The 57,671-nt window shown below is 72.2% G+C and carries 38 protein-coding genes; 20 read left to right on the plus strand and 18 right to left on the minus strand.

Going from position 1 to position 57,671, the window contains the following annotated elements; translation table 11 throughout:
* On the minus strand, window positions 1–943 hold a 943-nt coding region (locus MXD62_RS24040; RefSeq protein WP_248831721.1), incomplete at its 3' end, for an FHA domain-containing protein.
* A 549-nt stretch (window positions 944–1,492) separates the two neighbouring features.
* On the opposite strand from MXD62_RS24040, the gene MXD62_RS24045 reads away from it, so the two are divergent.
* The 4 genes from MXD62_RS24045 (at window position 1,493) to galK (ending at window position 6,085) form a co-directional block, all read left to right on the plus strand.
* Complete coding sequence (locus MXD62_RS24045) at window positions 1,493–2,896, plus strand: sensor histidine kinase (RefSeq protein ID WP_248831722.1); 1,404 nt, start codon at window positions 1,493–1,495, stop codon at window positions 2,894–2,896.
* Window positions 2,893–3,564: a response regulator transcription factor gene (locus MXD62_RS24050; protein ID WP_248831723.1), complete on the plus strand. Its 672-nt coding sequence runs from the start codon at window positions 2,893–2,895 to the stop codon at window positions 3,562–3,564. Before MXD62_RS24045 ends, MXD62_RS24050 begins: the two co-directional genes overlap by 4 nt.
* 125 nt (window positions 3,565–3,689) lie before the next feature.
* Window positions 3,690–4,823 (plus strand): UDP-glucose--hexose-1-phosphate uridylyltransferase, encoded by a 1,134-nt coding sequence (locus MXD62_RS24055; protein WP_248831724.1) that lies wholly within the window; start codon window positions 3,690–3,692, stop codon window positions 4,821–4,823.
* Window positions 4,820–6,085, plus strand: a complete 1,266-nt coding sequence (gene galK / locus MXD62_RS24060; protein ID WP_248831725.1) for a galactokinase — start codon at window positions 4,820–4,822, stop codon at window positions 6,083–6,085. The genes MXD62_RS24055 and galK overlap by 4 nt, the downstream gene beginning before the upstream one ends.
* A gap of 9 nt (window positions 6,086–6,094) precedes the next feature.
* Here the strand turns inward: galK and MXD62_RS24065 are convergent, their stop codons facing one another.
* On the minus strand, window positions 6,095–7,105 hold the full coding sequence (locus MXD62_RS24065; protein ID WP_368862442.1) for a LacI family DNA-binding transcriptional regulator: 1,011 nt from the start codon (window positions 7,103–7,105) through the stop codon (window positions 6,095–6,097).
* A gap of 451 nt (window positions 7,106–7,556) precedes the next feature.
* Between MXD62_RS24065 and MXD62_RS24070 the strand changes: the two genes are divergently transcribed.
* The 12 genes from MXD62_RS24070 to MXD62_RS24125 all read left to right on the plus strand — a co-directional run bounded on the left by MXD62_RS24070 (window position 7,557) and on the right by MXD62_RS24125 (window position 23,984).
* Window positions 7,557–8,567, plus strand: a complete 1,011-nt coding sequence (locus MXD62_RS24070) for a U32 family peptidase (protein ID WP_248831727.1) — start codon at window positions 7,557–7,559, stop codon at window positions 8,565–8,567.
* Window positions 8,564–9,727 (plus strand): mandelate racemase/muconate lactonizing enzyme family protein, encoded by a 1,164-nt coding sequence (locus MXD62_RS24075; protein WP_071065083.1) that lies wholly within the window; start codon window positions 8,564–8,566, stop codon window positions 9,725–9,727. Before MXD62_RS24070 ends, MXD62_RS24075 begins: the two co-directional genes overlap by 4 nt.
* A 2-nt stretch (window positions 9,728–9,729) precedes the next feature.
* Window positions 9,730–10,773 (plus strand): alcohol dehydrogenase catalytic domain-containing protein, encoded by a 1,044-nt coding sequence (locus MXD62_RS24080; protein WP_248831728.1) that lies wholly within the window; start codon window positions 9,730–9,732, stop codon window positions 10,771–10,773.
* 23 nt (window positions 10,774–10,796) lie between these two features.
* Window positions 10,797–12,239 (plus strand): aldehyde dehydrogenase (NADP(+)), encoded by a 1,443-nt coding sequence (locus tag MXD62_RS24085; RefSeq protein ID WP_248831729.1) that lies wholly within the window; start codon window positions 10,797–10,799, stop codon window positions 12,237–12,239.
* Window positions 12,240–12,242: 3 nt separating this feature from the next.
* On the plus strand, window positions 12,243–13,136 hold the full coding sequence (locus MXD62_RS24090) for an SMP-30/gluconolactonase/LRE family protein (RefSeq protein ID WP_248831730.1): 894 nt from the start codon (window positions 12,243–12,245) through the stop codon (window positions 13,134–13,136).
* 153 nt (window positions 13,137–13,289) lie between these two features.
* Window positions 13,290–14,051, plus strand: coding sequence for a DeoR/GlpR family DNA-binding transcription regulator (locus tag MXD62_RS24095; RefSeq protein ID WP_248831731.1), 762 nt, complete (start codon window positions 13,290–13,292; stop codon window positions 14,049–14,051).
* 165 nt (window positions 14,052–14,216) lie between these two features.
* Window positions 14,217–15,383, plus strand: coding sequence for an L-rhamnose isomerase (rhaI, locus tag MXD62_RS24100; protein WP_248831732.1), 1,167 nt, complete (start codon window positions 14,217–14,219; stop codon window positions 15,381–15,383).
* On the plus strand, window positions 15,380–17,419 hold the full coding sequence (locus tag MXD62_RS24105; protein WP_248831733.1) for a bifunctional aldolase/short-chain dehydrogenase: 2,040 nt from the start codon (window positions 15,380–15,382) through the stop codon (window positions 17,417–17,419). Before rhaI ends, MXD62_RS24105 begins: the two co-directional genes overlap by 4 nt.
* A 135-nt stretch (window positions 17,420–17,554) precedes the next feature.
* Window positions 17,555–18,682 carry a transposase gene (locus tag MXD62_RS24110; RefSeq protein WP_248831734.1) on the plus strand — a complete coding sequence of 376 codons (1,128 nt, stop codon included), beginning with the start codon at window positions 17,555–17,557 and terminating at the stop codon, window positions 18,680–18,682.
* 52 nt (window positions 18,683–18,734) lie between these two features.
* Entirely contained in the window at window positions 18,735–20,153 is a 1,419-nt protein-coding gene (locus tag MXD62_RS24115) for a rhamnulokinase family protein (RefSeq protein ID WP_368862443.1), read from the plus strand.
* Window positions 20,150–21,436 carry an alpha-hydroxy acid oxidase gene (locus tag MXD62_RS24120; protein ID WP_248831736.1) on the plus strand — a complete coding sequence of 429 codons (1,287 nt, stop codon included), beginning with the start codon at window positions 20,150–20,152 and terminating at the stop codon, window positions 21,434–21,436. Before MXD62_RS24115 ends, MXD62_RS24120 begins: the two co-directional genes overlap by 4 nt.
* A gap of 64 nt (window positions 21,437–21,500) precedes the next feature.
* Window positions 21,501–23,984 (plus strand): glycoside hydrolase family 78 protein, encoded by a 2,484-nt coding sequence (locus tag MXD62_RS24125; protein ID WP_248831737.1) that lies wholly within the window; start codon window positions 21,501–21,503, stop codon window positions 23,982–23,984.
* A gap of 102 nt (window positions 23,985–24,086) precedes the next feature.
* Here MXD62_RS24125 and MXD62_RS24130 read toward each other — a convergent pair whose 3' ends face one another.
* The 4 genes from MXD62_RS24130 to xylA form a co-directional block, all read right to left on the minus strand.
* Window positions 24,087–25,868 carry an ABC transporter ATP-binding protein gene (locus MXD62_RS24130; protein ID WP_248831738.1) on the minus strand — a complete coding sequence of 594 codons (1,782 nt, stop codon included), beginning with the start codon at window positions 25,866–25,868 and terminating at the stop codon, window positions 24,087–24,089.
* A 21-nt stretch (window positions 25,869–25,889) separates the two neighbouring features.
* A complete protein-coding gene (locus tag MXD62_RS24135; protein ID WP_248831739.1) occupies window positions 25,890–27,137 on the minus strand; it encodes a phytanoyl-CoA dioxygenase family protein in 1,248 nt (415 codons plus the stop codon).
* A gap of 373 nt (window positions 27,138–27,510) precedes the next feature.
* A complete protein-coding gene (xylB, locus tag MXD62_RS24140) occupies window positions 27,511–28,959 on the minus strand; it encodes a xylulokinase (protein ID WP_248831740.1) in 1,449 nt (482 codons plus the stop codon).
* A 14-nt stretch (window positions 28,960–28,973) separates the two neighbouring features.
* On the minus strand, window positions 28,974–30,197 hold the full coding sequence (gene xylA / locus MXD62_RS24145; RefSeq protein WP_248831741.1) for a xylose isomerase: 1,224 nt from the start codon (window positions 30,195–30,197) through the stop codon (window positions 28,974–28,976).
* A 67-nt stretch (window positions 30,198–30,264) separates the two neighbouring features.
* On the opposite strand from xylA, the gene MXD62_RS24150 reads away from it, so the two are divergent.
* Window positions 30,265–31,494, plus strand: a complete 1,230-nt coding sequence (locus MXD62_RS24150) for an ROK family protein (RefSeq protein ID WP_248831742.1) — start codon at window positions 30,265–30,267, stop codon at window positions 31,492–31,494.
* Window positions 31,495–31,627: 133 nt separating this feature from the next.
* Here MXD62_RS24150 and MXD62_RS24155 read toward each other — a convergent pair whose 3' ends face one another.
* From MXD62_RS24155 to MXD62_RS24195, 9 genes are all read right to left on the minus strand, one after another.
* Entirely contained in the window at window positions 31,628–32,845 is a 1,218-nt protein-coding gene (locus tag MXD62_RS24155; protein WP_248831743.1) for an ABC transporter substrate-binding protein, read from the minus strand.
* A gap of 120 nt (window positions 32,846–32,965) precedes the next feature.
* On the minus strand, window positions 32,966–35,365 hold the full coding sequence (locus MXD62_RS24160; RefSeq protein ID WP_248831744.1) for a glycoside hydrolase family 3 N-terminal domain-containing protein: 2,400 nt from the start codon (window positions 35,363–35,365) through the stop codon (window positions 32,966–32,968).
* Window positions 35,362–36,435, minus strand: a complete 1,074-nt coding sequence (locus tag MXD62_RS24165) for a Gfo/Idh/MocA family protein (protein ID WP_248831745.1) — start codon at window positions 36,433–36,435, stop codon at window positions 35,362–35,364. The genes MXD62_RS24160 and MXD62_RS24165 overlap by 4 nt, the downstream gene beginning before the upstream one ends.
* Before the next feature lie 14 nt (window positions 36,436–36,449).
* Entirely contained in the window at window positions 36,450–37,688 is a 1,239-nt protein-coding gene (locus MXD62_RS24170) for a family 1 glycosylhydrolase (protein ID WP_248831746.1), read from the minus strand.
* A gap of 49 nt (window positions 37,689–37,737) precedes the next feature.
* The gene (locus tag MXD62_RS24175; RefSeq protein ID WP_248831747.1) at window positions 37,738–39,045 is read right to left on the minus strand and encodes an ABC transporter substrate-binding protein; all 1,308 of its coding nucleotides are present in this window, start codon (window positions 39,043–39,045) and stop codon (window positions 37,738–37,740) included.
* Window positions 39,046–39,131: 86 nt separating this feature from the next.
* The gene (locus tag MXD62_RS24180; protein ID WP_248831748.1) at window positions 39,132–41,996 is read right to left on the minus strand and encodes an ATP-binding cassette domain-containing protein; all 2,865 of its coding nucleotides are present in this window, start codon (window positions 41,994–41,996) and stop codon (window positions 39,132–39,134) included.
* A gap of 6 nt (window positions 41,997–42,002) precedes the next feature.
* On the minus strand, window positions 42,003–44,228 hold the full coding sequence (locus MXD62_RS24185) for an ATP-binding protein (RefSeq protein WP_248831749.1): 2,226 nt from the start codon (window positions 44,226–44,228) through the stop codon (window positions 42,003–42,005).
* 153 nt (window positions 44,229–44,381) lie between these two features.
* The gene (locus MXD62_RS24190) at window positions 44,382–46,817 is read right to left on the minus strand and encodes a glycoside hydrolase family 3 N-terminal domain-containing protein (RefSeq protein WP_248831750.1); all 2,436 of its coding nucleotides are present in this window, start codon (window positions 46,815–46,817) and stop codon (window positions 44,382–44,384) included.
* Between the two features lie 44 nt (window positions 46,818–46,861).
* The gene (locus MXD62_RS24195) at window positions 46,862–49,369 is read right to left on the minus strand and encodes a glycoside hydrolase family 2 TIM barrel-domain containing protein (protein WP_248831751.1); all 2,508 of its coding nucleotides are present in this window, start codon (window positions 49,367–49,369) and stop codon (window positions 46,862–46,864) included.
* Window positions 49,370–49,560: 191 nt separating this feature from the next.
* Between MXD62_RS24195 and MXD62_RS24200 the strand changes: the two genes are divergently transcribed.
* A complete protein-coding gene (locus MXD62_RS24200) occupies window positions 49,561–50,556 on the plus strand; it encodes a LacI family DNA-binding transcriptional regulator (RefSeq protein WP_248831752.1) in 996 nt (331 codons plus the stop codon).
* A gap of 85 nt (window positions 50,557–50,641) precedes the next feature.
* Here the strand turns inward: MXD62_RS24200 and MXD62_RS24205 are convergent, their stop codons facing one another.
* Entirely contained in the window at window positions 50,642–52,192 is a 1,551-nt protein-coding gene (locus tag MXD62_RS24205) for a gluconokinase (protein WP_248831753.1), read from the minus strand.
* A 223-nt stretch (window positions 52,193–52,415) separates the two neighbouring features.
* Between MXD62_RS24205 and MXD62_RS24210 the strand changes: the two genes are divergently transcribed.
* A complete protein-coding gene (locus MXD62_RS24210) occupies window positions 52,416–53,234 on the plus strand; it encodes a hypothetical protein (RefSeq protein WP_248831754.1) in 819 nt (272 codons plus the stop codon).
* A gap of 8 nt (window positions 53,235–53,242) precedes the next feature.
* Here the strand turns inward: MXD62_RS24210 and MXD62_RS24215 are convergent, their stop codons facing one another.
* Together MXD62_RS24215 and MXD62_RS24220 are read right to left on the minus strand one after the other, a co-directional pair.
* A complete protein-coding gene (locus MXD62_RS24215; RefSeq protein WP_308301315.1) occupies window positions 53,243–55,162 on the minus strand; it encodes an ABC transporter ATP-binding protein in 1,920 nt (639 codons plus the stop codon).
* Window positions 55,159–56,910, minus strand: a complete 1,752-nt coding sequence (locus MXD62_RS24220; RefSeq protein WP_248831755.1) for an ABC transporter ATP-binding protein — start codon at window positions 56,908–56,910, stop codon at window positions 55,159–55,161. The genes MXD62_RS24215 and MXD62_RS24220 overlap by 4 nt, the downstream gene beginning before the upstream one ends.
* A 135-nt stretch (window positions 56,911–57,045) precedes the next feature.
* Between MXD62_RS24220 and MXD62_RS24225 the strand changes: the two genes are divergently transcribed.
* Window positions 57,046–57,516 carry a MarR family transcriptional regulator gene (locus MXD62_RS24225; protein WP_248831756.1) on the plus strand — a complete coding sequence of 157 codons (471 nt, stop codon included), beginning with the start codon at window positions 57,046–57,048 and terminating at the stop codon, window positions 57,514–57,516.
* The last annotated feature ends 155 nt before the right edge of the window (window positions 57,517–57,671 follow it).

Below are 57,671 nucleotides of genomic sequence, written 5' to 3' on the forward strand. Positions count from 1 at the left end.
GCTGGGCGTGCAGCGGATCGGCCTGCGGGACGTAGCCGATGCGCCGGCGCAGCTCGTCGTACTCGGCGTAGAGATCCAGCCCGTTGTACAGGACGGAGCCGGTGTCGGCGGGGCGGAAGCCGGTCAGCGCGTTGAGCAGGGTCGACTTGCCCGCCCCGCTGGGACCGACCACACCGAGCAGCGACCGGCCGGGCAGCCGGAAGGTCAGGTCGTGCATCAGCTGCTTGGCGCCGGCCCACACGGACAGATCCTGTGCCTCGAGCGCCACATCGCCGGAGTCGACGTACTCGACGAGGGCGTCGTCCTCGAGCTGGTAGAGATGGTGCCCGATCGCGATGACATCGCGCTGTCCGACCGGAGCGCGCTCGACCCGCTGGCCGTTGACGAACGTCCCGTTGGCCGAACCGAGATCGATGACCTCCACCGCGTCGGCGTCGACCAGCAGCTCGGCGTGACGGCGTGAGGCGAGCAGATCGGCGACGGAGATGTCGTTGTGGTGGGAGCGGCCCAGGCGCAGCGTCCCGGGACGCAGCGGGTGCCGTCGGCGGCAGGCATGTGCCACGGCGCCGGCCGCCGGCCGGGTTGCCGTCGCGCCGGTAACCGCCTCGCTCGGCCGCGGAGGCTCGACCTGCCACGGAGGCTCGACCTGCCACGGAGAAAGGACCACCTCCGGACCGTCGACGGCACCGAGCCTGAGCCGCACCTCACCCAGACGCAGGGTGGTGCCTCTGATCCGGCGCCCGTCCTGCCACAGACCGTTCGCGCTGATGTCCCGCACGTGCCAGCCGTCAGCGACCGGTTCGAGCACGAGGTGGTGCCGGGAGACCCTCCCGTCGCCGACCACGATGTCGGCGCCGCGCGCCCGGCCGACCAGGTACGACGCGTTGCCTGCCAGCGTGGTCCGGCCCGCCGGGCTGACCACGCTCAGCGTGCTCAGGTCCACTGGCGGACCGGACGGGGGAGCGCGTCGCCGCGCTGGACGTTGATCGTCCACTGGATGTTTCCGGTTTGCGTGGTCACCGTGGAAGGTCCCCGGCATCGCACCGCCTTGTGAGAGCTGACCGCCCGGCTGTTGTCACTCAGACCTCCGGTCTTGGGCTGCACCTGGGATTCGGACCACTGTGCACCGTCGGTCAGGTCTTTCCATCGGCCAGGGGAAGTCATTTCTGACTACCGCGCCGGTAGTAGCCAGCTGCTTTACCGGTCCGCCGAAGGCCGAGGACTGTCACGTAAGTGCCCGTCCGATCCACAACTCCCTGTTCACCGCATCGGCGATCGCCACTCCGCAGGAGCGGCGAAAGTACTCACCTCCCGATCTGGCGGATGTTCCCCGGCGCGTTGTCCGGTCGGAATCGACACGCCGTGTCGCCGATCCGTCGGCGGATGCCGTCCGCGACCGATCGGCGTCGCCTCGTCTACTACGGACGCAGTAGACGAGGAACTACCATCGCCGCAGGTCGACAATCGGCATCCGCTGGGTACCGTGGTTGCGGTGGCACCAAAGATCGCGCAGTTCTGGAATGTGTGCCGGCGTACGGCTCGGCGGTACCCCTGGCTGGCCGACGGCCTGCTCGCTGTCGTGGTTCTGGCCCTGGGGCTGTGGCTGGCCGCGCAGAGCGCTCCCAGCCACATCAGGCCGACCGGGCCCAGCCTGGTCATGAGCATGATCGGTTGTGCCGCCCTGGTGGTGCGCCGATCATGGCCGGGTGCGGTCCTCGGTGTCGTCCTCGGTTGCACCGTGCTCGTGTTCGTCCTCAACCTGACGCCCGACGACAGCCCACCGCTCACCTTCGCCACCGGGGTCGCCCTGTACAGCCTGGCGGTCTACCGGTCCCGCGAGGCGGCGTGGATCTCGGCTCTCGCCTCCATGATCGTTCTGATCCCGCCGGCGCTGCTGCAGAAGCAGGGGGTTGTGGCTGTGGTCCTGGGTCTGTCCACCTGGGTTGTCTCCGCGACCGCCACCGGGGACGCGGTCCGCAGCCGGCGTGCCTACATCGCCGCGGTCGAGGACCGGGCACGGCGGGCGGAGCAGAGCCGTGAGGAGGAGGCCCGGCGGCAGGTCGCCGAGGAACGGTTACGCATCGCCCGGGAGCTGCATGACGTGGTCGCCCACCACATCACTCTTGTCAAGGTGCAGGCGGCCGTCGCCTCCCACATGCTCTACGTGCAGCCGGCCGGCGCCGACGAGGCGCTCGGCCACATCCGCCGCGCCAGCGCCACCGTCCTGGACGAGCTGAAACTGTTGCTCTACGCGCTGCGGGACACCTCCGAGCCGGTGTCGACCCAGCCGCCCGCGGGTCTGTCCCAACTCCCCACGCTGCTGTCCGGCTTCACGGCGGGCGGGATGTCCGTCGCACTCGACGTGACCGGGCAGTCCCGCGAGCTGCCGGCGCTCACCGACCTGGCCGCCTACCGGATCGTGCAGGAGTCACTGACGAACGCTCACAAGCACTCCCGGGGCGCCCGGACCTCGGTCGCGGTCGGCTATGGTTCCGGCGAGTTGCGCCTTCGCATCCACAACACCGCGGGTATGTCTCCTCCCGCATCCGGCGGTACCGGCCAGTCGCCCGGCACCGGTCCTGGCCGCAGGTTCCCCGGCACCGGCCCCACCCGGAAACAGCCCGCCACCGGCCCTACGCGGGACCCGGCGGCGCAGCGCGGCCGCGGCGGGCACGGCCTGCTCGGCATGCGCGAGCGGGCCGCCGCGGTCGGCGGCCACATGCAGGCCGGTTCCGACGGCGAGGGTGGCTTCGTGGTCACCGCGACGCTGCCGGTCCCGGAGGCGCCCCCACCGGCCCCGGCAGCCTCCACATTCAATGGCAGACGGGGGAGTGCCACGCTGCAGACGGCTACCGCCACCCCCCGCACCGCACTTGTGAAGGTGACACCCCAGTGATCCGTGTCCTGTTGGCCGACGACCAGGCGCTCATCCGCGCCGGTTTCCGTGTCCTCGTCGAGGCCGCCGCCGACATCACCGTGGTCGCCGAAGCTGCCGACGGCGCCGAGGCGGTGCGGCTGGCGCGGGAGACCCGTCCCGACGTCATCCTGATGGACATCAGGATGCCAGGCGTCGATGGCCTGTCCGCCACCCGCGAACTGACCGGCGACCCGACGCTCAACGAGGTGAAGGTGCTCGTCCTGACCACCTTCGAGCTCGACGAGCACGTCTTCGAGGCCCTGCGGGTCGGGGCCAGCGGCTTCCTCGGCAAAGGGGTGGAACCCGACGAGCTGGTCGCCGCGATCCGGGTCGTCGCCCGCGGCGACGCGCTCCTGTCCCCGCAGGCGACCCGTCACCTCATCGAGCAGTACCTGCGGCAGCCGGCCACACCGGCACCCGCGGTCACCGCGGGGCTGGATCTGCTCACCAAGCGGGAGAACGAGATCGTCAGGCTGATCGCCTACGGGCTGACGAACGACGAGATCGCCGAACAGCTGTACCTGTCGCCGCTGACCGTCAAGACGCACGCGAACCGCGCGATGACCAAGGTGGCGGCCCGCGACCGCGCCCAGCTCGTCGTGATCGCCTACCAGACCGGGCTCGCCGAGGCCCCCAGCAGGAAGTGACCCGTGCCGGTTCGGGGCCGGTGAGCTCGGGTGGCCGGGTGGCCTCTGTTCCCGTGAACGGATGGCGGGCATCCTTGACCATCGGGATGTTAGCGCTAACATTCGACCTCGATGAGTGGACCTCGATGAGTGGAACAGCCCGGGGGAGTGGCGTCCCGTCCACTCCCCACCGCCGTTTCGATCCGCTGCGGGGGCGGTGGGTTCTGGTGTCGGCTGGTCGGGACCGGCGGCCGTGGTCGGGTGAGAGCCAGGCGGTCAGCCCGGCCGCGGTGGCGCGGCACGACCCGGAGTGCGGGCTGTGTCCCGGCAACCTCAGGGCGGCCGCCGGCCTCGACCGGATCCGAAATCCCGACTATGCCGGGCCGTACGTGTTCGCCAACGACTTCCCGGCGCTGCGACCCCTCTTGCCTGACGAGCGCCTGGAGGTGCGGGCCGGGCCAGGAATCCCGCCCGGCCGGGCCGGAGGCGCCGAGGAGTTGCTGCGCGCGGAGCCCGAGGCCGGTGTCTGCCGGGTGCTGTGCTTCGGGCCGCGGCACGACCGGCACCTCGCGGCGATGGGCGACGGGGAGCTGGCGGCCGTTGTCGACCTCTGGATCGGCCAGGCCGCCGAGCTGGGCCGGGTGTGGCGGTGGGTGCAGATCTTCGAGAACCGGGGGGCCGCGATGGGTGCCTCCAGTCCGCATCCGCACGGCCAGGTGTGGGCGAGCGCCTCGCTGCCGGACGAGCCGGCCGCGGAGGACGTCCGCCAGCGTGACTACCTGAGTAGGCACGGTCGCCGGCTGCTGGTCGACTATGCAGGAATCGAGCGCGCCGCCGGGGAGCGGGTGGTGGCGGACAACGGCGAGTGGCTCGCGGTCGTGCCCTACTGGGCCGTGTGGCCGTTCGAGACGATGCTGGTGCCCGTGCGCCCGGTTGCCAGCCTCCCCGAGCTGGACGGACCCCTTCGGGTGAGCCTGGTCGGGATGCTGCGGACCCTGCTGACAGCCTATGACGCGCTGTTCGGCGTGCCGTTCCCCTACTCGATGGGCTGGCACGGCGCGCCGGGGCCGGCCGGTGCCACCGTGGCCGCGCCGGCCGGGGCCGGGCACTGGCAGCTGCACGCCCACTTCTACCCGCCGTTGCTGCGTTCGCCGACCGTCCGCAAGTTCCTGGTCGGCTACGAGATGCTGGCCGGCGCGCAGCGCGACATCACCCCGGAGCAGGCAGCGGCGATGCTGCGGGCACACGTCCCGGCCGCCGGACCGGACCGGGTCCGATGAGCCAGCGTGGTGAGGTTTCCGCGACGGCCGGGGGCGTCGGCGCAACCCCCGCCCCGGGCACCCCGGGCGCGGCGGAGCGGGCTGTCGCGGCCTTCGTCCGGTGCCACGGTGCCCGGCCGGCCTACCTGGTCCGCTCGCCTGGCCGGGTGAATCTGATCGGCGAGCACACCGACTACAACGGCGGGCTCTGCCTGCCGGTGGCGATCGACCTCGAGCTGTGCCTCGCGTTCTCCCCGTCCCCGCGTGCGACTTCGGGCCACGGGTTTGTCGAGGTGCTTTCCGAGCATCGCGCGGCACCGGCCCGGATCGGCCTGCCGCCTCCTCCGCCACCTGAGCCCGGGTCGCCCGGCCGGGCCGGGGCCGCGCAGTCCGGATGGGCCGGGTACGTCGAGGGCGTCGTCGTAATGGCGGCGTCAATCGCCGGAGCCGCCGCGTCACGAGGCTGGTACGGGACGCTGGCCAGTGACCTGCCGCTCGGCGCCGGGCTGTCGTCGTCGGCCGCGTTGGAGCTCGCCGTGGCACGGGCCTGCGCGGTGGTGTGGGACACCGGCTGGGATCCGATCGGGGCGGCCCGGCTCGCCCAGCGGGCCGAGAACGGCTGGGTGGGCGCCGCCACCGGTCTGCTCGACCAGATCGCCTGCGCCGCGGCGACGGCCGGCCACGCTCTGGAGATCGACTTTCGTGATCTGACGGTGACCGCGGTCGCCGTCCCGGATTCGGTCGTCGTCGCGGTCGTGGACACCGGCACCCGCCGGGAGCTGGTCACCAGCGCCTACGCCCAGCGCCGGGCCGAATGTGAGCGGGCGGCGGCCGGGCTGGGTGTCGCGAGCCTGCGCGACCTCGGCGACCGGTTGCCCGCCGACGCGGCCCGCCGGCTCGACCCGGTGGCTTTGCGCCGGGCGCGTCACATCGTCACCGAGAACACGCGGGTACGGGAGCTCGCCGACGCGCTGCGCCGCGCGGACCTGCCACGGGCCGGCGCCGTGCTCCTCGACGGCCACCGATCGATCCGGGACGACTTCGAGGTGAGCGGTCCTGAGCTGGACGCCGCGGTCGAGGTCTGCCGGAACACCCCCGGCTGCCACGGCGCGCGGATGACCGGCGGCGGTTTCGCCGGCTGCGTCATCGCCCTGGTCGACGCGGACTCGGCGGCCGGCTTCGCCCGAGCGGTGGTCGGTCCCTACCGCCGGAGGACCGGGAGGGATGCCGTGATCCACCTGTGTGTGCCGGTCGGCGGCACCTCGCTGGTGGACCCGCGCTGATGGCGAACGTCAGGGTGGCGGTGCCGTGCTGCGGCGCAGGACCAGCTCCGGCGGGATGACGACGTGAGCCCGGCCGGTCGCGCCGGTCTCGACCTGCTCCAGGAGCGAGCGCAGGCTCTGACGGCCGACCTCGGTGAAGTCCTGCCGGAGCGTGGTCAGCGGCGGTGAGAAGTACGCGGCTTCGGGGATGTCGTCGAACCCGACGACGCTGACGTCCTCGGGTACCCGGCGGCCGCCTTCGCGCAGGGCGCGCAGGACGCCGAGGGCCATCTGGTCGTTGGCGACGAAGACGGCGGTCAGGTCGGGTTCGTGGGCGAGCCGGCGGCCGGCGGCGAAGCCGGCGCGGGCGGTCCAGTCACCGGCCAGCGGCGGGTGGACGGCCGCGCCGGCCGCCTCGAGCGCGGCGCGCCAGCCGGCGATCCGTCCGGCGCCCTCGTACCAGTCGGACGGTCCGGCCACGTGCCGGACGGTCGGGTGGCCGGCGGCGAGCAGGTGCTCGGTGGCGGTCCGGGCGCCGTGCTCCTGGTCCACCGAGACGGTGGCGATCTCCCCGTCGGGGCGCCCTTCGACGGCGACGAGCGGCAGGCGGGTCGCGACCGCGCTCAGCGCGTCGGTAGCGTCGAGAAGCGGCGCGATCGCCACGACCCCGTCGATGCCACCGGCGAGCAGACGCCCGAGGGCCTGCCGGACCGCGTCCGGATCGAGGGAGTGCAGGCTGACCACCGTGACCTGGTAGTCGGCCGCCCGCGCCGCCTGTTCGACGGCGTACAGCGTGGATGTCGGCCCGTAGAGCGTGCCGGCCAGGGCCAGGACCCCGAGGGTCCGGGAGCGGCCGGTGGCGAGCGCCCGGGCGGCCGGGTTCGGCCGGTAGCCGAGCTCGCGCAGGCCGGCCAGGACCCGCTCCCGGGTCCGTGGCCGGACACCCGGGTGGTTGTTGACGACGCGGGACACGGTCTGGTGGGAGACGCCGACGAGGCGGGCCACGTCGGTCAGGGCCGGCGGCCGACCGGACGCGGGCATCGTGCTCCCCACCTCACCCACCTCACCCGGCCCGGCCAGCTCGCCCTGTCCGCCCTGCTCGCCCTGTCCGCCTGGCTCGCCTGGCTCGGACGCGCCGGGGACCACCTGCGGCGCTGGCTCGCCGCCCCGGTCCGCTCCGTCCAATTCGGTCCACCTTCGTCGCTCTTGACGTGCCGCTCTTCGTATCGCGTCACCAGGCGGATGGCGTTCTCGTCGGCCGCGCCGCGACCGGTCCGCCCGTTCCGTTATAGCCGGCCTGCACCTGCTGGCCGTTGGGCGCCGGGCTGGACGCGTCGCGCCGCCGGGCTTGACCGACGAAATGTTAGCGCTAACATTTGTCCTCGCGGCCGTTGTCACGCACGGACGGCCGCGCGCCGGCACCGGATCACCTCCGCCCCGCCGGCCGCCCTGGCCATGCATCAGAAGCCATGAACAGGAACGGGAGGCGCGGGTGCGACAGACGCGTGATTTCCTCCGCTCGCTCGGGCTGCCGGGCGCCGATCCCTCCGACCTGCCGTCCAGCGGGAAGCGGTTCCCGGACGGCGCCCAGTACCGGGTGGAGATCCCGAGTGTGGAAGGGCCGGAGGCGCTGGCGGCGGTGCTTGCCGAGGCGGACCGCCGGGGCGTCCCGGTCCACCGGGTCTCGCAGGGCAGCGGCGGGCTGCTGCTGACCGCCGGGGAGCTGGCGGCGATGGCGGCCGCCGGCGCGGCGGCGGACGTCGAGGTCAGCCTGTTCGCCCGGCCGCTCGCCGGCTGGGACACCGGGGCCGCCGCCCTGGCCCCCGGCGGTGCCGGCCTGGCCACGCAGGCGCGGGGGACCGAACAGCTCGTGCACGTGCTGGAGGACATCCGGCGGGCCACCGAGGCCGGGATCCGCAGCGTCCTGGTCACCGACATCGGGGTGCTGTCGGTCGCGGGCCGGATGCGGACGGCCGGTGAGCTGCCGCCGGAGCTGATCTTCAAGGTGAGCGTGCAGATGGGCTGCGCCAACCCCGCGTCGATCCGGCTGGTCGAGCAGCTCGGCGCCGACACCTACAACGTGCCGACCGACTTGTCGCTGGCCCAGCTCGCGGCGGTCCGGGCGGCCGTGGACATCCCCATCGACCTCTACGTCGAGGCGCCCGACGACCTCGGTGGCTTCGTGCGCCACTTCGAGATCGCCGAGATCGTCCGGGTCGCCGCGCCGGTCTACCTGAAGTTCGGGCTGCGCAACGCGCCGAACATCTATCCCAGCGGCACCCACCTGACCGCCACCGCCGTGGCCCTCGGGCGGGAACGGGTCCGGCGGGCCGAGATCGGCCTGGAGCTGCTGCGCCGCTACTACCCGGACGCCGTCGGGTCAGGACGGCGGCCGGCCGGGCTGGCCGTCCCGGCGCCACCCGGCGACGCACCGGCCTCGCCGGCCCCACCGGCGACTCCGCCGGTCGCCGCTGTCGAGGGAGCACCGGGGGCACTGTCATGAAGATCGCCGACGTGCGGACGCACGTGTACGGAACCCCGTGGCGGGATCTGACCTACGTCCAGGTCTTCACGGACGACGGCCTGGTCGGCGTGGGGGAGACCCGGATGCTCGGCCACACCCAGGCGCTGCTGGGCTACCTGGCCGAGGCGACCCGCAACCATGTGCTCGGCTCCGATCCGTTCGACATCGAGTCGCTGGTCGACCGGATGAAGCGCGGCGACTACGGGCGCGCCGGCGAGATCGTCATGTCCGGTATCGCCTGCGTCGAGATGGCCTGCTGGGACATCGTGGGCAAGGCCCTGGGGCAGCCGGTGTGGCGGCTGCTGGGTGGCAAGGTCCGAGACAGGATCAAGGCGTACGCCAACGGCTGGTACACCGTCGAGCGCACGCCCGAGGAGTTCCACGCGGCGGCGCGGGCGGTGGTGGACCGGGGCTACCGGGCGCTCAAGCTCGACCCGTTCGGGGCCGGCCGGTGGGAGCTGGACCGGGCCGAACGTCGTCACTCGATCTCCCTGGTCGAGGCGGTGCGCGACGCGGTCGGGCCGGACGTGGAGATCCTCGTCGAGATGCACGGGCGGTTCGCCCCACACGAGGCGATCCGGATCGCCGCCTCGCTGGCCGAGTTCGAGCCCGGCTGGGTGGAGGAGCCAGTGCCACCGGAGAACCTGCGGGCGCTGGCCAAGGCCGCCGCCGGGATCGACGCCCCGGTGGCGACCGGGGAGCGCATCCACGACCGCACCGAGTTCCGGGAGCTGTTCGACCTCGGCGCGGCCGACATCATCCAGCCCGACATCGGCCATCTCGGCGGCATCAGCGAGACCCGCAAGCTCGCCGCGACCGCGGAGACCCACTTCACGCTGGTCGCCCCGCACAACGTCGGCGGCGCGGTTCTCACCGCCGCCAACCTGCACCTGGCCGCCTGCACCCCCAACTTCATGATCCAGGAACACTTCAACGACTTCGCCGACGAGGAGGTCAAGCTCGCGGCCCCGGGCCTGCCGCCGGTCGTCGACGGCTACTTCGCCCTGCCGACCGCCCCCGGCCTCGGCGTCGAGCTGGACGTCGACGTCGTGGCCGCCCACCCGTCCCGCGGCGCCCACTTCGACCTCTACGCCGACGGCTGGGAGCTGCGCGGCTCCCGCCCGCCCGGGCGCGGCTGACCGTGACCGGTCGCGCGGTGTGGATCGACGCGCCGGGCCGGCTGGAGATCCGCCCAGCCGAACCGGTCGCTCCCGGGCCGGGTGAGGTGCTGGTCCGGGTGGCCCGGGCGGGTATCTGCGGCTCCGACCGCGAGGTGCTGCGTGGCACCCGGCCCACCGGATTCGTGCGGTACCCGGTCGTCCCGGGGCACGAGTGGTCCGGGACGGTGGCGGCGGTCGGCCCGGCGGGGGACCCGGGCCTCGTGGGCCGGCCGGTGGTGGCCGAGGGCTTCCGCTCCTGCCGGGTCTGCGCCGCCTGCCGGCGCGGCGACACCAACCTGTGCACCGCCCCCTACGAGGAGACCGGCTTCACCTGCCCCGGCGCGTGGTCCGACCACCTGGTCGTGCCGAGCCATCTCCTGCACGTCCTGCCGCCCGGCGCCGACCTGCGCGCGGCCGCCGGCCTGGAGCCGGCCGCCTGCGCCGCGGCAGCCTGCCTGCAGGCCGGTGCCGTTCCCGGGGAGCGGGTCGCCGTGGTCGGCGCGGGCACGCTCGGCCTGCTGGCCACGCAGCTGCTGGCGGCGGGCGGCCCAGCCGAGCTGGTCGCCGTGGACCCCCGCGCGGGCCGCGCCGAGCTCGCCGCACGGTGCGGCGCCGCGACGCTGCTGTCACCGGACGAGGCCGCCGCCGGCCGGTGGTCGCGGCGGTTCGACGTGGTGGTCGAGGCCGCCGGCGCGCCCGGCAGCGCGGCGCTGGCCTGCGGGCTCGCCCGCCGTGGCGGGCGGGTGGTGCTCGCCGGTCTCGCCGCGGACGGCGACCACCCGCTGCGTGCCCTCGACCTCGTGCTTCCCCAGCTCACCGTGCACACCGTGTTCGGCGCGCCGTCGCGGGCCTGGACCCACGCGGTACGCGCGTTCGCCGCCGGCCAGCTCGACCCGGCGGCGCTGGTCACGCACGAGCTGCCCCTCGACGACGTCGGCGAGGCGTTCCGGCTCCTCGACGACGCCGCCGGCACCACCGTGAAGATCCTGCTGCATCCCACGTCCCGCAGCGGCACCGCCTCGTGACACCCCGCCTCGTCAACGGAAGGATGGCCGTGCACACCGTCACGACCGACACCGAAGCGCTGCTCGCCGCCGCGGCGGCGGCGGCCCGGCCGTTCGGCGCGCTCGCGCCGGCCGCGCGCGCGTCGATGCTGCGCGCGGTGGCCGACGCCCTCGACGCCGCGGCCGAGACCCTGGTCCCGGTCGCGATGCGTGAGACACGGCTGCCCGAACCGCGCCTGCGCGGCGAGCTGGTCCGCACCACGTTCCAGCTCCGCCTGTTCGCCGGGCTCCTCGACGACGGCCGGTACCTCGAGGCGACGATCGACCCGCCCGACCCGGCCTGGCCCACCGGGCCGCGTCCCGACCTACGCCGGATGCTGATCCCGGTCGGGCCGGTGCTCGTCTTCGCCGCCTCGAACTTTCCCTTCGCGTTCAGCGTCGCCGGCGGGGACACCGCCGCCGCGCTCGCCGCGGGCTGTCCGGTGCTGCTCAAGGCCCACCCCGGCCATCCGGAGCTGTCCCGTCTCACCGCCGCCGTCGTCACGGACGCGCTGGCCGCCGCCGGTGCGCCCGCGGGGACACTGGCCCTGATCGAAGGTGACGAGCAGGCACGGGCCGCTCTCGTCGACCCGCGTGTGCGGGCCGGTGCCTTCACCGGCTCGGAGCACGCCGGCCGGCTCCTTTTCAACCTCGCCGCCGCCCGCGACGAGCCGATCCCGTTCTACGCCGAGATGGGCAGCGTCAACCCGGTCTTCGTGACCGAGGCCGCCGCCGCCCGGCGCGGGCCGGAGATCTGGGCCGGCTACGTCGAGTCCTACACGCTGGGCACCGGCCAGTTCTGCACCAAGCCCGGCCTCCTGTTCGCCCCGGCCGGATCAGCCGAAGCGGACCTCGTCCGGCTGGTGTCCGCGCGGCCGGCCACCCCGATGCTGGGGGAGCGGATCGCGGCCGGCTACCGGGACACCCTCGGCGGGCTCACGGGCCATCCCGCGGTTCGGGTGCTGGCCGCCGGCGCCGGGACGACGACCGGCGTGACGCCGACTCTGCTGGCCATCAGCGCCGCCGACTGGCTGCGCGACCCGGGCGCGCTGGCGGTCGAGTGCTTCGGCCCGACGTCGCTGCTCGTCGCCTACGACGATCCGGCCGACCTGCTCGCGGTGGCCCGCGCCCTCGGCGGGCAGCTCACCGCCACCGTGCACGGCGAGGACACCGACGACGTCCTCGCCGCGGACCTGCTCGCCGAGCTGCGGGAACGGGCCGGGCGGGTGCTGTGGAACGGGTGGCCGACCGGCGTGTCGGTCAGCCCGGCCATGACCCACGGCGGCCCGTACCCGGCGACGACGTCCCTGCACACCTCGGTCGGGACGACGTCGATCTCCCGGTTCCTGCGGCCCGTCACGTACCAGTCGCTGCCCGAGCGCCTGCTGCCCGAGCCCCTGCGTGATGACAATCCCTGGGGGATCCCCCAGCGCGGCCGCGGCGTCTGACCGGTGGCCACCGACCGCCCCGAGCAGATCACCGACCCGGTGGCCTTCCACGGCGAGGGCCCGGTCTGGAGCCCCGACTGGGGTGGCCTGCGCTGCGTCGACCTGCTGGCCGGTGACGTCCTCGCCGTCGACACCACGAGCGGCGCCGTCCGCCGCGACCATGTCGGCGCCGTGGCCGCGGCGCTGCGGCCACGAGCCGGTGGCGGGACGGTGCTCGCACTGGAACGCGGCTTCGCGCTCATCGACCCCGTCGGCCCCGAAGACCTCTCCGGCCTCACCGGCGGAGTCCGCCGGTGCCTCGGGGACCTGTGGGACGCCGACGCCGGTGTCCGGATGAACGACGGCGGCTGTGACCCCGACGGCCGCTTCTACTGCGGATCCATGGCCTACGCCGAGACGGCCGGCGCGGGCTCGCTCTACCGGCTCGCACCCGACGGCACCGTCAGCGTCGTGCTGACCGGCGTCACCGTCTCCAACGGGCTGGCCTGGAGCCCCGACGGGGCGAGGGCGTACTACGTCGACTCGCCGACGTCACGGGTGGACGTCTTCGACTACGACTCGGAACGGGGGCTGAGCAACCGTCGGACCCTGGTCACCGTCCCTGCCGACGCGGGTGTGCCTGACGGGCTCACCGTCGACGCCGACGGCTACCTGTGGGTGGCGCTGTGGGGCGGCGGCGCGGTCCACCGCTACTCACCCACCGGCCGGCTCGACGGGATCGTCCCGCTGCCCGTGCCCCGGGTGACGGCCTGCACCTTCGGCGGCGACCGCCTCGACACGCTCTACATCACCACCTCCCAGGTCGGCACCGATCTCACCCTGTACCCGGCGGCGGGTGCTGTGTTCGCCCTCGCCCCGGGAGTTCGCGGCCAGCCGGTGCAACCGTTCACGGGCTAGATCCGCGTGACTCGCTTCCGCTCCGGTGTCCCGCGGAACACTCGATCAGGGCACGGCACATCGCAGCTGATCAATCTCCGTGCAACGGGCTGTTAGTCTGACGTTGCTTCGCACACCGTTCTCACACGTAACGCCGCGTCCGGCGAGGTGCCTGTGTCACTGCCCCAGCGGAACGTTCCCGGCGAGGACCGCCTGACCTGGCTGAGTGACCAGCTCAGAGATCAGGGAGCGGTCACCATCACCGCCGCGGCGGCGGCGCTCAACGTCAGCGAGATGACCATCCGGCGGGACCTGTTCCAGCTGGAGGAACGCGGGGTGGCCCGCCGGGTGCGCGGCGGGGCGCGTTCCGTCGGCCCGCGCAGCTTCGCCCAGCGCCGGGACCGGATGGCGGCGGCGAAGTCGCGCATCGCGGCGAAGCTCACCGAGCTCGTCCCGGACGGGGGCGCGGTCGCGTTCGACGCGTCCTCGACGGTCATGCGGCTCGCCGGCGCTCTGACCAGCGCGGACGATCTGCTCGTCGTCACGAACGGGCCCGACACGTTCGGCGTGCTGCGGGACAGGCCAGGTATCTCGGTGCTGCTGACCGGCGGGCGGCTCGATCCGCGGACCGGCAGCCTGGTCGGCCCGCTGGCGAGCCGGGCGGCGGCGGACATCACCGTGCGGCGGCTGTTCGCCTCGGCGGCGGCCCTCGACGAGCGGGCGGGCCCGCTGGAGGAGACCCCGGAGGAGGCCGACGTCAAGCGCGCGCTGGCCGCGGGTGCCGAGCAGATCGTCCTGGCCGTCGACTCCTCGAAGCTCGGCACGCGGGCCGTCGCGCGCTGGCTCGACTGGGACCGCGTCGACTGGCTGGTGACCGAGCTCGACCCGCAGGACGACCGGCTGGCGCCCTACCGGCGGGTGACGCGGGTCCTCTGACGCGGCTCCGACGCCGCCGCGTCTGCCGGCGTACGGCCGGGTGCCTCTCCTTCTCGGCTCACGACTGCCTTCTCGGTTCACGATTGCCGACCGTGCGAGATTGTGTGACAATTTACAAGATCTCACAGCAGCCGGAAGGGCTGGCAGCCGGAAGGGCTGGCGACGATGCGGGCATTCAGCCAGACGACAGAGGACCTCGCTCGGCAGGAGATCGAGCTGCCCTCGTGGGCGTTCGGGAACTCCGGGACCCGGTTCAAGGTGTTCACGCAGCGTGGCGTCCCGCGTGATCCGTTCGAGAAGGTCGCCGACGCGGCGCAGGTGCACCGGCTGACCGGGCTCGCGCCGTCGGTCGCGCTGCACATCCCCTGGGACGTCGTCGACGACTTCGGCAAGCTGGGCGAGCACGCGCGGGACAGCGGCGTCCGGCTCGGCACGATCAACACGAACACGTTCCAGGACGACGACTACATGCTCGGCAGCCTCTGCCACGTCGACGAGCGCGTCCGGGCGAAGGCGATCAGACACGCCCTCGACTGCGTCGACATCATGGACGTGACGGGCAGCCGCGACCTGAAGATCTGGCTGCCCGACGGGCTGAACTACCCCGGCCAGGCTGACCTGCGCGACCGGCAGGATCGGCTCGCCGACGCGCTGGGCCAGATCTACGCCCGGCTGGCGGGGCACCAGCGGCTCGTGCTCGAGTACAAGCTGTTCGAGCCGGCCTTCTACGCGACCGACGTCCCCGACTGGGGTACCGCCTACGTCCACTGCCTCGCGCTCGGCGAGCGCGCGGTGGTGTGCCTGGACACCGGCCACCACGCCCCGCACACCAACATCGAGTTCATCGTGATGCAGCTGCTCCGGCTGGGGCGGCTGGGGGCGTTCGACTTCAACTCCCGCTTCTACGCCGACGACGACCTGATCGTCGGCGCCGCCGACCCCTTCCAACTGTTCCGGATCATGACCGAGGTCGTCCGAGGCGGTGGCTACGACGAGGGCAGCGAGGTGACCTTCATGCTCGACCAGTGCCACAACATCGAGGCGAAGATCCCGGGCCAGATCCGGTCCGTGCTCAACGTCCAGGAGATGACGGCCCGCGCTCTGCTCGTCGACCGGGCCGCGCTCGCCGAGGCGGAGCGCGCCGGGGACGTGCTGGCCGCGAACGCCGTCCTCATGGACGCCTTCTACACCGACGTGCGCGCCGACCTCGCCGCCTGGCGTGAGTCGCGCGGGCTGCCCGCCGACCCCACAGCGGCCTTCCGGGCCAGCGGGTACGCGGAGCGCGTCGCGGCCGAGCGGGTCGGCGGCACCCAGGCCGGGTGGGGCGCGTGAGCGGGAACCGGACCGTCGCCGAGCTCCTCGCCCGGTCGAACCGGCTCGGCGCCGACCCGCGCAACACCAACTACGCGGGCGGGAACACCTCCGCCAAGGGCGTCGAGATCGATCCGGTCACCGGCCGCGACGTCGAGCTGCTGTGGGTCAAGGGGTCGGGCGGCGATCTCGGCACGCTGACCGAGCCCGGTCTCGCCGTGCTCCGGCTGGACCGCCTGCGCGCGCTGGTGGACGTCTACCCGGGCGAGGACCGCGAGGACGAGATGGTCGCCGCCTTCGACTTCTGCCTGCACGGCCGGGGCGGCGCCGCGCCCTCGATCGACACCGCCATGCACGGGCTCGTCGGGGCCGCACATGTCGACCACCTGCACCCGGACAGTGGCATCGCCATAGCGACCGCCGCCGACGGCGAACAACTCACGAAGGACGTCTTCGGTACGAAGGTCGTGTGGGTGCCGTGGCGGCGACCGGGATTCCAGCTCGGCCTCGACATCGCGGCCGTGCGGCGGGACAACCCCGGCGCCGTCGGCTGCATCCTCGGCGGGCACGGCATCACCGCGTGGGGCGACACCAGCGAGGAGTCCGAGCGCAACTCCACCTGGATCATCGAGCGGGCGCGGCTCCACCTCGAACGGCACGGGCGGCCGCGGCCCTTCGGCGCCGAGGTCGACGGCCGGCGCGCGCTGCCGGCCGCGCAACGGCGCGCCAGGGCCGCCGCGCTCGCACCCCACCTGCGCGCGGTCGCGTCCCGCGACCACCGTATGGTCGGCCACTTCACCGACAGCGACGCCGTCCTGGAGTTCCTGGCGAGCGAGAAGCTGTTCGCGCTGGCCCGGCTCGGGACGTCCTGCCCCGATCACTTCCTGCGGACGAAGGTCCGCCCGCTGGTGCTCGACCTGCCGGCGTCGGCGTCACCCGAGGAGTGCGTCGAGCGGCTCGCGGAGCTGCACGAGGCCTACCGCGACGACTACCGCTCGTACTACGAGCGTCACGCCACCGTCGACTCGCCGCCGATGCGCGGCGCGGACCCGGCGATCATCCTCGTGCCGGGCGTGGGCATGTTCTCCTACGGCCGGGACAAGCAGACGGCACGGGTGGCCGGCGAGTTCTACGTCAACGCGATCAACGTGATGCGCGGTGCCGAGGCGGTCTCGTCCTACGCGCCGATCCCGGAGAGCGAGAAGTTCCGGATCGAGTATTGGGCGTTGGAAGAGGCCAAGCTGCGCCGCCTCCCGCAGCCGAAGCGGCACGCGGGCCGGATCGCGCTGGTCACCGGCGCGGCCAGTGGCATCGGCCGGGCCACAGCGGCGCGGCTCGCCGCCGACGGCGCCTGCGTGGTCGTCGCCGACCTCGACGCGGACAGGGCCGGGGCGACGGCGGGCGAGCTCGGCGGCGCCGACGTCGCGGTCGGCGTAGGTGCCGACGTGACGAAGGCGGACGAGGTCGAGGCCGCCGTCGAGGCGACGCTTCTCGCCTTCGGCGGAATCGACCTCATCGTCAACAACGCGGGCCTGTCCATCTCGAAGCCGCTGCTCGAGACCACCGAGCGGGACTGGGACCTGCAGCACGACGTCATGGCGAAGGGGAGCTTCCTCGTCGCGCGGGCCGCGGCGCGAGCCATGATCGCGCAACGGCTCGGCGGCGACATCGTCTACATCGTCTCCAAGAACGCGCTGTTCGCCGGGCCGAACAACGTCGCCTACGGCGCCGCGAAGGCCGACCAGGCGCACCAGGTCCGGCTGCTGGCGGCCGAGCTCGGCGGGCACGGGATCCGGGTCAACGGTGTCAACCCGGACGGCGTCGTGCGCGGCAGCGGCATCTTCGCCGGCGGGTGGGGAGCACAGCGCGCGGCAGTCTACGGCGTTCCCGAGGAGGAGCTCGGCGCCTTCTACGCCCGGCGGACCCTGCTCGGGCGGGAGGTGCTGCCCGAGCACGTGGCCAACGCGGTCGCGGCCGTGTGCTCGGGCGAGCTCAGCCACACGACCGGCCTGCTCGTCCCCGTCGACGCCGGCGTCGCAGCCGCGTTCCTGCGCTGACCATGACACCGGGCTGGCCATGACCCGTGAAACGTAGCGCGCAGGCCCTGTCCTTCAGGGCGGGGTTAGCGCGTCAACTCCGCCGTCAGGGTGACAATCGAATGATGTATTCTTTCAGTCGTGGGGAGTCGGGTTGTGAAGCGGGCCTACAGGTACCGTTTTTACCCGACTGCCGAGCAGGCCGAGCAGTTGACGAAAACGTTCGGCTGTGTGCGCTACGTGTACAACCGGGCGTTGGCGGAGCGGCACCGGGCATGGTTCTCCGAACAGCGCCGGGTCACGCATGCCGAGACGGACATGATGCTGACGGCGTGGAAACACGACCTGGAAACGGCGTGGCTGGCGGAGCCGTCGAAGGGGCCGTTGCAGGCGACGCTGCGACATCTGCAGGCCGCCTATGTGAGCTTCTGGGAGAAGCGGGCCGGCTACCCGTCCTTCAAGAAGAAGGGCAGGACCCTCGACTCGGCGACCTACTTCCGGAACTGCTTCAGTTTCCGCGACGGGCAGGTCAGGCTGGCGAAGCAGGATCTGCCGTTGGACATCGTCTGGTCGCGTCCGCTGCCCGAGGGTGCGGTGCCGTCGCAGGTGACGGTGTCGCGCAACGCCCGCGGCCAGTACCACATCTCGATCCTGGTCGAGGAGACCGTCACCAGCCTGCCTCCGTCGCCGGGACGGGTGGGGATCGATGCGGGGGTGACGTCCCTGGTCGCCTTGTCGACGGGGGAGAAGGTGACCAACCCGCGGCACGAGCGGGCCGACCGTGCCCGGCTCGCCCGCGCGCAGCGGGAGCTGTCCCGCAAGCGGGAGGGTTCGGCGAACCGGGCCAGGGCCCGGCTTGCCGTGGCGCGTGTGCATGGGCGGATCGCCGACCGGCGCCGGGATCATCTACACAAGCTGTCCACGAGGATCATTCGCGAGAACCAAACGGTGGTCATCGAGGACCTGGCGGTCCGCAACCTGCTCCGCAACCATTCGCTGGCACGGGCGATTTCGGATGCTTCCTGGTCGGAGCTGCGGCGGATGTTGGAGTACAAGGCCGACTGGTATGGCCGCACGGTGATTGCGATCGATCGTTTCTACCCGAGCAGCAGGACCTGTTCGGCCTGTGGGTCGATCGTCGAGAAGCTGCCGTTGGATGTGCGGGAGTGGGAGTGCCGCTGCGGTGCGCGCCACGACCGGGATGTCAACGCTGCGAAGAACATTCTGGCCGCGGGGCTCGCGGTGTCTGCCTGTGGAGACGGAGTGAGACCACCTCGCTCCTAGAGCGAGGAGGCGTCTGTTGGTGAAGCAGGAACCCGTATCGCAAGGTGCGGGAATCCCCGGCGGCCTTCAGACCGGGGAGGATGTCAATACCAGGGTCTTCGCCGCCGTCGACATCGGAGCGTCCGGCGGCCGGGTGATGGCCGGGCTGGTCGAGGGCGCGTCGGTATCCGTGCGGCCGGTCCACCGGTTCGCCAACCCGCTCGTCGAGACCGCGGGATCGCTGCGCTGGGACCTCGACCACCTGCACCGCGAGATGCTCCGCGGGCTGCACAAGCTGGCCCGGGCCTGCCCCGAGCTGGAGTCGATCGGCATCGACACATGGGCGGTCGACTTCGGCCTGCTCGACGCCGACGGCGAGCTGCTCGCGCCACCCGTCGCCTACCGGGACGGCCGCGCCGCGCGGTTCGTCGACGACGTGCACGCCGCGGTGCCACCGGAGGAGCTGTTCGCCGTCAACGGGTTGCAGTTCCTGCCGTTCACGACGCTGTACCAGCTCGCCGCGCAGCGGCGAGACCCGCTGTGGGACCGGGCCGCGCACGTCGTCCTGGTGCCCGACCTGCTGGCCTACCGGCTGACCGGGCGGCTGCGCACCGAGCTCACGAACGCCTCGACGACCGGCCTGCTCGACGTCCGGACGCGCCAGTGGTCCGAGGAGCTGCTGCGGCGGCTCGACATCCCGCGCCGGCTCCTGCCGGACCTCGAGGCGCCGGGTACCGTCCGTGGCGTCACGCACGCGCTCGGCCCGCCGGTCCCGGTGACGACGGTGGGTTCGCACGACACCGCCTCCGCCGTCGTCGGGGTCCCCGCGACGACCGACAGCTTCGGCTACGTCTCGTGCGGCACCTGGTCGCTGGTGGGCCTGGAGCTGCCGGCGCCGGTACTCACCCCGGACGCCCGCGCGGCGAACTTCACCAACGAGATCGGCGTCGACGGCCGGGTACGGTTTCTGCGCAACGTCGGCGGGCTGTGGCTGCTGCAGGAATGCCTGCGGGAGTGGAACAATCCCGACCTCGAGGATCTCCTCGCCGCCGCCGCGGCGCTGCCGCGCGGCGGCCCGGTGATCGACGTCGACGACCCCGCGCTCATCGCGCCGGGAAACATGCCGGCCCGGATCGCGGCGGCCGTGCGCGACGGCGACGGCCGGGTGCCCCGGACGCCGGCCGCGCTCGCGCGCTGCGTCGTCGACTCCCTCGCCCTCGCCTACGCGCAGACCCTGCGGCGGGCCGCGGACCTGACCGGGCGACAGGTCGAGGTCATCCATCTCGTCGGTGGCGGCTCCCGCGGCGAGCTACTGTGCCGACTCACCGCGAACGCGGCGGGGGTGCCGGTCGTCGCCGGGCCGGTCGAGGCGACCGCGCTCGGCAACGTCCTCGTCCAGGCACGGGCCCACGGTGCCGCGCCGACCACCCTGGAAGACCTGCGCGAGCAGCTCGCGCGCGCATCGACCCTCCGGAGGTACGAGCCGTCGTGAACCCCCTGGCGACACTGCGTTCCGTCATGCGGTTCGGTCCCGTCGAGACCAACCGGACCGAGCGGCGGCTGGCCCGGGCGGCCTCGGTGCACGACCTGCGGCGGATGGCCCGGCGGCGGCTGCCCGGTGGGGTCTTCGACTACATCGACGGCGCCGCCGAGGACGAACGCACCCTCGCCGCGAACGAGCGGGCCTACGCCGCCACGACCTTCCGCCCGCGGGTGCTGCGCGGCCTGCCCGAGGTCTCGATCGGCACGGAGATCCTCGGCGCGCCAGCCGCGTACCCGCTCGTGCTCGCGCCCACGGGATTCACCCGCATCGCCGACCCGCAGGGGGAGCTGGCCGTGGCCCGCGCCGCCGCCCGCGCCGGTCTTCCCTACACGCTGTCCACCCTGAGCACGCGTTCGATCGAGGAGGTCCGCGCGGTCAGCGACGGGCGGCTGTGGTTCCAGGTCTACGCCTGGCGCGACCGCGGCCTGGTCAAGGAGATGATCGAGCGCGCCGCCGCGGCCCGGTACGAGGCGATCGTCCTCACCGTCGACACCGCTGTCTTCGGCCGCCGCGAGCGCGACGTCCGCAGGGGCTTCTCCCTGCCGCCCACGATCGGTCCGGGCACGATCCTCGACGGCCTGCTCCATCCCGGCTGGACCTGGCAGTTCGTCCGCAGCGAACCCATCCGGTTCAGCAACGTCGCGGGCCGCGACGTGGGCGACGGCGCGTCACCGGTGACGCTGTCCGACTACATCAACACGCAGTTCGACCCCGGCCTCTCCTGGGCGGACCTGACCTGGCTGCGCTCGGTGTGGGACGGCCGCATCGTCGTCAAGGGCATCCAGACCGTCGCGGACGCGAAGCTCGCGGCCGAGGCCGGCGTCGACGCGATCGTCCTGTCGAACCACGGCGGCCGGCAGCTGGACGGCGCGCCGGCCACCCTGCCGCTCGTCGCCCCGGTCGCCGACGCGGTCGGCGGCCGCAGCGAGATCATCTGCGACGGCGGGGTCCGACGCGGCAGCGACATCGTCAAGGCGGTCGCGGCCGGCGCGACAGCGGCGATGGCCGGCCGCGCCTACCTCTACGCGCTCGGTGCCGCCGGGGAACGCGGAGTCGACCGGCTGCTCGCCTGGTTCGCCGCCGACGTCCACCGCACCCTGGCCCTCCTGGGCGCGGCCGGAGTCGCGGACCTCGGGCGCGGCCACATCGACGTGCCCTCCGAGCCGGCAGACCCGGCCGCACCGCGCCTCGCCGCCACGCCCCGCGCCGCACCGCCCCGCCCGCCTGCCTGACCGGCCCCTACCCGCCGCCGGTCGCCGGTCGCCGGTCGCCGGTTCCGCCAGAGATCGAGGTCCCATGCCCCCTCACCGGAACGCCGCCTTCATCGCCGCCCCGTCCGACCCGGGCGGGCGGGATCCCGTACCGGCGCCGTATCTGCGCCGGGAGTTCACCGTGGGCGCCGGCCTGCGTTCCGCCACCCTGCACGTCACCGCGGTGGGACTGATCGAGGCCCACCTGAACGGGGCCCCGGTGGGAGACGAGGTTCTCGCCCCGGGCTGGACGTCCTACCGGCATCGCCTGGTCGTGAGCAGTCACGAGGTCACCGGCCTGGTGGTGGAAGGCGTCAACGCTCTCGGCGCCGTCCTCGGTGAGGGCTGGGCGGTGGGCAGGCTCACCTGGGAGGAGGGCAAGCGGGCCGTCTGGGCGGACCGCCCGGCCGGCTTCCTGCAACTCGATCTCGACTACGGCGACCGCGTGGAGGTGATCGCGAGTGGTGCCGACTGGCGTGCCGGTACCGGGGCGACCTTGGCGGACAGCATCTACGACGGCGAGACCCACGACGCGCGACGGGAACCGGCGGGCTGGGCCGAGCCCGGCTTCGACGACGCGGAATGGTCGCCGGTCGAGGTCGTCCCACGCGACCTGGACACCCTGATCGCGCCGAGCGCGCCGCCGATCCGGCGGGTGCAGGAGCTGCCCGCCGTCGACATCCTGACGACGCCGGCCGGGCGGACGGTCGTCGACTTCGGGCAGAACCTGTCGGGCTGGGTCCGCCTCACCGTCCGCGGGCCGGCCGGTACCATGATCGTCCTGCGGCACACCGAGACTCTGATCGACGGTGAGGCGGACTTCCGGCCCAACCGGACGGCGCTCGCGACCGACCGCTACATCCTGCGCGGCGGTGGCCCGGAGACGTGGGAGCCGCGGTTCACCTTCCACGGTTTCCGCTACGTCGAGGTGGAAGGGTGGCCCGGTCGCCTCGACACCGAGGCGATGACCGCGGTGGTGGTGCACAGCGACATGCGCCGGACCGGTTGGTTCGAGACCTCCGACGAGCTGGTGAACCAGCTGCACCGCAACGTCGTCTGGTCGATGCGCGGCAACTTCGTCGGCGTGCCCACCGACTGCCCGCAGCGCGACGAGCGGCTCGGCTGGACCGGCGACATCAACGCCTTCGGTCCCACCGCCGCGTTCCTCTACGACGTGCGCGGGGTGCTGGGCTCGTGGCTCACCGACCTCGCCGCCGAGCAGCGCGAGCAGGGCCACGTGCCGCTGGTCGTCCCGGACGTGGGGGCGATGCCGATCACGACGCCCACCGCGCTGTGGGGAGACGTCGCCGTCAGCCTGCCCTGGGCCCTCTACCAGCAGTACGGCGACCGGGAGCTGCTCGCCGCCCAGTACGAGTCCATGACGGCCTTCATCGACAGCGTGGAGGGGCTGCTGGACGAGCGGGGGCTCTGGAACTCCGGTTTCCAGTTCGGCGACTGGCTCGATCCGGACGCACCGCCGAAGAACCCGGCCGGCGGCAGGACGGACGCCTATCTGGTCGCCTGCGCCTACCTGTGCCACACCACCCACCAGCTGGCACGGGCCGCCGAGGTCCTGGGCCACGCCGACGACGCCGCCCGGTACACGGCACTGCACCAGCGGGTCCGGGCGGCCTTCCGCGACGAATGGGTCACCCCGTCCGGTCTGGTCGCCAACGACACGGCCACCGCCTACGCGCTGGCCATCTGCTTCGACATCCTCGACCCGGCCCAACAGGCGCGCGCCGGCCGCCGGCTCGCCGAGCTGGTCGACAAGGCCGGACACCGGATCAGCACGGGCTTCGCCGGCACGCCGCTGGTCGCGCACGCCCTGAGCCGCACCGACCAGCTCGACACCGCCTACCGGCTGCTGCTCCAGACCGAGTGCCCCTCGTTCCTGTACCCGGTGACGCGGGGCGCGACGACGATCTGGGAGCGGTGGGACGCGATCCGGCCCGACGGGACGCTGCACGACACCGGCATGACGTCGCTCAACCACTACGCCCTGGGCGCCATCGCGGACTGGCTGCACCGGGTCGTCGGCGGTCTCGAACCCGTCGAGCCCGGCTACCGGCGGATGCGGATCGCGCCGCGGCCCGGCGGCGGCCTCACCCACGCCACGCTCACCCACGACACGCCGCACGGCCGGGTACGGGTCGCCTGGCACCAGGAACCCGACAGCCGGGTCACCGTCGACGTCGACGTCCCGCCGGGGACGGCCGCCGACGTCGTCCTGCCGGGCCACCCCGACGCGCTGACCGTCCACGTCGGGCCGGGCAGCCACCGCTGGGAGTACGACCTCCCGAAGCGGGCCCGGCCCGACTACACCCTCGACACCCCGTTGCGGGAGCTCTTCCGCGACTCCGCGCTGTGGGCCGCGATCCAGCCGGTCTTCCGCCGGCACCTTCCCCAGTTCGCCGACGCCGACAGCGGGACGGAACCCTCGCTGCCGAGCCTGCGTGTCCTACTGGGGTACTTCCCGGCCCAGGCCCCGGCTCTCGAGGCCGACCTGCTCGCGGTACTCCGGGCGTGAACCGCCGCCGGCTGGCGAAGGCCGGGGTGGGCTGTGGTCCGTGGGGACCGTGGGTGGACCGGCGGGTCGGTCAGTGGTGGGCAGGAGCCACCGGCGCGGGACTCAGGCCACCGACTGCTCGCGGCAGTACGAGCGGTACGTCGTCGAGGACTGGAGCAGTGAGGAGTGCGAGCCGGCGTCGGCGACCCGGCCGCGCTCCATCACGACGATCTGGTCGCAGTGCCGGATGGTGGCGATCCGGTGGGCGATGACCAGTGACGTCCGCCCGGACAGGAGCCGGTCCAGGGCGTCGAGCACGGCGCGTTCGCTGCCGGCGTCGAGCGCGCTGGTCGCCTCGTCGAGCACGACGACGGGGGGATCCTTCAGCATCACCCGGGCGATGGCGAGGCGTTGGCGCTGCCCGCCGGAGAGCAGGACGCCGCGCTCGCCGAGCTCCGTGTGGATGCCCTTCTCCCAGGTGCGGACGAACCCCCAGGCGTTGGCCGCCTCGAGGGCGGCCTCGATGTCCTGGTCGGTGGCGGTCGGCCGGGCGAGTCGCAGGTTGCGCGCCAGCGAGCCGCTGATCAGCACCGACTCCTGGAAGACCACACCCACCGCGGCCCGCACCGAGGCCTGGGTGACCTCGCGGAGGTTCTGGCCGTCGATGGTCACGCGGCCCTCGGTGGGGTCGAACAGCCGGAGCAGCAGCTGGGTGACCGTGGACTTGCCGGCGCCGGAGGAACCGACGAGCGCGACGCTGCGCCCCGGGGCGATCGTCAGGTCGAAGCCGTCCAGCACCAGGTGCGACCGCCGCCCGGGATAGGCGAACGAGACCTGTTCGAAGGTGATGCCACCCCGGGTGACGGCTAACGCCGGTGCCTTGGGGAGATCGCTCACCGCGGGGCGCTCCTCGAACAGCCTCGCGGCCCGCTCGCCGGCGGCCAGGCCGGCCAGCACCTCGGGGAGGCTGGTCATGACGACGGTCAGCGAGCTCGACCCGCGCAGCCAGAAGCCCCAGACGGCGACGACGTCGCCGAGGGAGAGCGTCCCCGACGCGGCCCGCCACGCGCCGACGAACAGGAGCAGGAACGGCGCGACGAACGAGAGGTGGAAGCCGAGCGGGTCGGCGTAGCGGTGCTGGAGCCGGGCCAGGGCCTCGGAGCCGGCCCGCACCCGGTCGGTGCCGCCGCGTACCTGGCGCAGGGCGTCGTCCTCCGCGTTGAACGCCTTGAGGAGCGTGTTCACGCCGAGCATCTCGGCGAGGGTCCCGGAGGTCCGGCCGAGCTCGTCGCGGATGTCGCGGCTGTGGCGGCGAAGCCGCGGGAGCACCAGCAGCGTCCACCCGAGGGCCACCGCGAGCAGGCCGAGCGCCAGCAGGGCCATCCAGGGATCGACCCAGGTGATGAGTCCCACCGAGAGGACCAGGACCGCCAGCGCCCACCACACCGTCAGGCCCTGCCAGACCGTCACCTCCAGACGTTCGATGTCCTGGTTGATCGCGGCGGCGACGTCGCCGACCCGCGATCGGTGGAAGAAGTCCATCGAGAGCCGCTGGACGTGCTCGTACAGGGCCCGCCGCAGGTTGTTCGCCCAGCGGGTCGCCCCACGACGGCACCAGGTGTGGGCGAAGTACGCCGCCACGAGGAACGTCGCGGAGACGGCGACCGCGGCGACCACGGGCCCCTGCCAGCCGTCGTGCAGGAACCGGCGCGGATCCTGCTGGATGCGGTCCAGCACTACCCGGAACACCGCGGGCGTGAGGCTCTGCGCGACCGCGTCGACGAGGATGAGCGCGTAGCCGCCGACGAGCAGCCACCTGCCGTCGCCGGCGTGACTGAACAGCGTGCGCAGGGGGTGCGCGCCGGTCCCAGGAGACCTGCGGTTCCGCGCGGATTCACGCGTCACGGGAACATCCGTCGCCCACGATCACGATCGGGTCGCCTCGTCGAGGAGGATCTGGGAGATCCGCTCGCGCAGCGCGGCCAGGGCGTGGCCGCCGGTGGTGCCACCGCCGACCGCCTCGGCGTCGGCGTCGGCCGCGCGCGGTAAGAGGGAGAATCCGGTGTAGAGGACGCGCCGTTCCTCGACGACGGGCGGGGTCGACTCGTGCAGGGTGCAGGTCAGGTGCACCGTGACGTCGCCCGGCTCGGTCGGCACGGCGACGACGGGCAGGTACGGCCGGGATTTCGCGATCTCCACCGGCATCAGCACGCGGTGGGATCCGGCGATGACGCGGAGCTGCCCGTTCGTCTCGCCGCTGCCGGTGACCGCGATCCCCGTGACCAGGTTCGAGCAGCTGTAGGCGTGCCGGCCGAAGTGACAGTCGCGGTGGAAGCTCACGTCCGACGCGCCGACCGTGACGTCGACCGGCTTGATGAGCGCCTCCAGGCCCCGACCGTCCGACGGACGCCGTTGGAGCAGGTCGTCGCCGGCCAGGACGCCGCGGAGATGTTCCCAGCGTTCGCCGCGCAGGATCGCCGAGGTCGCGGGGGAGCGGGTGATGAACTCCTGTAGCCGCACACAGCGGCGGCTGCCGTCCTCGACGGTCGCCCACCAGGAACGACCGTCACCCTCGCGGTAGTCGGGAAGCGCCCGGTCGATGTCGGCGGTGATCGCCGCCATGTCCGCCGGGTCCAGCCAGCCGCGCAGGTGAAGGTAACCGGCCTCGCGCAGGAAGTGCGAGACGTCCGCCGGATCGTCGGCGGGGGTGAGGACGTGCCCGAGGTCGAGCGCGGCACCGTGACGATCGACGAACTCGATCGTGTCGTCCACGACCGGCCAGCCCTCGAGCAGCGTCAGCCAGAGCGAGTCCCACCCGGAGACGTCCACCTCGGACCCGTCGCGGTAGCGCAGCTCGCGCGCGGTCAGCATCGCGTTGAACGATCGCTGGTTCTGCGCCCAGTCGGAGAACTCGGCCTCGCTGAGCGTCACGACAAGCGCGCCCCCGATGGTGCCGCGGGAAGCGGTCAGGGTCGTGCCGTCGCTCGAGAACGACCAGGAGGACGTGCCGATCTCGATGGACAGCGGTGGTGCCTGCAGAAAGGTGATCCCCTGCGCGACGAGAGGGCCATGGCGGGCGACGAGGCCCGGGAACTCCCGGGCGAGAAAATCCTCGATGCTGACGTGGCGCAGGTCGGCATCGCGACGCGTGCGGCGATCCAGAGCGATGGGCATGGCGATTCTCCCGTCGGAGTGTGCCGCCGGCGAGCATCCTGCCGATCGTGTGATCGGGCCGATTCGTGCCGCCGCGGAAAGGCGGGGCACGGGAAGATGCTCGAAGCTCGACGTCGTCAGGAAAAGGATCGGGAAACGGCCGGCGGCAACTCGGAATCCGCATCCACCACTGATCGACGCGGCTCGGCGACACGGCTCGACAATCGGCATGTCTGCGGGTCTGAACCCTGGCCTGTGCACCTACCGCGGAACGTGTAGGAGCCTAATACCGGGTTACTAGTGCGTGCAAGTGGTGAGCCGGGCGCCGGCGACCCACGCCGACAGCCCACGCCGACAGCCCACGCCGGCAACCCACGCCGGCAACCCGCGTCGGCTAGCCTCGCCGGCTCTCGACCGTGGTGGTGACGGTCGCCGCCACCTCCCGGTACCGGTCGAGGACGAAGCGGAGCGGCTCGGCCCGGTGGATGACGGCGTCGGCGCGCGACCAGGACGGCGGCGTGGCGCCGTCCGTGCGGGCCAGGACCGTCGCGGCCTGCCGTGCGGCGCCGTCGGCGACGTACTCGCCGGGCGCGGGCACGGCGACAGGGATCCCGAGGATCGCGGGCGCGATCTCCTGGACGGCGCGTGAGCGGGCGCCGCCGCCGACGAGGGTCACCCGGTCGATGCGCACGCCCTGGGCGCGCAGGGCGTCGAGGCAGCCCGCCATCAGGCACAGCACGCCCTCCACGGCGGCGCGGGCGAGGTTCGCCGGGGTCATCGACGTCGGCGTGAGGCCGTGCAGGGAGCCGGTGGCGGTGGGCAGGTTCGGGGTGCGCTCGCCCTCGAGGTAGGGCACGAGCACCAGGCCCGCGGCACCCGGCTGGGCGCTCAGGGCGAGCCGGCTGAGCTCGTCGTGGCCGACGCCGAGCAGGGCCGCCGTCGCGTCCAGGACCCGGCTGGCGTTCAGGGTGCAGGCGAGCGGCAGGTGACGGCCGGTCGCGTCGGCGAAGCCGGCGACCGCGCCGGTGGCGTCCCGGGTGGTGGCGGCGGCGACCGTGGCGACGACGCCGGAGGTCCCCAGGGACATCAGCGCCTCGCCCGGCCGCAGGCCCAGGCCGAGCGTCGCCCCGGCGTTGTCGCCGCACCCCGGCCCCAGGAGCAGATGGCCCCAGCCGGCGGCGGCGTCGCCCCGCCCCGCGACCGCCTCGGGGCCGGTGACGGTCGGGAGCGTGATCCGCTCGACGCCGCCGGGCTCGCGGCGCAGCGCCAGGGCCAGCACGTCGCGCCGGTAGGCGTTGCTGACGGCGTCGAAGTAGCCGGTGCCGGAGGCGTCGGAACGGTCGGTTCGCAGGGTGTCCAGCGACCGGGCGCCGGACAGCCGCCAGGTCAGCCAGTCGTGGGGCAGCACGACCGCGGCGATCCGGGCCGCGGCGTCGGGTTCGTGGTCGGCGAGCCAGCGCAGCTTGGTGACGGTGAAGGAGGCGACCGGGACCAGGCCCACCGCGGCCGCCCACCGCTCGGCTCCCCACTCGGCCACGAGGTCGGCCGCCGCCGCGGCGGAACGGGTGTCGTTCCACAGCAGCGCGGGCCGGATGACCTGCCCGGCGTGGTCCAGCGCGATCATCCCGTGCTGCTGGGCGGCGACCGAGACGGCCGCGACGTCGCCGAGGCCGCCGGCCCGTTCGACCGCGGTGCGCAGGGCCGTCCACCAGTGCTCGGGGTCGATCTCCGTCTCGGGAGGATGGGGTGCGGTTCCCTGGCGGACGAGAGTGCCGGAGTCGGCGTCCCGGATGACCACCTTGCACGACTGGGTGGACGAGTCGATCCCCGCGACGAGCGCCATGCCGGCGGTCCGGCTCAGCCGGCCGGCCGGGCGGCCGCCGTGCCCGCGCCGGGGGTCGGCGAGCCGACGAGGTGTTCGATCGCCAGTTGCTGGAGCCGGACGAAACCGAAGTCCCGCTCGGCCGCCTTGGCCGGGTCGAAGCCGTCGTCCGAGGCGAGGAGGTCGGCCGCGGTCTCGCCGGGGGTGAGGGTGGGCTCGGCCAGCTCGAACACGCCGGCGTAGGCCATCGCCTCCTGGACGGCGGGATCGGCGCGGAACGCCGCCGCCTTCTCCGCGAGCAGCAGGTAGGTCGACATGCACGTCCGCGCCGACTCCCAGACCCCGGCCATGCCCTCCGTCCGCGACGGCTTGTAGTCGAAGTGGCGGGGACCGGTGTACCGGGGGCCGCCCGGGTAGCCCGGGAAGCCGTTCTCGAGCAGGTCGACGGTGAAGAACGCCGAGACGAGATCGCCGTGCCCGAAGACCAGGTCCTGGTCGTACTTCAGGCCCCGCTGCCCGTTGAGGTCGATGTGGAAGAGCTTCCCGCTCCACAGCGCCTGGCCGAGCGCGTGGGTGTAGTTGAGGTTGGCCATCTGCTCGTGCCCGGTCTCCGGGTTGACCCCGACGATGTCGCCGTGCTCCAGCTCGGCGATCAGCGCCAGCGCATGCCCGACGGTGGGCAGGAAGATGTCGCCGCGCGGCTCGTTCGGCTTCGGTTCGAGCGCGATCCGCAGGTCGTAGCCCTGGGACTTGATGTAGCCGGCGACGGTGTCCAGGCCCTCCCGGTAGCGCTCCAGCGCGGCGAAGACGTCCTTCGACCCGTCGTACTCGCTGCCCTCCCGGCCGCCCCACATCACGAACGTGGTCGCGCCGAGCTGGGCCGCGAGATCCACCGCGCGCAGCACCTTGCGCAGGCCGAACCGGCGCACGCCGCGGTCGTTCGACGTCAGGCCGCCGTCCTTGAACACGGGATGGGTGAAGGTGTTCGTGGTCACCATCTCGATGACCAGGCCGGACGAGTCGGTGGCCTCTTTCAGCCGGCGGCAGGCCCGCGCGGCGGCGGCGTCGTCGGCGTCGAAGGGGAAGACGTCGTTGTCGTGCAGGGTGATGCCCCAGGCGCCTATCTCGGCCAGCCGGTCGGCGTACTCCCACGGGCCGAGGGCCGTCCGGGTCGGCAGGCCGAAGGGGTCGGTTCCGGTCCAGCCGACCGTCCACAGGCCGAAGGAGAACTTGTCCTCGGGAGTGGGCTGTCGTGGCATCGCTGCTCCGATCCGCGTCTTTAGTATTTCGATAAAACATAATCCTGGGTCGCGGTAGCGTCAACGTGTGCCCTTGGAGCTGCCCGGACCTCGACCGACGAGCGGGGCCCGGCAGGCGACCCTGCGTGAGAGCAACCTCGCCCTGGTCGCCCGCACCGTCGCCGCCGCGGCGCCGGCGTACCTTTCGCGGGCGGACGTCGCCGGGGCGACCTCGATGACCCGGGCCACCGCGTCGCGTCTCGTCGACGAGCTCGTCACCGGCGGTGTCGTGGACGAGCTGGGCCCTGACGAGCTGGACCGCCCCGCGCCCCGCCGCGGCCGGCCAGGGACGCCGCTGGCCCCGGGCTCGCGGATCGCGGCGCTGGGGCTCCAGATCGACGCCGGATTCCTGGCGGCCCGGGTGATCAACCTGCGCGGCCAGGTCCTCGCCGAGTGGGTCGAGAGCCGAGATCTCGTCGCGAGTCCACCGGAGGAGGCGCTGCGTCGCCTCGACGCCGCGAGCGGCGGCCTCCTGTCCCGGCTGCCCGCCGGGACCCGCCTCATCGGAGCGCGGCTCGCCCTGCCCGGCATCGTCGCCGTGGGGGAGGGGCTGCTGCTGCGGGCACCGACCCTCGGCTGGTCGGACCTCCGACCGGTCGACATGCTGGCCTCGGGGACGCTCGCCGGCCTGCCGTTCACGATCGGCAACGAGGCCGACCTGGCCGCGCGCACGGTCGCCGAGAGCGCGCCGGGACGGCCGGCCCCGCTGCCGGACTTCGTCTACCTGTCGGGCGGGATCGGCATCGGCGGCGCCGTGGTCCGGGACGGAGTGGTCGTCACCGGCTCCCACGGCTGGGCCGGCGAGATCGGGCATGTCTGCGTCGACCCCAACGGCCCGAGCTGCCCGTGCGGGTCGACCGGCTGCCTGGAGCGTTACGCCGGGCGGTACACGCTGCTCGCCGCCGTCGGGCTGGGCGCGACCGCGCCGCCCGACCGCCTGTTCGAGCGGGTGGCGGCCGGCGATCAGGACGCGTGCCAGGCCGTCGGTGTGGCGGCATGGGCCCTCGGCATCGCGGTGGCCAGCGTCATCAACATGTTCGACGTTCCCACCGTTGTCCTCGGGGGCTATCTGGGCCAGATCGCCGGCCTGCTGCGCCCGGACCTGGACCCGGCGCTGCGGGCCCGCGTGCTGTCGGCCCGCTGGGTCGCGCCGGCGATCGTCGCGGCCGAGCCCGGCTCCGCCCCCGGCGCCACCGGCGCGGCCTTCGCCGAGCTGGCGGCGGTGATCGCCGATCCGGCGCGCTGGACGGTCCGGTAGGCGTCGCGCCACCGCTCGCCGCGCTCCGCGAGCGGGCCGGAAGGAGCTGGAGATCCCAGACACCATCCAGGACGAGACGATCAGCGTGCGGAACGGCGTGCCTCGGACTTCCGGGCCATGAGCGTGAGCCGGGTCAGCCGGTGGCGCCGTCGGCGCAGAGCTCCTCCTGGGTGACGTCGAACGTGGCGCCCGTGGGGCCGACCTGGACAAAGGCGTGGCAGGCGATCGGCTTGCCGGCGTTGTCCCGCAGGTCGACGGGTGCGATGAGGCCCCCGGCGTCGTAGTCGGGGACGGCGCGCAGGGCCTTGATGAACCCCTCGCGGGTGGGGCAGGGGCCGGCCAGGTCCAGTCCGCGCAGGAACATGTCGGCGGAGATGTAGGTGAACATCGCGAACTGCTGTTCCGGGTTCACGGTCTCCGGCGCGTACCGGGTCATCGCGGCGCGGTACCGCTCGACCGCGGGCCCGCCGGCTTCGAAGGGGCGGAAGAACACCGGGATCGAGACTCCGGCGAGGGCCGGGCCGGAGGTGGCCAGCAGGTTGCGGTCGTAGCCGGAGAGCGCGACGCTGACAGCGAGGTGCAGGCCGTTCCTGCGCGTCGCCTGGACGACGTCGGCGAAGTCGTTCGCCGCGGTGATGCCGAGCAGGCTGTCGGCACCGGACTCGGCGATCTGGCGGGCTGTCCGGTCGGGGTTGTCGATGGTGGCGGAGTAGGGAAGCACCGCGACGGCGGTGAGCCCCAGTGCCTGCAGGTGCTGTGAGTAGGTGGCCACGATGTCGGAGCTGAAGGCCGACTGCCCCGAGGTCACCAGGGCGACCTTCCTGCCGCCACCGGCCTGGATGTACCGGCCGATGATCTCGGGTGAGGCCGAGTACATGTAGGAGAACATGTTCGCGTGCCCGGCCCACGCCGGCTCGGCCGCGAGGCCGGTGACCGGCACCCCCTCGCGCGTCAGGTAGTCCTGCGACTCACCGGTGACGGCGCTGCTCATCACCAGGCCGAAGACGGAACCGGTGCGGATGAGGCCCTCGGTGACGTTCGCGTTGACCGGGCCCGAGCTCTCGTCGTCGCGCCACTGGTAGACGACCCGGCGGCCGTGAACGCCGCCCTCGGCGTTGGCCAGGCTGATTCTCGCGTCGAAACCGGCGCGAGCGGAGGAGAAGGCACTGCCGGCCCCTCCGGAGTCGGAGTACACGAACCCGAGCGTGATCCGGTCGGGTGTCACCCCGGGGGAGTCGCAGGCCGCGACCGCGTCGGGCCGGGTTCCCGGCGTGGAACAGGCGGTGACAGCGAGGAGGATCGAGGCTGCCGCCGCCGCCACGGACGATCTGGCCAAGGTGCGTGAACGCATGCGGGTTTCCTTCAGCGGTGCCTGGTGAGGACGACGGAGATCCCGGGTGGTCGCCAGGCCAGGGCGACGCCGGCCTTTCCTCCGCGGTCGGGATACGGGAAGGGGATCCGGCGTGCGCCGTCAGGCGCGGCGGGCGGACAGCGGGAGGGTTCGCGAGCAGTGGATGTCGTCACTGCTGAGCGCGGCCAGCACGGTGACGTCGCCGGGCTCGAGGCCGCGGGTGCCGTCGGCCATGGTGTAGAACAGCCGCTCGACCGGGGCATCGAGGAGAACCCGCCGTGTTTCTCCCGCGGCCAGAGCCAGGCGGGTGAACCCGAGAAGCTGGCGGACGGGCCGGACGACCGTCGCGGCCTCGTCCCGTGCGTAGAGCTGCACGACGGTCTCGCCGTCGACGGTGCCGGTGTTCGACACGAGGAGCCGCGCCCGCAGCTGCCCGTCGATCTCCTCGACGGCCGGTCCGGCTGACTCGTCGAGGGCGATGTCGAAGGAGCTGTAGGAAAGGCCGTGCCCGAAGGCGTAGAGCGGGGCGTCGTCGTCGAGGTCGTTGTAGCCGTGCCGGGTGCCGGTGGGGTGGTCGTAGCCGCTGCCGAAGTGGTGCCCGTGATAGATCGGGATCTGGCCCAGGTGCCGGGGGAAGGTGCTCGGGAGCTTTCCGCTCGGGTTGATCGCACCGAACACGGCCCCCGCGATCGCCGGGCCGGCTTCCTCACCGAGCAGTGGTGCGAGAAGGACGGCGCGCGAGGCCCGAGCCACGGTGTCGAGGAGGAGGGGGCGTCCGGAGACCACCACGGTCACCAGGGGCCTGCCGGTCGCGGCGAGCAGAGCGACGAGCTCGTCCTGGTCGCCGGGCAGGCTGGGGGACGCGGTGGACTGGCCCTCGCCGGCGGTGTTGTTCCCGACCCATCCGGTCCGCTCGCCGACGACGGCGATGACGGCGTCGGCGTCGGCGACCGCCGCGGCCACCGCCGCCTGGTCCAGTGCGTGCTCAGGGTCGGCCTCGAAGCGGCCGAGCGGAACGAACTCGACGGTCGGGGCGAAGCCCCGCAGCGCGTCGAGCACGGTGGGCGCCTCGGGGTGGATCCGCCGGGCCTCCGCCTCGAACCTCTCGTCGAACCCCGGCATCCGCGGCTGGAAGATGTCGGTGAACACGAAGGTGGCCGGATCGACGCCGGGCACCTGCCCCGTCATCACCGCCATCATTCCCAGCGGCATCTCGGCGTTGGAGACGGAGGTGTAGGCACCGAAATGGATGCGCAGCTCGTCGGCGGCCGGGCCCACGACGACGATGCGCCCACCCCGAGGTGCCAGGGGCAGGGTGCCGTCGTTGGCGAGCAGGACCAGGCCACGGGCGGCGATGGCGCGGCGCACCTCGGCCGCCTCTGCCCGGTCCGGGGGCGTCCCCCGGACCGGAGACGCCGCGGCGGACGCACCGGGTGGCGTCGCCATCCCCGGGATGAGTCCGACGCGGGCCTTGACGGTGAGGACCCGGGTGACCGCCGTGTCGAGGACGTGTTCGTCGAGACGGCCACTGGTGACCTCGTCTGCCAGGTGGGAGAAGTTCACGTCGCCGGGGAGCTCTACGTCGAGGCCGGCGCTGATCGCCTGGACGGCGGCCTGCCCTTCCGAGGACGCGGTGTGGTAGATCGTCCGCAGCATGTCCACGGCGCTGTAGTCGCTGACCACGATGCCGTCGAAGCCCAGCTGGCCGCGGAGCAGGTCGGTGAGCAGCCAGCGGTCGGCGGCGCAGGGCACGCCGTCGAGCTCGTTGTAGGAGTTCATGACGGCGACCAGGCCGGCTTCGGTGATCGCCCGGCGGAACGGCTCGGCGTACTCGTCGATCAGCGCGCGGCGCCCCAGCTGGGTGACCGCCTGGTTGAGGCCGCCCTCGGAGGCGCCGTACCCGGCGAAGTGCTTCCCCGTCGCGAGCAGGCCGGAGTCACCCTCGGGGCCCTGGACACCCCGGACGAAGGCGACCGAGAACTGGGCGGCCAGCTCGGGGTCCTCGCCGTAGGTCTCGTGCACGCGGCCCCACCGCGGGTCCCGCGCGAGGTCCATGACCGGGGAGAAGGCGAGGTGGATGCCGGCCTGGCGCATGTGGGCGGCGCTCACGGCCGCCGCGCGGGTCACCAGCGCCGGGTCCCAGGCCGCCGCCTGCGCCCAGGCGGTCGGGAACTGCGAACCTGAGACATGCAGGAAGCCGTTGACAGCCTCGTTGTGCGCGAGGGCCCCGATGCCGAAGGGGGCGACCTCGCGCACCGCCGACTGGATCCGGTCGAGCGCGGACCGCAGGCTCGCCGCGTCATGGCCGAGGAACCAGGCCAGGGACAGGTGACCGGTCCCGTGCGGGCGCAGCGACGGCACCCGGCTGACGTCGATGTCCGGACTGGCCGGGCGCGGCCCCTCGCCACGGACGACGAGGTCGGTGACCGCGAACCCCGTCAGCTGGGCGATCTTCTGCTCCAGCGTCAGCCGGGACACCAGGTCGGGGACCCTGCCGGGACTCAGCGTGCTGCGGGTCACCTCGGGGTTCCTTCTTCACTGGTCGGGTAGCGCAGGCCGATCTGGGCCCGGGCGGCGTCGAGGGTGCGCATGACCGACACGGTTTCCGCGAGCGGCATGACGTCGCTTTCCAGCTCCCCGGCACGCAGCCGGTCGTGCACGTGACGGGCCTGGTGGTGCAGGCCGCCACCGGCCCTGTCCCCACCGGCCCCGTCACCGGGGCCCGTGCCACCGGGGCCCGTTCCGGCGAGGGCGGCGGGGTCGAGGGCGGCGGGCAGGCTCAGATGCTCGGTGCCGAACGGGCCGCGTACGACCAGGTCGTCCGGGCAGTGCATCATCGCGGGCAGCTCGATGCTGCCGGCTGTGCCGGTGATGCGGCCGGTGCAGGCGAGACCGGCCCGCAGAGACGCCTTGGCGAGGGCCACCGCGCCCGTGTCGTAGCCCGTCATGACGGCGGTGTGCTCGTCCACGCCGGTCTCGCCGAGCTGGGCGAAGGCGGCGACCCGGTCCGGTTCGCCGAGCAGCATGCTCGCCAGCGACAGGGGGTAGACGCCCAGGTCGAGAAGGGCGCCGCCGCCCTGGGTGGGGTCGAACAGCCGGTGGGACGGGTCCATCGGGAGCCGGAAGCCGAAGTCGCCGTCGACGGCGAGGACGGTGCCGATCGCGCCGTCCGCGACCAGCTCCCGGATCCGCACGTAGGCGGGCAGGAAGCGGCTCCACATCGCCTCCATCAGGAACTGCCCGTGGGCGCGCGCGGTGGCCACCATGTCGGCGGCCTGGTCCGCGTCTAGGGCGAACGGCTTCTCGCACAGCACGCCCCGCCCGGCGCTCAGGAACAGCAGGGTGTGCCGGTGGTGGTGCGAGTGCGGGGACGCCACGTAGACGACGTCGACGCCGTCGTCGGCGGCGAGCTCCTCGTACGACCCGTACCTGCGCCGGCGTGGCACCCCGAACTTCTCGCCGAACCTGTCGGCCGTCTGCTGCTGACGGGAGCCGACGGCCACCAGCTCCGCCTCGGGCAGGCGGCCGAGCGCCTCCGCGAACCCGTTCGCGATGGAGCCGGTGCCTGCGATCGCCCAGCGGAACGACATGACACGTCCTCGATTCAGGTGGGTCCGCCGGCGCGGGCGACCTTGCCGAGCCAGTGGGCGGAGGGTTTGACGGTGCGGGTGAAGGTGGTGCGGTCGACGGCGACGAGCCCGAAGGTCATCTCGTAACCGGAGGTCCACTCGAAGTTGTCGAGCAGCGTCCAGTGCAGGTAGCCGCGGACGTCGACGCCGTCGGCGATGGTGCCGGCCAGCCCTTCGAGGGCGGCGGTGGTGTAGGCGATCCGGGCGTCGTCGTCGTCGGTGGCCATGCCGTTCTCGGTGACCAGCACCGGCACGCCGGCGTGCTCGGCGGCGAGGCGGACGGTGTGGCCCAGGGCCTGGGGGTAGATCTCCCAGCCGGTCTGCGTGGTGGGGGCTCCGGTGGGAACGGGCAGGACGCCGTCGGGGCCGATGCGTTCCCGGGTGTAGGTCTGCACGCCGACGAAGTCGTCGTCGCGGGAGACGTCGAGCCAGTCGAGGAGGGCCGCCTGGCGTACCGCCTGCCAGCGTTGTTCGCCGCCGTCGGCGGGCTGGAGGTCGATGAGGGCCAGCGTCCAGCCGACGGCGGGGTTCCCGGGACCGGACTTGATGGCCTCCACGGCCTTGCGATGCGCGTTCGCCATCACCTCGACGCTGGGGGCGGCCCACGCCGCGCCTGACCGTGCCTCGCCTGACTGCGCCTCGCCGGGATCCTGGCGCTCGTTGCCGGTCGACAGGCCGAGGGTCTCGTCGCGGGACGCGGCCGGGATGACACCGAGATGCACCATCAGGGAGATGACGTTCGGCTCGTTGAACGTGCACACCCAGGGCACGAGGTCACCGATGTGCTCGGTAACCCGGCCCGCGTACCGGGCGAACCGGTCCGCCGCCGCCGGGTTGCCCCACCCTCCCGCGTCGGCGAACCACCGCGGTGTCGAGAAGTGGCTGTAGGTCACGACCGGGGTGACTCCGTGCTCGAGACAGGTGCCGACCATTCGGCGGTAGTGGTCGAGAGCGGCCCGGGAGAAATAGCCCTCCTCCGGCTCGATTCTCGACCACTCGACCCCGAACCGGTAGGCGTTCAGGCCGAGACCGGCCAGGGTCGCGATGTCCTCCGGGTACCGGTGGTAGTGGTCGCAGGCATCGCCTGACGGCTCGGCGAACGTCGAGTTCTTCGCCCATTCGCTGCGCCACATGTCGGAGTTGACGTTGCCGCCCTCCACCTGGTGCGCCGCGGTCGACGCACCCCAGAGGAAGTCCTCGGGGAATGTGCTCATGATCGTTGGATCTCCTGAGCCGGATGCTTTCGTGGGACGGGGACGGCTGTCAGCCGGCGGCGGGGAAGAAGTTCTTCCGCGCGGGGTCGAACGTGTAGAGACGGGGCGGGATCGCGCCGTGCGGGGTCTCGCGGCTGTAAGTGGCCTTGTCCCGGTAGCTGGGGACCTGGAAGGAACCGAGCGAGAAGGCGGCCTGCTGGAACGACTGGTAGGTGAGGTCCTCACCGGCCTTCTCGGTGATCGCCTGGAACAGGGCCAGGTAACGGCAGGCGACGCCCTCGGACGTTCCGGGTCCGGGCTCACCTGAGGGCACGGTCGCCGGGTCGACCAGCTTGCCGGTGAGCGCCGGCATCGCGGCCTCGATGGTGGCGACGCACGCGGCGTTGGCCGGCTCGGAGTAGTCGTTGACCAGCCCGAGGGCCGCGGCACCGGTCACGACGGCCGGGTCGTGGTCGCCCGGGCTCAACAGGTAGGCCTGGGCCTGACTGGTGCTGGCGAACAGCAGCCTGGGGCGGTAGTCGGTCTTCCCGAGCTCGGCGGGGAACTGGGTCTGGGAGCCGCCGACCAGGAGCACGGTGTCGACCCCCGCGGCCCGGAACTTCTGGATGAAGACGCCGAACTGCTGGGAGACCGCGGCCGCGTCACTGATGTCGGCGTCGAGGATGCCGGTCTCGGTCACCGGGACCTGGAGACGCCGCAGGGCCGGCAGGACGACCTTGTCCACCGCGGCCTGGTCGTCCCGGTAGGCGACGACCGCGACCTTCTTGCCCGCCAGGGCGTTGTCGGCGGCGAACAACCCGATGCCGTCGGCCAGCTCGTCCCCGCCGCGCAGGTCCGAGACCCACGGCGCCTGCGCCTTGGCATAACGCTCCGCGGAGAGGTCACCGCCGACGAGCGCCGTCCGGTGGGTCTGGACGTAGCACATCGAGTCCTCGGCGTTGAGGCTCCCGAGCACCGCGAAGACCTTCTCGTCCTGGGTCAGCTTGACGCAGGTCTCCTGGGCGCCGGCGGGGGAGATGACGTCGACCGCTCCGTACACGGGGATGAGCTTCCGGCCGTGGATGCCGCCCGCGGCGTTGACCTTGTCGACCAGAGCCTTGAAGGTGGCCTGGTAATCGCCGTGGTCGATGTTGATGTACTGCTTGACGACCTCGAGGTCGGGGTAGACGAAGCCGATCTTGATGCTGTCGGCGGTGACGCCGGGCGCGGTCGCCGGCGCCGGGGGCGCCGGGAACGCCTCCGAGGTGGGGCCGCTGGCCGGCGGGTCGTCCGACTCGACGCTGCAACCGGCTAAGGCGAGCGCGACTCCCGTGGCGATCATCATGAGCGGACGGCGCCAGCGTTGGTGCGATGTCATGTCGGGTACTCCGGGTTCCTGGAAATGCGGAAGTGGAAATGCGGAAAACGGAAACAAGGATCCGGCGAGACTGTGAACCGGATGTGTTACGAGGGAACGGCCGCGTCGGTCGGCGTGTGGTGTTCCTCAGGTGTCGCCGGGGCCTTTCCGCTGCGTTCGATGGCGCGTTCGTCGGTGCCGAGATAGCTGGCGATGACCTTGGGGTCGTTGCGGACGGCGTCCGGTGTTCCGCCGGCGATGATCCGGCCGGTCTCGAGGCAGTAGACGCGGTTGCTGATGCTCATGATCAGCGGCATGTCGTGTTCGATGACGAGCATGGCGGCGCCGAGCTCGCGGCGGATCTCCTGGATGAGTGGGCCGAACGCCTCGGTCTCGCGTTGGGCGACGCCGGCGGTGGGTTCGTCGAGGCAGAGGACCTGGGCGTCGAGGGCGAGCAGGCCGGCGAGCTCGACGATGCGGCGGGTGCCGGTGGACAGGTCGGCGATGAACGCGTCGGCATAGCGGCCGAGACCGAGGAAGTCGATGAGGTCGTCGGCGTTCGAACGTTTCGCGCGTTCGGCGCGGAAGGTGTGCGGCAGGTGCAGGGCGGTGGAGGGCAGTCCGGTGCGCCCGCGGGCCTCCAGCGCGATCTGGACCGTCTCGCGGACGGTCAGCTCGGGGAACAGGGCGGCGGCCTGGAAGGTGCGGCCGAGACCGCCGCGGGCCCGGGCCGCCGGGCTGGCGGCGGAGACGTCCCGGCCGAGCAGGGTGACGGCGCCGGCGGCGGGGACGAAACCGCCGATGGCGTTCATCAGGGTGGACTTGCCGGCGCCGTTGGTGCCGATGAGACCGACGATCTCGCCGGGCATCACGGTGAGGGAGACGCCGTCGACGGCGGCCCGGCCCCCGAACCGCACCCGGATGTCGCTGGTTTCGAGGACGGGGGTGTTCTCCGGGAGCGGCGGTCGGGTGGTGCGGGTGAGCGCCGGGGGCACGGCCGAGACGCTCTTCACCGGTGGGGTGGTGCCGAGCCTGCTGTCCGCCCAGGCGAGGAGGGCGTCGCGGGCGCTGTAGCCGATCTGGACCAGGCCGCCGGGGAAGTAGAGCAGCAGGACCAGCAGGCCCAGGCTGGACGTCAGCAGCGGGACGATGTCGTTGTCGGGGAAGAACGACGGTAGGCCGATGACCCACAGCGAGCCGAGCAGCGGGCCGGTGACCGAGCCGAGACCGCCGATCACCACGATGGAGACCAGGAGCAGCGAGTCGGGGCTGAGGAAGTACCTGTCGGCGTAGGGGACGTTCTGGACGGCGCCGGCGAGCAGGCTGCCGCCGAGGCCGGCGATCCCCCCGGCGAGCGCGAACGCGCGCAGCTTCACCCGGGTGGGGGCGACGGTGTAGGCGGCCGCGGTGGCGGGATTGTCGCGGACGCCGATGGTGGTCCGCCCGACCCCGGACCTACGCAGCCGGGCCACCACGAGCAGGACCAGGACCAGGACGATCAGGACCAGGTAGTAGTAGGCCTGCTGGGTGGTGACGTCGATCCCGAACACGGTGTCGCGGGGGAACGAGGCGGTGTTGGCGTCCTCGTCGTGGAACACGTCGCGGCGGTAGAGGTACTGCTCGGCCGCGATCCCGAACGCGAAGGTGCTGACGGCCAGCAGCAGCCCGCGCACGCGCAGTGCGCCCGCTCCGACCACGGCGGCCAGGGCCGCGGTGAACACCGTGGCGATCGCGACGGCCGCCGGGAAGGGCAGGGCGTTCAGCGCCACGACGGAGCCGCCGACCTCGATGCGCAGGCCGCGGTTGAGCGCGGCGGCGAGCAGCGCCCCCAGTCCCGCGAACGCCATCTGGCCGAGGGAGAGCTGCCCGGCCCAGCCGGTCAGGATCGTGATCGAGGCGGCGCAGATCGCGTAGCCGAGGATCACGGTGTAGAGCAGGTGCCGGGAGGGCTGGGCGACGAGCAGGGGCAGGACGACGGCGACCAGGCCGAGCAGGACCAGCGGGGCGCGTTCGAGCTGGCGGACCCACCAGAGCCCGCGCAGCCGGTCGGGCACGGGCTTGATCTTCGGGGTGAAGGAGAACGACGAGGTCTCCGTGTCCCGGCCGCGGCTGACGAAGAACACCGCGACCAGCACCACGACGAAGATCGTCAGGTCGGTGAGGCCGGGCTGGTCGAGCCAGTTGAACTGGATGAACGACTGGCCCAGGCCCAGGGCGACCCCGGCGACCAGCGCGACGCGGAACGACGTCATCCGGGCGATCACCGCGGCGGCCAGGGCCCGGAGCAGGGTGGTGGGGCCGAGGGTGGTGATCTGGGTCAGGGACTGGTTCTGCGCGGAGACCAGGATCAGGCACAGCGTCCCGATCAGCCCCGCCACCGCCCAGACCGCCGTCGACACGGTCTTGGGGCTGATGCCCTGCAGGCGGGCGAGCTCGGGGTTGTCCGCGGCGGCCTTGACCGTCCGGCCGAGCACGGTCCGGCCCAGGAACAGGCTGAGCCCGAGGGCGACGAGAGGCACCGTGACCAGGACGCTCAGCTGCGCCCCGGTGATCGTGAGGTCACTGACCGGCGACCAGCTCCCCGACCAGGGCACCGGGTAGGACTCCCTCGGATAGTCGTCGAGGTCGGGCAGGGAGGTGACGATGGTCAGCGCGAGCTGGGCGACGCCGATGGTCGCCACGAGCAGGATCACCCGTGGCGCGGCGAACAACCGGCGGATCACCGTGAGGTCTACCAGGGCGCCGAACAGCACACCGACTCCCAGCGCGATGGCCAGCGAGATCCAGTAGGGCACGTTGTAACGGACGGTGAGCAGCGCGAAGAGAACCGAGCCGACCAGGCCCATGTTCGCCACCGCGAAGTTGATGACGCGGGTGGAACGGTGCACGAGGACGATGCCGACCGCGAGCAGGCCGATGACCAGGCCGGTGACCGCGCCGTCGAAGAGCAGCTGGGTGGTGGGCATTTCCATGGCGGGTCAGCCGCCTTCCCGGCCGAGGAACACCGCGCGCGCCAGGTCGTCGCGTTCGGCGAGTTCGCGGGCCGGCCCGGTGAAACGGACCTGGCCCTTCTCCAGGAACACGGCCCGGTCGGCGATCGCGAGGGCGATGTTCAGGGACTGTTCGACGACGATGATCGTCAGACCGTCCTGTTTGAGGCGTTCGAGGATCACCAGGAGGTCCTGCACCACCACCGGGGCCAGACCGAGGGAGAGCTCGTCGATGAGGAGCACCTCGGGGTCGTGCAGCAGCACCATCGCGAGCGCCAGCATCTGCTGCTGCCCACCGGACAGCGACCCCGCCCGCTGGCCCTGCCGGCCCGCCAGGTCCGGGAACAGGTCCAGCACGTAGGCGAAGCGCCGGTCACGGCCGGCGGCGTCGTGGCGCATCCGGAACGCGGCCATCTCCAGGTTCTCGCGCACCGTCATAGCGGGGAAGACGCCCTTGCCGCCGGGAAGCAGGTGCACCCCGTACTTCCCGCGCTGTTCCGGGGAGACGTAGGTGATGGTCCGCCCGCCGAGGCGGACCACCCCGCGCGACGGGGTGCCCAGGCCGCAGATGACCTTCAGGATGGTGGACTTGCCGGCACCGTTGGTGCCCAGCAGCGCCAGGGTCTCGCCCTTCTTCACGTCGAAGGCGACGTCGAACAGGACCTGCACCGGCCCGTAGGAGAAGTCGATGTTGTTGACCTGGAGCGCGGGGATGTCGTCCGGGTTCTCGCGCTGCCGGTCGCGTTCGGCGAGCTCCTCGCGCAGGTCCGCCACCACCAGCGACAGGTCGTTCTTCACGAACGACGCGCTCCGGATCATCATGAGGCCGCCGACCGCGGTCGCGGGGACGCCGATCACCAGCACGGCGACCCGTGGGTCGTAGGCGTTGCTGATCAGCCCGGAGAGGATGGCGCCGCCGGTCGCGCCGATGAAGAACATGTAGACCGCCGCCAGCGCCAGGCCCAGCCCGCGCAGCCGGTAGGGGGTCACCGACTGCATCACCGGGCCCACCATCGAGAACGCCACCGAGGAGAACACCGCCCCCGGGATGCTGGCCAGCATGAAACCGATCCAGTTCGGCATGAACCACTGGACCGGCAGCAGCACCGCGCCCGGCAGGATGCACAGCCCCAGCAGCGCCACCGCCCGGGCCGGGTCCCGGTGGTAGAGCCGGTCGTAGCGTGGCCCGACGATCGGCAGGGCGACGAGCAGCGCGGCGCCGCCGAGGGAACCCATCAGGCCCCGCTGGAACGTCGACATCCCGTAGTGGTCCTCGGCCCACAGGTTCGCCAGGATGCTCGTGGTGAACAGGCTGAAGCCCAGCGCGGAGAACGCGACGATCGCGGTCTTGACGGTCCGGATGCGCAGCAGCCGGGCGAACGCCGCCTCCACCGAGATCGGCATCGGCTCGGCGTCCTCGACCACCTCGCCCAGCACCGATTTCATCTCGTGCTGGCCGCGCGGCGGTTCCGGCAGGCGGAAGGCGAAGACCGCCACCGCCAGGGCCGGCAGGCCGAGGATCAGGAACGGCCAACGCCAGCCGTCAGCCCCGCCCGCCAGCGTGGCGATACCCGCGACCACCAGGGGGCTGAGCGCGCCCGCGGTCCGCGCCGCACCGAAGTTCGCCGCGGAGATCCGCCCGCGCACACCGATCGGATAGGTGTCGGCGAGCAACGAGCCGTGTACCGAGTTGTTGCTCGACTTCGCCACCCCGACACCGAAGCGGGCCAGGAAGAACAGGAACGCGTTCGCCGCCAGTCCGCTTGCCAGCACCATCACCGAGAAGACGACGCCCGCCCAGCCGATGACCCGGGAGCGCCGGCATTTGTCCGCCAGCCAGCCCATCGGCAGCGCGCCGAGCACGAGGAACGCCCCGGCGGCCGCGGAGATGAACACGATCGCGCCGTCGCTCAGCCCGAACGCGTCCCGGATGTCCGGCGCCAACGTCGTCAGCGCCGCCGACTCCAGCTCGTCCAGCGCCGACAGCGTCATCAACGTCAGGAACGTCACCGAACCACCGGCGGCCAGCCCCTGCCGCAATGACAGCCGCTCACCGCCCACACCCGGCAGCAGCTCGTCCGCGAACAACACCTCACGCTGCGAGTCCGCCTGCCGCGCCCGTCGCTCCGCTTCCGCCTCGATCAGCCCCGCGGCCAGCCCTGCCGCCACCCCCGCCGGCGCCGACTCCGTTGCCGGATCGGTGGGCGTGCTCACGACGACCACCGGTCAGTCAACGGTGAACAGGTAATGCATGTGAGCATGGAAATCTCCGTAAGAATCCGCTGACCTCGGTCAGCGACTGGCGCCCGGCGAGAAGCCGGCCCGGAAAGGTGGCGGTCGGGTTTCCTGGCAGGTGCGGCCGGTGGTTCAAGGGCGTGTGTCGCTGACGGTGACGTCCGAGAGGAAGGAACGGCGGCCGTCCAGCTCGGCGACTTTTCCGACGACGTCGAAACTGCCGTGCAGGCGGATGTCGTCGGAGGAGCTGCCGGCGAGAACCTGGACGGGGCCGGGCTCGAGAACGAACCCGCCGTCGAGGGCGACGTAGCCGAGCTGGCTCATGGGCACGGTGAACGCCACGGTCGCCGCCGCGCCGGTGTCCAGGCTGATCCGGGTGAAGCCGACGAGCTCCCGGGCCGGTCGGGTGACCCCGGTGGCCTGGTCGGAGAAGTAGAGCTGCACGATCTCGTCGCCGGCCCGCGGGCCGGTGTTGCGGACGGTCAGCCGCACGGTGACCGCGCCCTCGCTGTCGACCTCGGGCGAGCTGACCGCGAGGTCGGTGTAGTCGAAGGTCGTGTAGCTCAGCCCGTGGCCGAACGGGAACAGCGGGCCGGACGGCAGGTCGAGGTAGCCCTGGTGCATGTCCTGGTCGGTGCGCCGGTAGCCGGTGCCGGTCGGCTGGCCGGAGTAGACGGGCACCTGCCCGGAGTGCCGCGGGATGGAGATCGGGAGCTTGCCGGCCGGGTTGACGTCGCCGAACAGCACGTCGGCCATGGCGGTGGCGGCGTGCTGGCCGCCGTAGTAGCCGTAGAGCAGTGCCGGGAGCAGGCCGACGATCGGGGTCAGGGCCATCGGCCGGCCGGTGTACACGATCCCCACGCACGGGGTTCCGGTGCCTGTGACGGCCTCGACGAGCGCGACCTGGTTCGCCGGCAGGTCGATGTTCGCGGTGTCGCAGCCCTCGCCCTCGGTGATCCGGGGGGTGAACCAGCCGGCCCGCCCGCCGAGGGCGAGGATCACCACGTCGGCGTCCGCGGCGGCGGCGACCGCGGCCGGGATGTCGGTCGGCTCCTCGTCGAGGACCCCGCAGCCGGTGGCCACGGTCACCCGCGCGCCGGGGACGGCCCGCCGGACGGCGTCGGCGAGGGACAGCGCGCCGTAGGCGTCGCGGATGTAGTCGTCGATCGGTGTCCCGATGGGGCCGGCGAGTTCCTGGCGCATCAGCGCGGCCGCCTCGGGGGTGATGTCACCGGCCATGTTCTCGGTGCCGGGTATGTGGGCCCGCTCGCCGGTGAACCGGGCACGGAGCATCTCCAGCGCGGCGGGGTAGGTGTACGGCGGGAACGCGAAGGAGATCCCGTCGGCGTGCGGGCCGACGACCGCGATCCGGCGCAGGTCCCGGGACAGCGGCAGGGTGCCGTCGTTCGCCAGCAGGGTCACCGACTGCTGGGCGAGCCGGTAGGAGAGGTCGACACCCTGGCGGGCGACCTCGTTGACGATGACGGGGTCCTCGTCGGCGTAGGGCCGGTCGAACAGGCCGAGCGCGAACTTGTCCCGCAGGACCCGCCACACGGCCTGGTCCAGCTGCTCGACGGGCACCGTGCCGGCGTGGACGGCCCGCGCGAGCGTGGGGCCGTAGCCGTCGGGGACGGGAAGCTCGACGTCGAGGCCCGCGGCGAGGGCGAGCCGGCCGGCCTCCTCGGCGTCCCGCGCGACACCGAGCCGCTTGTACAGGTGGCGGATGGTCTCGTAGTCGGAGACGACGGTGCCGGCGAAGCCGAGGCGGTCCCGCAGCAGGCCGGTGAGGATCTCGCGGTTGGCGCCGACCGGGACGCCGTCGACGGTGCTGTAGGAGTTCATCACCGCCGCGAGACCGGCCAGCCTGATGGCGGCCTCGAACGGGCGGGCGTACACCTCGTACAGCTCCCGCGCCCCGATGGCGGTGCGGGCCATGTTCTGCCCGGCCTCGGTGAGGGCGTAGCCGAGGAAGTGCTTCCCGGTCGCGATCACACCCTCGCGCGGGTCGCCGCCCTGGATGCCGCGGACGAACGCGACGCTCATCGCGGACACCAGGTACGGGTCCTCGCCGTAGGTCTCGTGCACCCGGCCCCAGCGGGCGTCGCGGGCCACGTCCATCACCGGGGACAGGACGAACGGGTGACCGATGGCCCGGGCCTGCCGGCGCAGGACGTCCGCCATCTCCGCCACCCCGGCGGGGTTCCACGTGGCGGCGAGCCCGATCGCGGTCGGGAACGTGGTCAGACCAGGGGACACCACACCGTTGAGCGCCTCCACGTGGAAGAGCGCGGGAATGCCGAGGCGGGTCTGGGTGACGAGGAATCGCTGGATCTCGTTGACACCCTTGGCCAGGTTCGCGGGCGTGCGGTGGCTGAGCATCCCGAGCGGCGCGATGTGGCCGATCCCGGTGCCCAGAAGACGCTCGGCCTGCGCCTGGACCAGGCCGTCCACGCCGAGAAGCCCGATCGGCATCAGCCCGGTGACCTGCTGCGCCTTCTCCTCCACCGTCATGGTCCGCAGAAGCGCGTCCGCCCGGGCCTCAGGCGTCAATGGGGCGTCGTACGTCATCGTCGATTCCTTACTGATGTGATCAGCACTGATGCGTCAGCCGGTCATTCGGCGGAGGGGCCCGAGGGTTCGGCTTCGATGCGCACGGTGGACGGCTCGCAGCCCTCCGCCGTGGCGGTGACGGTGATCGAGCCGGGTGCCGTCGGGCGGATGACGGCGAGCGCCCGGCCGTCGAAGGTCGTGCGGACCGTGTCGAAGAAGTTCTCGGTCGTCCTGGGGTCCGCGCTGCCGAAGCCCTGGAGCACGGCGGGTCCCGTCACTTCGACGGCCACCTTGCGGTCGGCGGTGTTGTAGAGGTTGCCGGCCCCGTCGACGAGCGTGAGGGCGACGTAGGCGAGGTCGGTGTCGTCGGCGGTGATGCGGGTGCGGTCGGTCGCGGCGTCGAGGTGGACCTCGCCGGTCGCGGACCGCAGCGAGGTGCGGCCGGTCTCGCGGCCGCCGGTGTAGGCGACGGCCACGATCTCGCCGGGCTCGTAGACGGTCTCGAACTCCGCCCTGAACCGGTTCTTCTCACCCGCCGGGGCCGTTCCGACCCGCCGGCCGTTGATCAGGAGCTCGATCTCGTCCGCCGCGGAGTACACCTCGAGCCGCACGGGCCTGCCCTCGTGACCGTTCCAGCTCCAGCTGGAGACCGAGTCGCTCCACGACCACCACATCGCCAGCCTGACCGCCCGCCCGAAATGCTCGGGACGGTGGACGGCGATGTAGGGCTCGCCGCGCAGGCCGAACACGATCTCGCGGTAGTAGGAGGCGGGACGGCGGTGGCCGGTGATGTCGATGTCACCGCACCACGCCGTCAGCCACGGGTAGCCGCCCTGGTGGTTCAGTGCGGAGTTCGTGGTCTCGCTGTCGCCTTCGTACTCGATCCGGCCGGTCCCCGGCTCGCCGAGGTAGTCCCAGCCGGTCCAGGTGAAGTCACCGATGACGTGGCTGTGGTCCTGGACGAGCCGCCAGTTCGTGTCGATGTCGGCGGGATAGGTCTCGGTTCCGACGATCACCCGGTTGGGGAACTGCGCCCCGTCCTGCTCGTACCGTGATTCCAGGTAGTTGTAGCCGGCGACATCGAGGCAGGCCATCGACTCGGCGGTCTTGGAACCGACAATGTCGGAGCTCATGAGGATCGGCATGAACTCGCGGAACCGCGTCATGAACCCGTTGACGTCAAGGCTCTCGCCCTCGCCGTCCTCTTCCTTCTTGCGGGATTCGCCGACCTTCCGGGATTCGCCGGCGAAGGAGGCGAGCAGGTCGGGGCCGCCGGCGAGGAGTCCGTTGACGCCGTTCGTGACGAACCTGGTGCTGTCGATCGAGCGGATCTTCTCGGCGAGCCGGCGGCTGATCGCCGCGCCGGCGGCGGTGCCCGTCTCCGGGATCTCGTTCCCGATCGAGTAGAGGATGACGCTGGGATGGTTGAAGTCCTTGTCGACCATCGCCCGCACGTCGGACTCCCACCAGGTGGCGAAGTCGAGGGCGTAGTCCTGGCTCACCTTGGAGCGGGTCCACGCGTCGAACAGCTCGTCGATCACGAGGACGCCGAGCCGGTCGCAGGCGTCGAGCAGCGCCTTGCTCATCGGATGGTGCGAGCTGCGGATGGCGTTGAAGCCGGCCCGCTTGAGGATCTCGACCCGGCGCTGTTCGGCGCGGTCGATGGTCGCGGCGCCGATCACCCCGTTGTCGTGGTGGACGCAGGCGCCGCGCAGGTTCACCGTCTCGCCGTTGATGCGCAGGCCCCGCAGTGGATCAACGGTGAGCGTACGGATGCCGAAGCGCGTGGTCTCCTGGTCCAGGAGCTCGCCGTCCGCCGTGACGGTGATCCGGCAGAGGTAGAGGTAGGGCGTGTCCACCCCCCACAGTTCCGGGTGCGGCACGGACAGCCGCTGGCGCAGGGTGAGTCGGTCGCCGATGAACGCGGTGACCGGAGCGGCGTCCCGGGCGACGACGATGCCGTCGGCGTCCACGATCTCGGTGAGCACATCGAGGGTCCGGGTTACCGGCGATTCGTTCTGGATCTCGGTCGCCACCGCGACCACCGCGAGGTCGTCGTCCACGGCCGGAGTCGTGATCCTCACCCCGTCCAGTGCGAGGTGCACCAGATCGCCGACGATCAGCTTCGTGTTGCGGTAGACCCCGCCACCCGAGTACCAGCGGGTGTCGTTGCCGCTGTGCGCCTCCACGACGATCTCGTTGGCGCTGCCGTACTTCAGCAGGTGATCGGTGCGGACGTAGAAGTTGGAGTAGCCGTAGGCGCACTGCGCCGCGAAATCACCGTTGATGAAAACCCGGGCGTTCCGGTAGACACCCTCGAACTCGAGCGTGACTCGCCGGTTCCGGTACTCCTCCGGCGCGAAGAAGGTCTTCCGGTACTGGTATGCCCCGCTCGGGTAGTAGCCGCGCTGACCCGCTTCGGTATCGGCCCCGTCGCGTTCGAGTCCCACCATCGCGTCGTGGGGCAGCCGGACGTCCTGCCAGGGGGCGTCGGCCCGGCCGAGGATCTCCAGGAACGCGTCGGTCTTCCGGCGGAAGGACCAGCCGTCATTGAAGGATGAACGGATCAACCGAGCTCTCCCTGGCAACGCAGTCTTTGTTCGTCGTGGATTCGGGCGGATGGCACCTGCGCGCGAAAGGTGACCCGAGGTCGCGAAGGCGGGTGCCCCAGGCCACTAGCACGTACTAGCATCGTGGGTAGACAAGCTAACATCGTGCTGTTAGCGCGCGCAAGTGGGCCCGAGTGAGGGGGGCGGTGGCCGTGTCAGAGGCGACGGCGAAGCGAAGGGTCACCGCCACGGATGTTGCCGCGGTCGCAGGGGTTTCCCGGGCGACGGTGGGCTTCGTCCTCAACCGGACCCGCGGGCAGACGATCTCGGAGGGCACCCGGGAGCGGGTGCTCGAAGCGGCCCTGCGCCTCGGCTACCGGCCGAACAGCGCCGCCCAGGCCCTCGCCAGCGGACGCAGCAGGATCGTCCTGTTCGTCCTGCCGGACTGGCCCGTCGAGTACAGCTTCCGGATCTACCTCGACGAGGCGTCCCGCGTCCTGGACGAAGCCGGCTACTCGCTCGTCACCTACACCCGCCGGCCTCACGGCGAGACCCGCCCCCTCTGGGAGCTCCTGACCCCGGACAGCGTCTTCGGGTTCACCTCCTTCAGCCCGGACGAGATCGCCTCGATGCGCGGCTGCGGGATCCGCCGGATCTTCCCGGACCCCGCCCGACAGGAACCCCTCGACCTCTCCCTGGCCGTCAACGCGGGACCCCGGCTCCAGGTCGAGCACCTGCACGAACACGGCCGCCGCAAGCTCGCCTACGCCGCCTTCGCCGACCCCCTCCCGTCCTCCCTCGTCCAGGCCCGCCACGACGCGGCCCGGGAACGAGCCCGCGCCCTCGGCCTGCCACCCGTCGACATCGAGCACATCGACTACCGCGACGGATCCGCCGACGACGCGGTCCGTGCCTGGACCAGCGCCGGAGTGACCGGGGTCGTCGCCTTCAACGACGACGTCGCCGCCGCCACCGTCAGCGCCGCGATCCGCCTCGGGATCCGGATACCAGACGACCTCGCCGTCATCGGCCACGACGACAGCCCCATCGCGACGATGTTCGTTCCCGCGCTGTCCACCGTCCGATTCGACACCGCCACCCTCGGCCGCGGATTCGCCGAATACGCCATCTGTCAGACCGAGGGCCGGCCCCTGCCGGACTGGCGGCCCCCGGTGAGCGTCACCCTCGTCCGCCGCGAATCAACCTAGTTCCGGGCGAGGGCGACATCTGTTCGCCGGCGCGCGTTTCGGCGCTGGCCGCGGCCAGTGGGTGCCGTGGCCGTGCGGGCCGTGGTCAGTGGGTGCCGTGGCCGTGCTGGCCGAGGTCCCGCAGCGTGCGGAACGCCGGGACGAGGGCCTCATGGAGCGACTCGAAGACCGGGAGCAGCGCGCGGTAGGTGGCCGCGGACGCCGGCTCGGGGTGGTGGCTCTCACCGGCCCGCACGAGGTCGGCCGCGACGTCGAGGTTCTCGACCATGCCGAGGGCGGCCATCCCCAGCAGTGCCGCGCCGAAGCTCGTCCCCTCACGGGTCGAGGGGAAGTCGACGTCCATGCCGAGGGCGTCGGTGAGGATCTGTCGCCACAGCGCGCTGCGGGCGAAACCGCCGGTGGCCCGCGTCTCGCGCACCGCGATCCCGGCGGCCCGGATGGACTTGGCGACCAGTGCGAGCTGCAGACAGACCCCTTCGAGTGCCGCCCGGACGAGGTGCTCGCGGCGGTGCCCCCGGGTCAGCCCGACGTAGGCCCCGCGGGAGAGCGAGTCCCAGTGCGGCGCCCGCTCCCCGGTCAGGTAGGGCAGCATCAGCAGCCCGTCGGAGCCCGCCGGGGCCCGGGCGGCGATGTCCAGCACGGCCGCCTCGTCTTCCAGGTCGGGCGCCAGTGCGTCCCGTGCCCACCGCAGCACCAGCCCGCCGTTGTTGACGGCCCCGCCGACCACCCAGCGCTCCGGCGCGAGGGCGTAGCAGAAGAGGTGCCCGGACGGGTCGATGGTCGGCCGGTCGACCATCACCCGGATCGCGGCGCTCGTCCCGATCGAGCAGGACGCGACCCCGCCGTGCACCGCCCCCACCCCGAGCGACGCCAGCGCCCCGTCGCTCGCGCCGACGACCACCGGCGTCGCGGCCGGCAGCCCGAGCGCCTCGGCCGCGGCCGGAGTGAGGCGGGGGAGGACCTCGGTCGTCGCGGCGAGGCGGGACAGCCGGGCCGGGTCGATGCCGGCGACGTCCAGTGCCTCGCCGTCCCAGTCGAGGGCGGCCAGGTCGAGCAGCCCGGTGGCGGATGCCACCGAGTGGTCGACGAGCCACTCGCCGCACAGGTCGGCGAGGATGTACTCCTTGATCCCCACCCAGCGGCGCACCGCCGCGAAGGTCTCCGGGTCCTGCTCGCGGAACCACACGAGCTTGGCCAGCGGGGACATCGGGTGCGTCGGCGTGCCGGTCCGGCGGTGCAGCTCCAGGCCGTGGGTGGCGCGCAGCCGTTCGGCCTGTGCCGCCGCCCGGGCATCCGCCCAGGTGAGTGACGGGGTCAGTGGCCGGCCGGCGTCGCCGATGCCGATGAGCGTGTGCATCGCGGCGGAGAAGGAGAGGCCGCTGACCCGGTGACCGGCGTTCCCGGCCTGCCGCGCCGCCCCTCTGATCGCCTCGGTCACCGCCCCCCTGATGACGTCGGGGTCCTGCACGGCCTCGCCGGGGTGAGGCTCGAGCAGGGGATAGCCGACCCTCGCACTGGCGTGCTCGCGACCGTCCGGGTCGAAGGCCACGACCTTCGTGGCGGTCGTGCCGACGTCGACGCCGAGGATCACGTCAACCCCGGTGCCGGATGCGACTGCTGTGGAAGGCCGTCTCATGTTCTCCCTGTACCAGGGTAGAAGATCCGGGCGCGGACGGGTTGCTCCTCATGATGGACGGCGGGAGGGTCCCTGGCGGTGTCGCGCCGCCTCCTGGATTCGGACAGCTTGCGCGCGCTAAGGCACCAATATAGCGTGGCCTCCGTAAACTAGCGCGAGCTAGTATCGACGGGTCGCGCGCCTGGGGCCCGCGATTGGGTTTGCATGGGCGGAAAGGCTGAGCATGATTGACCGAGAGGCTGTCGTCCGCCGTCACAACGTCGAACTGGTGCGGGCGGACGCGGCGGCGGCGATCACGGTCGGCAACGGCGATTTCGCCTTCACCGCCGACATCACCGGCATGCAGACCTTCCCGGCCTTTCACGACCAGGCCGCCGCCCACCCGGAGAAACGTCTGGCCGTGAACACCGCGACGATGTCGACGTGGGGCTGGCACTCCATGCCCAACCCCGAGGGGTTCGTGCTCGCCGACGCGATGACCGGTTACCAGACCGCCCGCGGGCCGGTGGAGTACCCCGACAGGTTCGACATGATGGCGATGTTCACCGGCGAGATCACCGAGGAGCACCGCGCCGGAACCTGGCTGCACTGTAATCCCCAGCGCCTCGATCTGGGCCGCATCGGACTCGTCCTGCGGCCCGACCCCGACGCCGCCGCCGAGAGCGATCCCGGGGCGCTCACGAACCCGCGTCAGCGCCTCGACCTGTGGTCGGGCGAGCTCGTCAGTGTCTTCGAGTACGCCGGGCACGAGGTGCGGGTCAGCACGGTCGCCGATCCGCGCGACTCCCGCGTCGCGTTCCGCATCGAATCCGAGCTGCTCGCCGACGGCCGGGCCGCCGTCATCCTCCGGTTCCCCTACGCCAGCGACGACTTCTTCCGGACCTCGGACTGGAGCGCACCCGACCGGCACGCGACGGCTCTGCACCTGCTCGGCGACCAGTCCTGCCGCCTCGACCGGACACTCGACGACACCGCGTACAGGCACGGTGTGTGCCGTACTGGCGGCCTGCTGGCACGGACCACTGGCTCCAGCGGCCGGTAGGCCCCAGGTCAGTCCGAGCCGACCCGGGCCGCCGCATCGGCGAACTGCGCGGCGTACAGGCGGGTGTAGGCGCCGTCGGCGTGGAGGAGGTGATCGTGCGTGCCCTGTTCGACGATGGCGCCGTCCTCCATGACGACGATCGTGTCCGCGTCACGGATGGTGGACAGCCGGTGGGCGATGACGAAGGCCGTGCGCCCTTCCCGCAGCCGGGCCATGGCTTCCTGGATGAGAACTTCGGTGCGGGTGTCGACGGAGCTGGTGGCCTCGTCGAGGATGAGGATCGCGGGTCTGGCGAGGAACGCCCGGGCGATGGTGAGGAGCTGTTTCTCGCCGGTGCTGAGTCCGGAGTCCTCGTCGTCGATCACTGTGTCGTAGCCGTCGGGCAGGGTCCGGATGAACCGGTCGGCGTGGGCGGCCGTCGCCGCGGCGACGATCTCGTCGCGGGTCGCTCCCCGCGCGCCGTAGGCGATGTTCTCGGCGATGGTTCCGCTGAACAGCCAGGTGTCCTGCAGGACCATGCCGACTCTGGAACGCAGGCGGGCCCGCGCCATCGTGGCGATGTCGACGCCGTCCAGGGTGATGTGACCCTCGCCGACGTCGTAGAAGCGCATGAGCAGGTTGACTAGCGTGGTCTTGCCCGCGCCGGTCGGGCCCACGATGGCGATGGTGTGACCGGGCTCGGCGGTCAGCGACAGGTTCTCGATGAGTGGCTTGTCCGGGGCGTACCGGAAGGACACGTTCTCGAACGCGACCCGACCCGTGACGGTCGATGCCGGCTGGTTCACCTCGATTGGGTCCGGTGACTCCTCGGGCGCGTCGAGGATCTCGAAGACCCGTTCGGCCGAGGCGGCCCCGGACTGCACGGTGCCGGCCATGCTGGCGAGGAACGCCAGCGGCTGGCTGTACTGGCGGGAGTACTGGATGAACGCCTGGATGTCGCCGATCGTCAGCGCGCCGGCGGCGACCCGCACCCCGCCGACGACCGCGATGAGGACGTAGTTCAGGTTGCTCATGAACATCATGGCCGGCTGGATGGCGCTCGACACCGCCTGCGCCCGGTAGGTCGCCCCGGTCAGCTCGTCGTTGCTCTCCATGAAGACGTCCATCGCCTGCTGGTCGCGCCCGAAGGCCTTGACCAGGGCGTGGCCGGTGTACATCTCCTCGATGTGGCTGTTGAGCCGCCCGGTCTGTTTCCACTGCTCCAGGAAGAAGGGCTGGGCCCGTTTACCGAGCGCCGTCACGGCGACGAGGGAAAGCGGGGCGGTGACGAGCGCGATCAGCGCCAGCAGCCATGAGATCCAGAACATCGCGGCCAGCATTCCCGCGATGCTGAACAGCGGGATGACGAACTGCCCGAACACCTGCTGGAGGCTCTGACCAAGGTTGTCGATGTCGTTGGTGACCCGGCTGAGGATCTCGCCGCGGCGCTGGCGGTCGAAATAGGAGACAGGCACCCGGGAAATCTTGATGGCGACGTCCTCGCGCAGCTGCCGGGTGACCCGCTGCACGGCGAGGTTGGCCGTCCACGCCTGGACCACGGCGCACAACCCGGCGGCCACGTACACCGCGGCCGCGCACAGCAGCACCCGTCCGACCGCGTCGAAGTCGATGCCGTGGTCCGCCGCCGCCGCCGCCGCCGCCGCCGCGGCGCCGTCGGTCGGCCCGGCCCGTGCCGGCCCCGCGTCGGGCTGGCGGCCCAGCGTGCCTTCGACGACAAGGTTGGTGGCGCGGCCGAGCAGCCACGGGCCGGAGGCGGTCAGGACGACACTGGCGACACCGGAGACGACCGTGCCCACCAGCAGCCCTCGCTGCCGGGATATCGCCTGCCACACCCGGCGCACGGTGCCGGGAGCATCCGTTGATCTGTCGGGCCGGTGGGGGCCGCCCACTGTGGCACCGCGGCGCCGGGCGCTGCGATTCCGGCTCACGCGGCCTCCGCCTCGGTCATCTGCGACAGCACGATCTCGCGGTAGGTCGCGTTCGCGGCGAGCAGCGCGTGGTGGGTGCCGACGCCGACCACCCGTCCCTCGTCGAGCACGACGATGCGGTCGGCACCGCGGATCGTGTTCACCCGCTGGGCCACGATGACGACCACCGACTCCGCCGTCTCACGGGCCAGCGCCGCCCGCAGCCGCGCGTCGGTCGCGTTGTCGAGGGCGGAGAAGGAGTCGTCGAACAGGTACACCTCCGGCCGCCCGACCAGGGCGCGTGCGATGGCGAGCCGCTGGCGCTGGCCGCCGGAGAGATTCGTGCCGCCCTGCGAGACCGGCGCGTCCAGACATTCGGGGAGCGCTTCGACGAACGCTCGGGCCTGGGCGATGTCGAGGGCCCGCCACAGCTCGTCGTCGGTGGCCTCGGGGTCGCCGTAACGCAGATTCGTGGCGACGGTTCCGGAGAACAGGAAGGGCCGCTGCGGGACATAGCCGATCGTTCGGCTCAGCAGCGCCCGGTCGAGCGCGCGGACGTCGACGCCGCCCACCAGGACCATGCCCTCGGACGTGTCGGCCAGCCGGGGGATCAGGCTGAGCAGGGTGCTCTTGCCGCTGCCGGTGCTGCCGATGATCGCGACTGTCTCGCCGGGGCCCGCGGTGATGTTCACATCACTGAGCACGGCCGCCTCCGCGCCCGGATACCGGAATCCCACGCCACGCAGCTCGACGTGCGTACGCCGGGTGAGAGCCGGCACCGCTGTGGCGGGCGGGACGGCTGTGGCGGGCGGGACGACGGTGCTCGCGGTGCCGAGCACCTCGCGGACGCGTCCGGCGCAGACCTCCGCCCGGGGGAGCATGCGCAGCAGGTAGGTGGCCATGATGGCCGCTCCGAGGATCTGCATGACGTAGCCGAGGAACGCCGACAGCGTCCCGACGCCGATCGCCCCGGAGTCGATGCGCACCGCGCCGAACCACACGACGGCGACCCCGGCGAGGCTCGCGACCGCGGTCGCCAGCGGGTACATCAGAGCCATGAGCTGGCCGGCCCGTACGGACACGTCGGTGAGCAGGGTGTTGGCCGCGGCGAAGCGCGCGTGTTCGTGGTCCTCCTGGACGAAGGCCCGGACGACACGCAGCCCCGTGATCTGCTCACGCATGATGCGGTTCACCGAGTCCGTCGTGCTCTGCTGCGTGGCTGACAGCGGTGTCATGCGGCGCAGGATGACCAGGATCGCCGCGCCCAGCAACGGGGCGATCACGACGAGCAGGAGCGACAGTGGGACGTCCTGGCCGAGCGCGAAGACGACGCCGCCGACGCACATGATCGGTGCTGTGATCATGAACGCGAGGGTGATCTGCACGAGGACCTGGATCTGCGTGATGTCGTTGGTCGTCCGGACGATCAGCGACGGAGCGCCGAAGAGGTGCAGTTCGGTCGAGGAGAAGGACTGCACGTGGCCGAACAGCGAGGCGCGCATGTCACGCGCCAGGTACGTCGCCACCCGGGCCGCCAGCACCGCGGCGGCGATCGCGCACAGGAGCTGTACCAGGGACACCGCGATCATGACACCGCCGACCCGCCAGATGTGGCCGGTGTCGCCGGTCAGGACACCCTTGTCGATCACGTCGGCGCTCAGGTCGGGAAGGTAGAGCGCCGCCGCGGTCTGGACGAGTTGGAGGATGGCCACCAGAGCTGTGGCCCGTCGGTACGGACGCGCATAGCGCAGCAGCAGGCGAATCAGCACGAAGACTCACAGGGGCGGTCGGGTGGCCCGCGGACCGTGCGCGGACTGAGCGGCTGTAACACTAGCCGGACAGGTCCACTTCCATCAAGATAGATGCATCTCTGAGAGATGCATCGCTGTTGCTGTAAGGTTGCCATGGACGGATTCGAGCTCTTCCAGTTGGGTCGCAGGCTGATGAAGCTTGGCGAGCAGGCGATCCCGGAGATGGGGCTCCACCGGATGTCCGGTCCGACGCGCGCGGTCGTGTTCGACGTCTTCGGGAACCCCGACAGCTCGATCTCGGAGATCACCGCGCGGGTCAGGTTCCCGCAGAGCCAGGTCTCGGCGTGCGTCGCCCGGTTGCGCGAGGTCGGGGCCCTGGAGACCGTCAGCGACCCCCGTGACCGTCGCAGGACACTCGTCCGTCCCTCGGCCGAGGCGCTGCGCCGTGCCGAGGACCGGCCCTCGGCGCCCATCGACGACACCCTCGCCGCCGCGATCGGCAGCACCGACCCGGCCGACATCCGGCGGGTGAGAGACGCGCTCGAGGTCCTGGCCGGGCTGCTCGACCGGCGCGAACCCGCCGCCGGTGTGCCCTCCGACCCCGGCGCCGCGGGCACGCCCTGACGGGTCGGCCCTGACAACCATCTGTGCTCAACGGTCGTGGTGCGTGGTGCGCGGCGTGTGCGTGTGGTTCGTGGCGTCGGAAGCGGGCCGGCCGTTGACCGGCTGACGGTCACCGAAAGACTGTGCTAAACAGTAGTTCAGCGGGGCGGCCCGGA

The organism is Frankia sp. Mgl5, assembly GCF_023242985.1.
In the GTDB taxonomy this organism is placed as follows: domain Bacteria; phylum Actinomycetota; class Actinomycetes; order Frankiales; family Frankiaceae; genus Parafrankia; species Parafrankia soli.

Bases quoted from the DNA above. Each gene is read 5' to 3' on its own strand.
- MXD62_RS24055 (WP_248831724.1), top strand. From the start codon at position 3,690: ATGAGTGGAACAGCCCGGGGGAGTGGCGTCCCGTCCACTCCCCACCGC.
- galK (WP_248831725.1), top strand. From the start codon at position 4,820: ATGAGCCAGCGTGGTGAGGTTTCCGCGACGGCCGGGGGCGTCGGCGCA.
- MXD62_RS24065 (WP_368862442.1), bottom strand. From the start codon at position 7,105: ATGCCCGCGTCCGGTCGGCCGCCGGCCCTGACCGACGTGGCCCGCCTC.
- MXD62_RS24075 (WP_071065083.1), top strand. From the start codon at position 8,564: ATGAAGATCGCCGACGTGCGGACGCACGTGTACGGAACCCCGTGGCGG.
- MXD62_RS24085 (WP_248831729.1), top strand. From the start codon at position 10,797: ATGGCCGTGCACACCGTCACGACCGACACCGAAGCGCTGCTCGCCGCC.
- rhaI (WP_248831732.1), top strand. From the start codon at position 14,217: ATGCGGGCATTCAGCCAGACGACAGAGGACCTCGCTCGGCAGGAGATC.
- MXD62_RS24125 (WP_248831737.1), top strand. From the start codon at position 21,501: ATGCCCCCTCACCGGAACGCCGCCTTCATCGCCGCCCCGTCCGACCCG.
- MXD62_RS24135 (WP_248831739.1), bottom strand. From the start codon at position 27,137: ATGCCCATCGCTCTGGATCGCCGCACGCGTCGCGATGCCGACCTGCGC.
- xylB (WP_248831740.1), bottom strand. From the start codon at position 28,959: ATGGCGCTCGTCGCGGGGATCGACTCGTCCACCCAGTCGTGCAAGGTG.
- xylA (WP_248831741.1), bottom strand. From the start codon at position 30,197: ATGCCACGACAGCCCACTCCCGAGGACAAGTTCTCCTTCGGCCTGTGG.
- MXD62_RS24155 (WP_248831743.1), bottom strand. From the start codon at position 32,845: ATGCGTTCACGCACCTTGGCCAGATCGTCCGTGGCGGCGGCGGCAGCC.
- MXD62_RS24165 (WP_248831745.1), bottom strand. From the start codon at position 36,435: ATGTCGTTCCGCTGGGCGATCGCAGGCACCGGCTCCATCGCGAACGGG.
- MXD62_RS24170 (WP_248831746.1), bottom strand. From the start codon at position 37,688: ATGAGCACATTCCCCGAGGACTTCCTCTGGGGTGCGTCGACCGCGGCG.
- MXD62_RS24175 (WP_248831747.1), bottom strand. From the start codon at position 39,045: ATGACATCGCACCAACGCTGGCGCCGTCCGCTCATGATGATCGCCACG.
- MXD62_RS24180 (WP_248831748.1), bottom strand. From the start codon at position 41,996: ATGGAAATGCCCACCACCCAGCTGCTCTTCGACGGCGCGGTCACCGGC.
- MXD62_RS24190 (WP_248831750.1), bottom strand. From the start codon at position 46,817: ATGACGTACGACGCCCCATTGACGCCTGAGGCCCGGGCGGACGCGCTT.
- MXD62_RS24205 (WP_248831753.1), bottom strand. From the start codon at position 52,192: ATGAGACGGCCTTCCACAGCAGTCGCATCCGGCACCGGGGTTGACGTG.
- MXD62_RS24210 (WP_248831754.1), top strand. From the start codon at position 52,416: ATGATTGACCGAGAGGCTGTCGTCCGCCGTCACAACGTCGAACTGGTG.
- MXD62_RS24225 (WP_248831756.1), top strand. From the start codon at position 57,046: ATGGACGGATTCGAGCTCTTCCAGTTGGGTCGCAGGCTGATGAAGCTT.